We start from the raw sequence: 45,672 nt of genomic DNA, 5'->3' as shown, positions 1-45,672 counted from the left end.
CCCAGCGGGGCCGTGTTCGGGGTCTGGCAGGCGGGGACCCACGAGGGCTTCGAGGCGACGGCGACGCCCGGCGCCTACTGCTGGGCCGAGGTCTTCACCCGGGAACCCGAGAAGGCGGACACCTTCCTGACCGCAGTCTTCCCGTACCGGGCCAAGCAGGTCGAGGACGACGCGGTCGACTTCCGTCTGTTCGACATCGGCGAGGACGCCGTCCTCGGCCGGATGCGGATGACCGACGACTTCCCGCCGGAGGTGCCGTCGTACGTCAACGTGTACTTCACCGTGGACCACTGCGACGAGGCCGTGGCCCGGGCCGTCAAGCACGGTGCCGTGCTGCGGTTCGGTCCCATGAGCAGCCCCTTCGGGCGGTTCGCGGCGCTCACCGACCCGCAGGGCGCCAATTTCTCGGTGATCGACATCACGACCACCGAGGGAGAGATGCCGACGATCAAGGACGTCTGACCGTCTCCGGACCGGCGGCCCGCGCGGCCATGGCATGATCGACCGCATGCGTGAACGAGTGGTGGCCGCGTGCGACGGGGCTTCGAAGGGAAACCCCGGACCGGCCGGATGGGCGTGGGTGGTCTCGGACGACGAGCGGACCGCCGCCCGGTGGGAGGCGGGGCCGCTCGGCCGGGCCACCAACAACGTCGCCGAACTGACGGCGCTGGAGCGGCTGCTGGCGGCCGTCGACCCGGATGTGCCACTGGAGATCCGGATGGACTCCCAGTACGCGATGAAGGCCGTCACCACCTGGCTGCCCGGCTGGAAGCGCAACGGCTGGAGGACGGCCGCGGGCAAGCCGGTCGCCAACCAGGACCTGGTGGTCCGCATCGACGAGCTGCTCGACGGCCGGTCCGTCGAGTTCCGCTACGTCCCCGCCCACCAGGTCGACGGCGACCCGCTCAACGACTTCGCCGACCGGGCCGCGAGCCAGGCCGCCTCGGTGCAGGAGGCCGCGGGCAGCGCCGTCGGCTCCCCGGAGCCGCCGCCGTCGCCCGACACGCCGAAGGCGGCCGCTCCGCGTCGCAAGGCGCCCCGCCGGACCGGCGGCGGAGCGGCCTCGCGTACCATCAAGGCGAAGTTCCCCGGGCGCTGTCCGTGCGGCCGTTCCTACGCCGCCGGCGAGCCCATCGCCAAGAACCCCCAGGGCTGGGGCCACCCGGAGTGCCGTGCCGCCGAGGCCTGATCAGGCGTCGAACGTGTAGAACTTCGTGTGGTCCAGCAGGTCCGCCGGACGCACGTCGTTCCAGGGCTTCATCGTCTCGTTCAGGTCGACCACGTCCGGTGTCCCGCCGGTCGGCACATAGCCCGCGTCCGGGTGCCGGCGCTGCCACTCGGCCCACAGCTTGTCTATGTAGGCGTGGTGCAGCCAGAACACCGGGTCGTTGGGGGAGACACCGGTGGCCATCTGCCCGCCGACCCACACATGGACCCGGTTGTGCAGATTGACCCCGCGCCACCCCTCCAGGTGGTTGCGGAAGCCGTCGGACGCGCTGTTGTACGGCGCCAAGTCGTACGTGGACATCGCCAGTACCGACTCCACCTCGGCGCGCGTGGGCAGCTCGCGCACGGCGGTGCCGAGGGAGCGGCGCAGGAACGCGCGGCCGTCCACCCGCACGCTCATCGGCCAGTTGCCGGAGGCCGCGGCGAACGGGCCGTCCATCACACGGCCGTCGGAGCTGCGCCCGGTGCCGCCGAGGAAGTCCGGTGCCCACAGCGAGGCGCGCACCGTGCGGTCGGTGCTCCAGTCCCAGTAGGGCAGGGCGACGGAGGAGTCGACCGACTGCAGTGCCCGCTCGAAGTCGAGCAGGAATCTGCGGTGCCAGGGAAGGAAGGACGGCGAGCGGTGCCCGGTCCGCTCCCCGGTGTCGGTGTCGGACATGATGAAGGCGTTGTGCGTGCGGACGAACTCGTCGTAGCGTCCGTTGTTCTTGAGCGCGAGGACGGCGTCGACGAACCGCCGCTTCTCGTCGGCGGTCAGGGCGGCCTGGTTCTTGCGTACGGTCATGTGCGTGGTACTCCGGATGTCCTTGCGGGTGCGGTCAGTTGGCGGGGAACGGCAGCAGCGGCGCACCCTGCAGCTCGTCCACCGCGGCGCGGGCGGCGGCGCGCGGCGTGGGCACCGGGTCGTAGTGGCTGACGACGCTGATCCAGCTGCCGTCGGCGTTCTGCATGACGTGCAGTTCCACCCCGTCGACGAGGACGGAGTACCCGGCGCCGTGTCCGTGGTGGTGACCGCTCATGCCCGACGGACGGCCCTGTATCCGCCGGCCCTTGTAGACCTCGTCGAAGGAGTCCGGGGCGCCGTGCTGGTGCTCGGCGGCCGACGCGGCGGGTGCGACGAGCGTGGCGGCCGAGGCCGTGGCGGCGAGGGCGGCCGCCGCGGTGAGCGCGCGGCGCCGGGTGAGTTCGGGCATGCGTGTACTCCTGGGAGAGGTGTTCGAGTGGTGACCACGCATGCCTACCGGGCCTTGCCCTGGCGGAAGAAATCGCCCGTAACCGCTGGGCTGCGATCCGGACAATTGAGCAAATGTCGTGCAGGGTTGAACAAAGATGATCTTGCTGTGATGTGGGGATCGATTGTCGCGGAACGGGAAATTCCTTGCCGTGGAGCCCGGCATTCCGGTGGTCTTTCGCGGCCGGGGTCCGCCCGAGTGGCGCCCGTCACGACGCCAGACTGACGCGATCGGGAAGCCCGGTGCACCCCTCCGAAGTGCTGCTACTGTGCGGAATCACTCAACTACTTCGGGTGACTCTCGGGGGTGTGCGTGAAGGTCGTCTGCGCCGGAGGCGGGCCCGCGGGCCTGTACCTCGCCATCCTGCTCAAGCTGCAGGACCCGTCTCACGACATCACCGTCCACGAACGCAACCCCGAAGGCTCCACCTACGGCTGGGGCGTGACGTACTGGCGCGGACTGCTCGACAAGCTCCACGCCCGCGACCCCGCATCCGCGCGCGCGATCGAGGACGACTCCGTGTGCTGGGACCGGGGCGTGGCCCACGTCCGCGACCTGGTGACCCGGCAGCCCGGCGACCGGGGCCACGGCATCGGCCGCCATCGCCTGCTCGCGATCCTCGCCGAGCGTGCCCGGTCCCTCGGTGTACGCCTGGAATTCGAGAGCGGCATCACGGGTGACGATCCGCCGCAGGCCGACCTGCTGGTGGCGGCCGACGGCGTCCACAGCACCCTGCGCACCCGCCACGCCGCCGACTTCGGCACACGGCACACCGAGGGCCGCAACCACTACATCTGGCTCGGCACCACCAAGGTCTTCGACGCCTTCACCTTCGCCTTCGTGGAGACCGGGCACGGCTGGATCTGGTGCTACGGCTACGGCTACAGCGGCGAGCACAGCACCTGTGTCATGGAGTGCTCCCCGGAGACCTTCGCCGGGCTCGGCCTGGACCGGGCGCAGGAGGGGGAAGGGATCGCGCTGCTGGAGAAGCTCTTCGCCCGGATCCTCGACGGCCACCCCCTCATCGGTTCCTCCTCGGCCGTCGGCGCCGCGTCCTGGCGGAGGTTCCGCACCCTCACCAACCGCACCTGGCATCGCGACCGCCTCGTCCTGCTCGGCGACGCCGCACACACCACCCACTACTCCATCGGCGCGGGCACCACCCTCGCCCTGGAGGACGCCATGTGCCTCGACGCCGCCCTGCGCACGCACGCCACCCTGCCCGAGGCCCTCGGTGCCTACGAGCGCCGCCGCAGGTCCGAACTGCTGTCCGCGCAGAGCGCGGCCCGTTACAGCGCCCAGTGGTACGAGAACCTGCCCCGCTACATCGACCTGCCCCCGCACCGCATGTTCGCCCTGCTCGGCCAGCGCCACTCGCCGCTGCTGCCGTACGTCCCGCCCCAGCTCTACTACGGCCTCGACAGGGCCCTCGGGCGGCTGGAGGTCCTGCGCGGGCTCAAGCGCCGGCTCGGCCCAAGGGCGGCCCGAGCCCTGCAGGCCCGCTCCACGGTCCACCGGGACTAGCCCGTACTCCCGGCCCGCTCCACGGCCACCGGGACCAGCGCCCGCTCTTCGCCCGCTCCACGGCCCACCGGGACCAGCACCCGCTCTACGGCCCACCGGGACCGGCCCACGCTTCCGGCCCGCTCCACGGCCCAGGGGACCGGCCCGTACTCCCCGCCCGTCTTCCCGTCCCCAGAAGCTCTCCCGCACCGAAGGAGTTCCTCCCCATGGCCGTACCCGTCTCGTTCGACCACGCCTCGAACGGCTACAGCCTCCAACGGGCCTACTGGCTGGCCCGCGCGGCCGACCTCGCCTACAAGGACCCGGCCGCCGTCGAGGGGCAGGCCGCCCGTTGGGGCTTCGACCGGGTGAGGCATCACCACACCCGCTTCACCCCGCCCTTCCCGCTCCAGGACACCCAGGCGTACACGATGGCCGGTGACCGGATGATCGTCACGGCGTTCCGCGGGACCGAGCCCGCCCAGATCAAGGACTGGCTCTCCGACGCCACCACCCCGCCGACGCCCGGCCCCGGCGGCAACGGTTACGTCCACCACGGATTCGCCGAGGCTCTCCGATCGGTGTACCCGGACGTCCGCGACACCCTCACGGAGCTGCGCAGCAACGGCCAGAGGGTCTACTTCACCGGGCACAGCCTGGGCGGAGCCCTCGCGATGCTGGCCGGTGCCCGTCTCTACCTGGAGGAGCCGCACCTGGCCGCGGACGGCGTCTACACCTACGGGCAGCCCCGCACCTGCGACCGGCTGCTGGCCGAGGCGTTCAACAAGGGCTTCGGCGGACGCATGTACCGCTTCGTCAACAACAACGACGTCGTTCCCCAGCTCCCGCCGGAACCCGTCTTCACCCACGTCAGGGCGCTGCGCTACATCGACTCGCACGGCAAGGTGCGCGAGACGATGCCGATGCTGTCCGCGCTCGGCGACCGGGCCATGGGGCTGACCGCCGACCCGTTCGCCCCCGCCTCCGACGGTGTCCGTGACCACTTCATGCACAACTACCTGTCCGCCCTGGAGAAGAACCTCGCCTGAGCCGCCGGCCGCAGGCTCGGCCCGGGGCCGCGAAACGTTGGTGAATAGGCATTCACCCGATAGGGTGAATTGTTATTCACCTCGTCACCGTGCCGCCCGCAGGAGCGCCGATGGACCAGCCCGGCCCCATGTCCCAGCCGCCCGTCACCGGCACCCCGGCGCCCCGGCTGCGGGACCGCCTCACCATCCCCGTGCTGGCGTCGGGCGGCATTCTCATGGCGGTCATGCAGACCGTGGTCGTCCCGCTCCTGCCCGACCTGCCCCGGCTGACCGGCTCCTCGGCCGCCACCGTCTCCTGGATGGTCACCGCGACCCTGTTGTCCGGAGCCGTGCTCACCCCCGTGCTCGGCCGGGCCGGCGACATGTACGGCAAGCGCCGGGTGCTCACCGCCGCCCTCGGCCTGATGACGGCCGGCTCGGTGATGTGCGCCCTGACCTCCGACATCGGCGTGCTCATCACCGCCCGTGCGCTCCAGGGCGCCGCCGCCTCCGTCGTCCCGCTGTCGATCAGCATCCTGCGCGACGAACTCCCGCCCGAGCGCCGGGGCTCGGCGGTGGCCCTGATGAGTTCCACGGTCGGCATCGGCGCCGCCCTCGGCCTGCCGCTCGCCGCCCTCGTCGTCCAGTACGCCGACTGGCACACCATGTTCTGGCTGACCAGCGCCCTGGGCGCGCTGGGTGTGGCGGCCACCTGGTGGGCGGTCAAGGAGTCGCCCGTGTGCGAGCCGGGTCGCTTCGACGTCCTCGGCGCGCTGGGCCTGGCCACCGCGCTGGTGTCCCTGCTCCTCGGGGTCTCCCAGGGCGGCCAGTGGGGCTGGGGCAGCCCCCGGATCCTCGGGCTGTTCCTCGTGACCGCCGCCGTACTCGCCCTGTGGTGGTGGCAGCAACTGCGCTCCGAGCGGCCGCTCGTCGACCTGCGCCTGGTCACCCGGCGGAGGGTCGGCCTGTCCCATGTGGCGGCCCTGCTCACCGGCTACGGCCTGGGGCTGTCGATCGTCGCCACCGGTCTGTGCCTGCTGCCCGGCGGCCTCACCATGCTGCTCTTCTCCCCCTTGTCCGCCCGTATCTCGGCCACGCGCGGCCCGCGCATCACCCTCGCCCTCGGCGCAGCCGTCATCGCCTGCGGGTACGCGGTCCGCATCGCCGACAGCCGCGACCTGTGGATGGTCATCCTGGGCGCCACGGTGGTGGCGACCGGCACCACCCTCGCCTACTCGGCGCTGCCGACCCTGATCCTGCGCGCCGTACCGGCGGGCCAGACGGCCTCCGTCAACGGTGTCAACGTCCTGATGCGCACCATCGGCCAGGCCGCCTCCAGCGCCGCCGTCACCGCTGTCCTCGTCCACCACAGCAGCCCCCTCGGCGATGTCCCGGTGCCGACGCTGCACGGCTATCTGCTGGCGTTCGCGATGGCGGGCGCGGTCGCCCTGGCCGCCTGTGCAGCGGCCCTGTCGATCCCGGGCGACGTGCCCCGCGGCGGTTTGCGCCGAGCCCGGGGAGCCACCCGGGGAGCCAGGGACGAGGCGATGGAGGGAGCATGAGCACCGTGAGCATCCCGTCCGTCCCCGCGTCGCCCGTCCCCGCACGACGTGACGCCGAGTCCACCAGGGCGGCCATCCTCAAGGCCGCCCGCTACCTCCTGGCCCGGCACGCGCACGCCGACATCACCCTCAAGGCGGTCGCCGAGCGGGCCGGTGTCAGCCCGCCGCTGATCCTGAAGTACTTCGGCAACAAGGACGCCCTCTTCGCCCGGGTGATGTCCTTCGACACCGACGCGGACGCGCTGCTGGACGCGCCCCTGGACCAGCTCGGCCGCCACATGGTCCGCCATGTGCTGGGCAGCCAGCGCGAGCGCGGCGCCGACCCGCTGCTGCGCATCGCCTTCGCGCCTCTGCACGGCGACCACGGCGACGTGCTGCGCGCCAACTTCCGCGCCCAGGTGACCGAACGACTCGCCGGCCGGCTCACCGGCCCCGACGCGGGCCTGCGCGCCGAACTCGCCGTCGCGGCCCTCGTCGGCCTCGGCGTCATGTACGGCATCGCGCGCGGACCCCACCTGCACGGGACCGGCATCGACGTCATCGCCGACCGCTACGGCCCCGTCGTACAGGAGCAGCTGACGCCCGGCAGCTGAGTCGCCCTCGGCCACAGGGCCGACCGATGCCGCGGCCCTGCGGCCCTCGACCGCCTGCTCCCGCACGCCCGCCTCGAACGAGCCCGGCACGGCCTGCCCGGTACCGTCGGCTCGCACCAGGCGCCGTTCCCGGTGCACCGCGCCCACCGGAGCGAGGCGTTCCGCAGGGTGTGCGGCCGGATGACACACTGACGCCATGGACGAACGCACAATGGGCAGATCGGGTCAAAGGGTATCGGTCGTCGGTCTCGGTACCTGGCAGCTGGGGGCCGACTGGGGCGACGTGGACGACAAGCAGGCCCTGTCCGTCCTGGAGGCGGCGGCCGAGTCGGGGGTCACCTTCTTCGACACGGCCGACGTGTACGGCGACGGGCGCAGCGAGTCGACCATCGCCGCCTTCCTGGGCGGCCGGCCCGACCTGCACGTGCTGGTGGCGACCAAGATGGGCCGCCGCGTCGAGCAGATCCCCGAGAACTACGTCCTGGACAACTTCCGCGCCTGGAACGACCGGTCCCGCCGCAACCTCGGCGTCGACCGCCTCGACCTGGTGCAGCTGCACTGCCCGCCCACCCCCGTCTACTCCTCCGGCGAGGTCTTCGACGCCCTCGACACCCTGGTCGCCGAGGAGCGCGTCGCGGCCTACGGCGTGAGCGTGGAGACCTGCGCGGAGGCGCTGACCGCGATCGCCCGGCCGAACGTGGCGAGCGTGCAGATCATCCTCAACCCGTTCCGCATGAAGCCCCTGTACGAGGTGCTGCCGGCGGCGCGGGAGGCGGGCGTCGGCATCATCGCGCGGGTGCCGCTCGCCTCCGGCCTGCTGTCGGGCAAGTACACCAAGGACACGGTGTTCGCGGCGAACGACCACCGCACCTACAACCGGCACGGTGAGGCCTTCGACCAGGGCGAGACGTTCTCGGGCGTCGACTACACGACCGGCGTCGAGGCGGCCGCGGAGTTCGCCGCGCTCACCCCCGAGGGGTACACCCCGGCCCAGCTGGCCCTGCGCTGGATCACCGAGCAGCCCGGCGTGACCACGGTCATTCCCGGCGCCCGCACCCCGGAGCAGTCCCGCGCCAACGCGGCCGCCGCCAAGCTCCCGCCGCTGCCCGAGGAGACGTTCACCGCGATCCGCGGCCTGTACGAGCTCCGGATCAGGGAGCAGGTCGAGAACCGCTGGTAGCACCCGGGCGGCCCGTTTCAGCCGGTGCCCGGACGGTTAACCGCACCGCATGACGCAGCAGGAACCGCGCCGGGGGCGTGACGAGTCCGAGGAGGAGCGGGCCGACCGGATGTGGGGCGAACTCATCCAGGAGGTCCGCGTCGCCCAGACGGGCGTCCAGATCCTCTTCGGCTTCCTGCTCACCGTCGTCTTCCAGCCGAAGTACGCGCGGCTGCCCAGCACCGACCACGTCATCTACATCGTGACCGTGGTCCTGGGCGCCTGCGCGACCGGCGCCCTCATCGGGCCGGTCTCCCTGCACCGCCTGGTCTCCGGCCGCCGGGTCAAGCCGCGGGCGGTGCGGCTGGCCGCCCGGATGACGTTCATCGGCCTGGCCCTGCTGCTCGCGACCATGGCCTCGTCCCTGGTGCTGATCCTCCGGGTGGCCGCACACGACGGCGCGGTGGCCTGGCTGGTCGCGCCCGTCGTCGTCTGGTACCTGGTGTGCTGGTACGGCCTGCCCCTGTGGGCGCGCCACCGGCACACCGGCCGGGCGGACGACTAGCCCACCGTCCACCGGCCGGCCGTTCGGGCCTCGAGAGCCGCCAGCTGACGGTCGTGCACCTTGCTGAGGAGCAGCAGCGACACCACAGCCCCGATGAGGGCGCAGAACATGTCCCACTGGGTGTCCCACACATCGCCCTGGGTGGCGAGGAACGCGTCCGCGCTCGATCCGCCGATCTCGGCGGCAGCCCACTCCAGCAGTTCGAAGAAGGCGCTGAAGGCCAGGCAGGCGCACACGGTGAGCGGGGCCAGCCAGCGGCTGCCGCGCAACGGCGAGGTACGGCTGAGCAGTTCGCGGACGAGGACGGCCGGCACGAGGCCCTGCATCAGGTGCCCGAACCGGTCGTACGGATTGCGGGACAGGCCGAAGGCGTCCCGCACCAGGTCGCCCGCCGGTACCTGCGCGTATGTGTAGTGGCCGCCGACCGCGAGGACCAGCGCGTGCGCGGCCAGCAGCGCGCACAGCAGCCCGGTCAGCGGGAAGCGCCGCCACGTCAGCACGACCAGCGGAAGCCCGGCCAGCACCCAGAACGTCTCCAGGAACCAGGTGGTGCGGTCGTGCACGTCCCACGCCGAGACGGCGAGGCCCACGGCCGCAACGCCCGCGAACAGGACGGGCGGCACACGGCGCGGCGCGGGAGACGGGGCGGGGTGCACTGCGGTCATGGCGGGGCTCCTGGCCGGTGGACTCGGTGGAGCCCCATCGTGGCGGCGGGCGCCGGGCGCGGGCATGAGTACCGCTACTCAGCCCGCGCCGGGGATCTCCGCGCGAGTACCTCCTCCCGCCCGGTGCCTGCGCGGCAACGCCCAGGACGCTCAGCCCTGCGGCTGATGTCCGCGGGCTCCGCGCAGCGCGGTCAGGCAGGTGCCGATGGCCTGCTGGAGTTCCTCCAGGCGCTGCACCATGTCGTCCTCGTAGAAGTCCTGGGCGTCGTCGAAGGTCAGTTCCTCGAACGCCCTCGTCGCCTTCTGCAGGCTGCTGTAGAACTTCGTCCGCTGCTCCTGGACGCGCAGTTCGGGGTCGGCCTCGACGGTCTCGGCGACGAGGGTCTTCATGGTGTCGTAGGCCTCGGTGGCCCATTCGCCGGAGTCCTCGCCGTCCTCCAGCTCGTCGATCAGCGACAGATGCCGTTCGGCCTCCTCGCGCAGGGTGACCGGTGCGTCCACGGTCTGCCCGGCGGGGGTCTTGATCTGGCCGGACTCGGCGATCTGCCGCACGTAGCCGATCCGGTCGGCCGCCCGGCTCTCGGTGGCGACGGCCTTCTTCAGGTCGTCGGTGCGTACGACGTCCCGCGCCAGCTCGGCCTGCAGGTCCGGGTCCTCCTTGAGCCGGTCCAGCAGGGCGGAGCGGGCCGCCCGGGCGGTGGAGGGGTCGGCGAGGATCGCGGCGCGCAGCGCGGTCGGGTTCTCGGCGACCTCCAGGGCCTTGGTGGGGCGGATGCCCTCGGCCTCGGCGGCCTCCGTGATGGCGGTGCCGCGCTCGGAGGTGGCGCTGTTGCGGGAGACGTAGTAGGTCAGCCACACGTCGGCGTCCGGAAGTTCGGCCTCCTGGCCGGGCGCGAGCGCCTCGAAGTGCGGGACGAGACCGTCGTCGGCCGCGCGGTCCCAGGCCTTGTAGTAGCGCATGACCCGCTCGGGGGAGCAGCCGGCCAGCTCCGCGAACTCCTTCGCCGACACCTTCGGCGTCTCGTCGGCGGCCTGGCCGCCCGGCCGCACGCTGCGCGCCACCATCAGTGCGAAGGCCCAGCCTCCGGTGCGCGCGTACACACCGAACTCGCGGGCGTCACGCGCCACGAGGTCGGACAGGGGCGCAGTGGCCGGGGCGGACGTCTCGGACGGGTCGATCGCAAGGGTCACGGATGACTCTCCTGGAGGCGGGGCTCTACGGGACCGCACTCGGTGCACGAGTGCAGGCAGAAAGCCTATATGGACCCATTGGCGTTGCTTTGACGAACCCGGCCCGACCGGCGGGAATCGGCCGGGCCGACGGCTTCAGCCCTTCGGCGGGCCGAAGGTGGCCAGGAAGGTCTTCAGGGCGAGCCGGTTGGCGGCGTCGGCCCAGGCCCCGGCCGGGGTGGTGAAGCGCAGGGAGAAGCCGCGGTGGCCGCCGAGGAGGAACCCGCGCCCCAGGGTGTGCACCTGCGTTCCGCCGGTCCCCGACAGCCATTCCAGGTCGGCGGCCTTGTGGCCCTGATAGGTGGTGGCCCGGACGGTGCCCACACGCCGGTAGCCGGGGAGCTGCTCCAGCCCCGGTTCCACGTCGTCGCGCCACACGGCGACCGGGTCCGGTCCGACGCGTTCGCTGTAGGTGACGGCGAGGGTGGGGGAGTTGCCGCTCGTGCCGAAGGTGACGCGGTAGGCGTGGTCGGCCGCGCGGGCCGTGGTGAGCCGTTTCCAGTCGTCCGGCAGGGCGACTAGGAAGCCCTCCGGGGCGGTGTAGTGGTGGTACCCGGCGGGCAGGGCGGGGGAAGGGGCCGGGCTCGGGCGGGCGCTGGGGCTCGAGCCGCCGCTCGGGCTGTTGCTGGGGCTGGGGCCGGGGCCGTTGTGCTCGGTCCGCTCACCCGGCGTGGCGGTGACGCTCGCCCGGGGCGCCGCGGAGGCGGTGGAGGTGCCCGGCAGGTGGTGGGTGGCGGCCAGCACCGCGGCCGTGACGGTGAGGACGGCGAGTACGGTCCCCACGGCCATGGCCCGTCTGCTCCGTCCCGGGCCGCCGAGCCCCATGGCGGCGTACGCGCCGCGCAGACGGGGTGCGGGGGCCGGTGACCAGTCCTGGTCGGCGTCCTCGGCCAGGACCCGGGTCAGTGCCTCGCGGACCACCGGCCGGGTCAGCCGCTCCCGGGAGTTCTTGCGCAGCAGGCCCTGCACGGACTGGGTGAGCGGGCCGGTGCGCAGCGGGGTACGCAGGGGAAGCCGGTCCACCGCCTTCAGGGTGGCGTCGGGGCGGCCGCGGTCACGGAAGGGCGGGCGCCCCTCGACGGAGGTGTAGAGGATCGCGCCCAGCGCCCACAGATCGGCGGCCGGCCCGATGCGCTCGTCACGGGCCTGCTCCGGCGAGGCGTACGACGGTGCCGTGAGCCGCGGGACCAGGGTCGTGCCCGCCAGCCCGAACCCGGCGACCACGACCGAGCCGCCCTCGCGCACGAAGACCTGGCCGGGGCTCAGCTCTCCGTGGGTGATGCCCTCGTCGTGCGCGGCCTGCAGGACATCGAGGATGTCGAGGCCGATCCGCGCCGCTCGTACGGGGTTGAACGGGCCCTCGCGGTCGAGGAGTTCACCGAGAGGTGTGCCGTCGATCCACTCGGTGACCGTCCACAGGGTGGCCGACTGCACGACGGCGTCGACGACGGCGGCGACCTGCCCCGGGATCAGCAGCCGCATGATCTCGGAGGTCCGGACGACCCGGGCCGTGGCGCGGCGCCGGGTGTCCTCGTCGCAGGGCTCCGGGAGGGCCGTCTGCGCCACCAGACGGGGCTGGTTGGCCGTCACGTCCTCGGCGTACCACCACAGACGGTTGGTCTCCCGGGCGAAGACCTCCAGGAGCCGGTAGCGGCCGGCGACCAACTCGTGTGCGGAGACGTGCGCCTTGACCATGGTCATCCCTCGCTGAAACCCCTGAATCGTTCTTTCCCAGAGGTACGCGGGACGCGCGGGTGTGTGTTCAAAGAAACCTCGACTCCGGCCCGTTCCTGCCTTTCGTTCAATTCTTCGAAAGGGCTTGCGGGTTTGGGAAGGAGGCGCTCGCCCAGGCTTTGACCTGAGGGTAACCGACGGTAAATGCCCGGGCGCCGGTGCGGTCAGAGCAGGCCGAACCGGTCGGCCCATCCGAAGAGATCCGCCGGTGTCGCATTGCCCCCGCACAGCACGAGCCCCAGCCGGGCGCCGGTGCCGACCCGAGCCGCCACCTGCCGGGCCGCCGGCAGCAGACAGCCCGCGGCCGGCTCCGTCCACACCTTGGCGCGGTCGGCGAGGTCCAGGCAGCCGCGCACGGCCTCCCGGTCCGGCACCACCAGGACCTCCTCGACCAGCGCCGCGACATGGTCGTACGTCAGCCGTGACACGGACGGCGCGCTGAGGGTGGTGACGAGCGAAGACACCTGCACCGGCAGCGGGCCGCCCGCCTTGAGCGCGGCCGACATCGCCTCGGCGCCCTCCGTCTCCACGCCCCACACCCGCACCTGCGGGCGCCGGGCGCGCAGCGCGGCCGCCACCCCGGCGATCAGCCCACCGCCGCCGACGCTGACGATCACGTCCGTCAGCTCCTGTGCGTCCTCGGCCAGCTCCAGCCCCACGGTGCCCTGTCCGGCGATCACCACCGGATCGTCGAACGGGTGGACCAGGGTCAGCCCCTCGTCCCGCAGCCGGAGCACCAGCTCGAAGGCGCCCTCCATGCCCTCCGTCAGCCGCACCGACGCCCCGGCCTGCTCGGCCAGCTCGATCGAGCGGGCCGGCGCGGTACGCGGCATGACCACGGTCGCCTTCACATCGAGGGCCGCGGCCATCACCGCGAGAGCGATCCCGTGGTTGCCGCCGCTGACCGCCACCACACCGGCCGCCCGCTCGGCCTCGCCGAGCGAGAGGAGCTTGGCCGTCGCGCCGCGCGCCTTGAACGAGCCGGTGCGCTGCAGCAGTTCGAGCTTCGCGACGACCGGCACACCGAGCAGCGCCGTGAGGCCGGGGCTCGGCACGGTCGGCGTCCGCACGACGTGTCCGGCGATGCGCTGTGCCGCGGCCTCGATGTCCGGGATGCCGATCACGGTGGTCCACCCTTTCGGCGCGGGGCTGGGGACCGCGCCGCAGGCACCGTGACCCGCGGGGCAGCCCCGGGTCAACACGGCTTCGGCAGGCGGCGGTTCACCCGCTCAGAGTTCGCGTCCCACCAGGAACTCCAGCAGGGCGCGCAGCTCGCCGACGGCACCGGCGGCCAGGGGGAGATCCGTGAGCAGGGCCCGCGCGGCGGCCGTCTGCGCCCGGGCCTCGGCCAGAGCGGCCGCCCGCCCGCCGGCCTCCTCGATCAGGGCGGCCGCCTCCTCGGCATGAGCGTCGGAGGCCAGGAGCGCGGGCAGGCGGCGGGCCGCGGGGGAGCCGAGCGCGGCCAGGACCGGGAAGGTCTTCTTGCGCTCCCGCAGATCGCCGCCGACGGGCTTGCCGGTGACGGCCGGATCGCCCCAGATGCCGAGCACGTCGTCCACCAGCTGGAAGGCGACGCCCAGATGGCGCCCGGCGCGGTCCAGCGCGGCGACGGCAGGCTCGGGAGCCCCGCCGAGCGCAGCCCCCAGCGCGGCGGCGCAGCCCAGCAGGGCACCGGTCTTGTGCTCGGCCATCGCCCGGTACTCCTCGGGCGTCACCCGCTCGGGCCCGCCGAAGGGCCGCGCGGCGAACAGCAGGTCGTCGGCCTGTCCGCGCACCAGATCGGCCAGCGCCACGGACAGCAGGCGTACCGCGCCGGGACCGCCCGGTGCGGCTGCGAGGGTCTCCACGGCGAGCGCGAACAGGGCGTCCCCGGCGAGGACCGCCGGGCCCGTGCCGTACGCCTTCCACACCGCGGGGCGCCGGCGCCGGGTCGCGTCGCCGTCCATGATGTCGTCGTGCAGCAGCGAGAAGGCGTGCACCAGTTCCACCGCGACCGCGGCCGGCACGCCGACCCGTGGGTCGGCACCCGCCGCCTCGGCGCCGAGCACCGCCAGTGCCTGCCGTACGCCCTTGCCGCCCGGCGCCGCGGAGGGCGCGCCGCCGACCTCGCACCAGCCGAAGGAGTACCCGGCCATCTCGGCGACCCAAGGATGCAGCCGTCCGACCGCCTCCGTCAGCGCGGGACGCACCAGCTCCCGGCAGCGGCCGAGGACGGCGGGAGCCGACGGCGGCGCCTGCACCGCGGACGAGAGCGTGCTCACCGCGCCACCTCCGCGTCCAGGCCGAACTCCTCCTGCGCCCGGGCCACCATCGCCCGCGCGTGCCGCAGCCCGCTGCGCTCCAGCACCTGCGCCAGGTCGGCGAGTTCGGCCGCCGTCTCGGCCCGGTCACGGCCCAGACGGGCCAGTGCCTTGGCGAGGCCGAGGCGGGACAGCGCCTCGCCGCGCAGTTCGCTCATCTCCCGGAACTCCTTGAGGGCGAGCTCGTACATCTCCCGTGCCTCGGCGTAACGCCCGGCCCGGTAGAAGACGTTGCCGCGCATCTTGTGGTTGTAGGCGAGGGCACTGGACAGGTTCATCGTGCGGCAGGTGGCCTCGGCCTGCGAGAGCAGTTCCAGCGCCCGCTCGGTGTCCTTGTCGCGGACCGAGAGCACGTCGGCGAGTCCGCGCAGCGCCCAGGCGTGGCCGCGCCGGTCGTCGGCCCGCTCGGCTATCTCCGCCGCCTCCTCGAACAGGGCGTACGCCCCGTCGTAGTCCCCGGTGTTGCGGTGCATCTGCGCGATGCCCTCCAGGGCCCACACGGTGTGCCGGGCCTCCCCGCGCCGGCGGGCCTCGGCCAGCAGCTGCTCGTGCAGCCGGCCGACCGCCTCGTAGTCGCCCTGGATGCGGCCGGTCTCCGCGAGGCCGGCCAGCGAGTAGCCGCGGACAACGATGTCCCCGCCCTGCTCGCCGAGTTCGGCCGCGAGCCCGAGCAGCCGCCAGGCCAGCGGGAACGCCCCGCGCTGCCGGGCGAGGGTGCCTCCGCTCCACAGGGCCCACGCCATCGCGCCGGTGTCCCCGGCCGCCCGGGCGGACCGGTAGCTCGCCTTCCAGGCCCGGTCGGCCTCCCGTACCTGTCCGAGCCGCCGGTGGGCCTCGGCGACGGCGAGCCCGCAGCGAGCCGCCTCCTCGGGCCGTCCGGACCGTTCGGCCTCGCGCAGCCGCTCGGTGCCTTCGGACAGCACGTCGACCAGCGAGGAGTTCACGGACAGGGTGGTCAGGGCGCCCTGGTACTCCGGGGCGAAAGCCTTGCCGTACATGCATGCCTTTCTATAAACGATGTGTATACATGGTGTGTATAGTGAGCCGAAAACATGCCCTGGCCCGGGAGCCAGGGCTCTTGGTCTGTTGTTGGTCAAGACGCGGGCACGGCGGAGGGGGTTGCCTGTGAGGCGTAGATCACCTCACGGGCCTGCCGAGGCGCGGATCGCCTCACGGGCATGTCAGTGCTGCTGGGCCTTCTGCGGCGTCGCCTCGCTCGGCCGCACCACGACGTGCCCCTCGCCCTGGAGCATCAGCTGCACGGCCTCCCCGGATCCGCCGCGCAGCATCGAGCCGATGGACTGCGAGCGGTGCAGCGAGGTCTGCAGGTGCGCGCTCCAGCCGACCACGGCGTCCGTGTCGACGTACACCGGGACCTGCGGCGAGACCGGGATGACCAGCGGGTTGCCCTCGCAGACCAGGCCGAGCCGGCCGTGTCCGCTGAACACGCTGTTGAACAGGCCGCCGCCGGCGATGCCCGAGCCCTTCACGGTCCTGATCTCGTACGCCAACGACGGGTCGAAACACAGCACGTTGCGGCCGTTGACGGTGAACTGGTCGCCGGGCTCCACGTCGAGCACGAAGCAGTTCTGCGCCTCGTGCGCGAACCAGACCTCACCCTGCCCGCGCACCGCCATCAGGGGCAGCCCCTCGCCGGTGACCGCGCGCTTGAGCATGCCGCCGACGCCCTGGCCCTTGCGCTCGAACTGGAGGTTGCCGCGGTGGGCGATCATGGCGCCCTGGCGGGCGTACATCTCGCCGTTCACCGTGTACTTGATGCACTTGGCGTTCTCTATGGTCATGCCCGGCTCGGCGGCCGGCTGCACCATGTGCGCACTGGAGAAAAGATCACCCTTCATGCCCGGAATGGTGTCCCGGAGTGCATCGTTCCGCCAAGATCACGGAACGTATCCGTTCAGCCACCGAACAACTGGGCCCAGTAGGTGCCCGCCCGGCCCCCGCCGGTGAAACCGACCCCGAGGTGGGTGAACTCCGGCTTGAGGATGTTGGCGCGATGGCCCGGGCTGTTCATCCAGCCGTCCACCACCTCGGCGGGGGAGCGCTGTCCGCAGGCGATGTTCTCGCCGATCGTGGACCGGCGGGAGCCCGCGGCGGCAGCCCGGTCCCAGGGCTCGCTGCCGTCCGGGGAGGTGTGCGCGTAGAAGTCTCGGGCCGCCATGTCGGCGCAGTGCGCCTGCGCGGCCGTGGCGAGCAGCGGATCGGCCGTCAAGGGCGGCAGTCCGGCCCGTGCCCGCTCGGTGTTGGTCAGGGCGACGACCTCGGTCGCCGTCCGCGACAGCGCGCCCCGGGTGAGGGGCCGGGCCCACAGTGCGGTCCAGTACCGCTCGCCCGCGTCGGCGTGGGCCAGTGCGGCATGCGTGAAGGCCGGGTCGAGAAGGGTGCGCCGGGCCTGGCCGGTGCGCAGGCAGTAGTCGACGAACTCGGCCGGGGTGCGCGGGCCGGAGACGAGGTGCTCGCCGACCGTGATGTATGCGTACCCGGCGGCGCTGATCCGCTGATGGACCGACACGCCGTCCAGCCCCTCCGCGGCGAGCCGGCCCAGGGCCGCCATGGCCGAGGCGTGCGCCCGTGCGGCGGTGGCGAGCCGTGGGTCCGAGGCGACGGGTGGGTGCCCGGCCTGGGCGCGGGCGGAGTTGACGAGGCCGAGGAAGCCGTCGGCGTCCGGGGCGGCCGCAGCCTGCGGGCCGTCGTCGACGACGTTCACCCCGAAGTCCCGGGCCAGCCCCGCCAGCCCGTCGGCGTACCCCTGCCCGATCGCCCGCAGCTTCCAGCCGGTACCCCGCTGATACAGCTCGGCGAGCAGCAGCACGGTCTCCTGCCCGGGGCGCGGCGCGGCGAACCGGGCCACCGTACGGCCGGAACGTTCGCCGACCTCGAGCCGGGGCGCGGGCAGCCGTCCGAGAGGCGTGCCCGGCTCGGTGGCGCTGACCACGACGGTGACCCGGGTGGCACCGGGCCGCAGCCGCGCCGGATCGACGTACAGGGCGTCACCGCGCAGCCGGACCCCGGCCGCATCCGGCTGGTTGTAGAACACGAAGTCGCGGTCCCCGCCGACCTTCCCGCCCTCGTCCGTGACGAGCGCGGACACATCGAAGGGCCCGGCGACCCGCAGCCGCAGTTCACCACCGGGCAGGGCCGAATTGCCCCCGGGAACAAGCTCGCTCGTCACACCGCGAAGAACGCACGGCAAGGCCCGAGAAGTTCCAGCGGCGTCCGGCCGAACGGCACGATGTCCCACCCATGGAGGGGCGCGGGGAACTGCGCGATCACCACCCACGGCCTGCACTCGGCGACGAGGCCTCTGACTCCTTCGGCTTCTGGGCGAACGGCGCGATGTCCGACCTGAGGGGGCGCGGGGAACTGCGCGACCAGCCCCCACGGCCCGCACCCGGCGACGAGGCCCCTACCCTGCCGAGTCCTGCCCGTCACCGGCCGAGCTGCGCAGCACTCTGCTCTCCTTGCCGCAGAACGCCGACTCCAGCACTCCCGCCAGCGCACCGAGCACCTCCCCGTTGTTGGAGGTGTTCGCGACGGCGGTCACCGCCCGCTTCCCGTCCCCGGTGGCGAACGCGTACGTGTAGTACCCCTGCACGGTGCCCGTGTGGCCGTACACAGAGATCCCGCAGGACAGGTCGCGGGACCGCAGTCCGAGCCCGTACGAGGTCGTGCTGTCGACCCGGATGAACCGCTCCATCTCCGCGAGCCGTGCCGGGGACAGCAGCTTTCCGCCGAGCAGCGCGGAGTAGAAGGTGTTCAGGTCCTGGGCGCTGGAAATGATCGCACCCGCGCTCTGCGCCCAGGACACCGTCTGCTCGGTCGCGTCGACCAGATCGGCGCCGGGCGCGTCCGGGGTGAGATACCCGTGCGCGTACCGGCCGGGGATCCTGGTGTCGGGGTGGACGTAGAACGTGTCGCGCAGCTTGAGCGGTTTGACGATGCGGTCCTCGTACTCGGTCCCGACGGAGTGTCCCGTGAGCTTCTCGATGAGCAGGCCGGCTACGACGAAGTTGGTGTTCGAGTAGGAGTAGGCGGCGCCGGGCTCGTTGGTGCGGGGTTTCTTCAGGGAGAGCGCGACCAGCTGCTGGTAGGTGAAGACCTTGTTCCGCACCGCCTCGAAACCGTCCACGCTCTGGGCGAACATGTCGTCGGTGTAGTCGTACAGACCGCTGCGGTGGCCCAGCACGTGCCGGACGGTGATGCGGTCGTCCGGCAGCAGCTTGGGAAGGTACCGGTTGACCGGGGCGTCCAGGTCCAGCCGGTGCTCGTCGGCCAGCTGCAGCAGGACGACGGCCGAGAAGGACTTGGTGACGCTGCCGATGCGGAAGCGGTCGTCGGTGCTGATGGCCTGCTGCGTGCTGCGGTCGGCGACTCCCCAGGTCGCTCCGTAGGTCGTGCCGTCGTCGTCGATCCGGGCCAGCGCACCGGGCGCGCCGTGTGCCACGACTGTGCGCAACGCCTCGTCCAGGCCCGCGACGTCGGGCGCCGGGAGCGCGGCCGGCGCGGGGGCGTGGGGCGCTGCGGTCGCGGCTCGCGCCGGGACCGTCAGCAGTGACAATGCGACCGCTCCGAGTACCGCGGCCTTGGCCACCGTTGCTGAGACCATCCGGCTCCCACTCCCATCCAGAGGGTTTCTGATGCGATTTCGGTCACATTCAGGCCTGGGAACCTAGGCGATTGAGGCAACGTCTCCACAGTCGACACACAGTTGGTCATCTCGCGATCACTCTGTGGCGCCCATTTGTAAAGGATTGCCATAGAAAGCCGCGAAATGGATCATTCCGTCTTTACGTGTGCATGACTCGTCCGTAAGGGTGAACGCCCTGGGGCCCGACCAGCCCCCATGGCGCTCAACGGCGTCATGCCTCAAGGCGGTTGGTGATCCCGGCCGCCTTCCAGTGAAGGAGATCTGTGCGTAGACCGCACATACGCAGCGTTGCCGTTGCCATCGCGGTGACGACGGCTGCCACGGGCCTGGCCGGTACGGCCTTCGCGGGCCCCTCCCGGGGGGTGGAGCAGTCCGCCGCCTCCACCGCCACGACCGCCGACGCGGTGGTGGAGGCGGCGCAGGCCGCGGCCTTCGCGCACGCCACGGCCACGGGAGTGTCGAAGGGTGATGAGCTCCACGCCCAGGACGTCATGATCGACCCCGAGGGTGCGCGCCACGTCCGTTTCGTCCGTACTCACAACGGAATGCCTGTGCTCGGTGGCGACCTCGTCGTCCACCTGAGCCGGCAGCTGGCCTACACGGGTGCCACCAGTGCGGCCACCCACGCCGTCAAGCCGGCCGCCGCCGAGGCCAAGCTGACCGCGGACCAGGCCGCGTCGAAGGCCGCCCAGGTCGCCAAGGGCGACGCGGGCAGCGCCCAGCTGGTGGTGGACGCCCGCGGCGGCTCCGCCGCCCTCGCCTACCAGGTGACGGTGACCGACAACGGCACCTCCAGCACCGTGGTCGTCGACGCCGTCACCGGCAAGGTGCGCAGCAACACGCCCGACGCGGACGAGTTCCTGTCGCCGAAGCTCCTCGACGCGATGCGCGAGCGCGGTGAGACCGCCGACCCGGCCACCGGCACCGCCGCCCCGGCCGCCGGCCTGCTCGGCTCGGGCCTCTCCGGCGCCACGCAGTACCCGGCGACCGCGCACGGCACCGGCAAGACCCTCTTCGTGGGCAGCGTCGGCCTGACCACCACGGCGACCTCGCGCGGCCACTACCAGCTCAAGGACCCGAGCCGGTACGGCACCGAGACGCGGGACGCCAAGGGCTCCTACACGGAGAAGTTCAGCGCGGGCTCGAAGTTCACCAACACGACCAACGTGTGGGGCAACGGCAAGACCACCAGCCGTGCCAGCGCCGCCGCGGATGCCCAGTACGGCATCACCAAGACGCTGGACTTCTACAAGAGTACCTTCGGGCGCAAGGGCATCGCCAACAACAGCAAGGCCGCCCAGGGCATGGTCCACTGGGGCAAGAAGGTCGCCAACGCCTTCTGGGACCCGACCTGCAACTGCATGCTGTACGGCGACGGCGACGGCGACATGTTCAAGAAGCCGCTCGTCGTCCTGGACGTCACCGGTCACGAGCTGACCCACGGTGTGGTCGACGCGACCGCGAAGCTGGAGCCGACGTACGTCGACCCGCAGGGCAACCAGTACGGCGAGCCCGGTGCGCTGAACGAGTCGCTGGCCGACATCTTCGGATCCAACGTCGAGTTCTACGCGAAGAACACCAAGGACACGCCGGACTACCTGATCGGCGAGAAGCTGGGCCTCGCGCAGAAGTTCCTGCGCCGCCTCGACCACCCGTCGCTCGACAAGCTCGAGGGCACGGTCGACTACTGGAAGCCGGAGGTGTACTCCACCGAGGTGCACGCCGGTTCCGGCGTCTCCTCGCACGCCTACTACCTCCTCGCGGAGGGCAGCGGCAAGAAGACGATCAACGGCGTCAACTACGACTCGCCGACGTACAACCACGCCACGGTCAAGGGCATCGGCCGCACCAAGGCCACCGCGATCTTCTACCGTGCGCTCACCCGCTACATGGTCTCCACGACCGACTTCCACGACGCGCGCGTCGCGACGCTGAAGGCGGCCAAGGACCTGTACGGCGCGAACAGCACCGAGTACAAGACGGTGGACAAGGCATGGGCCGCGGTCAACGTGACCGCCGCCAACACGCCGGCCGCCCGCCACTGACGGACGGCAGCACGCACCAGCACCACCGGATGCCCCGCCCTGCGCGGGGCATCCGCATGTCCGGCGAGCGCCGGTCCGGGGGAGGCCCGCAGACCGGCAACTGCCCCTGCACCAACCCCTGTTTCTTTTATTGACAGCGGAAAATAATGGCCCTAGGTTCCCGGCCATGCGCTCGACACCCCCCGCCGAGACGTTCCCGGCCCACACCCCGGCCGCCTCGCAGGTCTTCACGACGGTCCTCTCCCAAGGCCCCCTGACCCGCCTCGACGCGGGCCGCCGGGCCGGGCTGTCCCCGGCCGCCGTCACCAAGGCCGTCCGCCCCCTGCTGGAGGCCGGGTACCTGGTGGAGGGCGCCGACGAGGAGGCCCGCCCCGCCCTCGGCCGGCCCGCCCACCTGATCCGGGTCAACGGCGAACGGGCGCTGTTCATCGGCATCAAGGTGACCGGCGACCAGCTGATCGCCGTACTGACCGACCTGTGCTGCCGCATCCGCCTCGCCCGGCGCGCCCCGCTGCCGGACCGGGCGACGCGCAAGGTGCTGGCCGCGGTCGCGGACCTCGTCCACGAACTCCTCGCCCACGCCGCCGAGTCGGGTGCGCCGGTCCTCGGGCTCGGCATCGCCGTCTCCGGCGACGTCGACCGCGCCGAGGGCGTGGTGCGCTACTCGCCCTTCCTGGCGTGGCGGGACGTGCCACTGGCCGAACTCGCCGCCATGACCAGCGGGTTGCCGGTCACCGTCGACAACGACGTGCGCGCGCTGACCGTCGCCGAGCAGTGGTTCGGCGCCGGCGCGGGCCTCAGCGACTTCGCCGTGGTGACCGTCGGCGCGGGCATCGGCTGCGGACTCGTGGTCCACGGACGGGTCGTCGCGGGCGCACACGGCGTGGCGGGCGAGATCGGCCACGTCGCCGTCGATCCGGCGGGACCGTCCTGCCACTGCGGCAGCCACGGCTGTGTGGAGGCGATCGCCTCGGACGCCGCGATCGTCGCCCGCATGCGCGAGGTGACGGGCCGTCATGTCGTCGACGGCGCCGAGGCGGTGGCCCTCGCCCACCAGGGCGTTCCCGGGGCCCGCGAGGTCTACGCAAGGGCGGGGGAGGCGATCGGCCGGGGGATCGCCGCCGTGGCCAACCTGCTCGGACCCGAACGCGTGATCATCTCCGGCGAGGGCCTTTGCGCCTACGACCTCTTCGCCGAGCACATCCGCGAGGCGTTCACCGCGGCCGCCTTCGGCTCGGCCGCGCAGTGCGACCTGCAGACCCGCCCGCTCCCCTTCGAGGAGTGGGCGCGCGGCGCCGCGGCCGCCGCGATCCAGTCCTTCATCACGTCGACCCCCAACAGCGGACAGGGCTGAGCCGCCCCGTCCCGAACCCACCCAGGAGGTACCGCCCATGCGGTCGCCCTCGCACTCCCTCCTGCCCGCACGCGGACTCGGATGCGCCGTCGCCCTGGCCCTCACCACGGGCCTCGCCGCGACCGCCCCGCAGGCACGGGCAGCAACGGTCTCCACGGTCTCCACGGCCGCAACGGCCTCCAGGCCCTACATGGGCTGGTCCAGTTGGAGCATGCAGTCGTCCAAGTACCCCGGTCTCAACCCGGACGGCGACTACAGCTATCTCACCGAGGCGAACGTCCTGAAGCAGACCGACGCCCTCGCCGCCCGGCTGAAGGAGTACGGCTACGAGTACGTCAACATCGACTCCGGCTGGTGGCGGGACCGGAACTGGAAGCCGGGGTTCGACGGGTACGCCCGCCAGCAGGCCGACCCCGGCCGCTTCCCGCACGGCATGAAGGCCGTCGCCGACCACATCCACGCCAAGGGCCTCAAGGCCGGCATCTACCTGCCCGTCGGGCTGGAGAAGGAGGCCTACGGAGACGGCAAGGTGCCGATCCGGGACGCCGACGGCTGCACCACCGCCGACATCGTCCATGGCGACCTGCGCACCACCAACGGCTGGGACAGCGCCTACAAGCTGGACTTCTCCAGACCCTGTGCCCAGAAGTACGTCGACTCCCAGGCCCGGGAACTGGCCGGCTGGGGCTACGACTTCCTCAAGCTCGACGGGGTGGGCCCCGGCTCCTTCAAGAGCGGCGACCATTACGACAACGTTGCCGACGTGGCCGCCTGGCAGAAGGCCATAGCCGCCACCGGCCGGCCCGTACACCTGGAGATCTCCTGGTCCCTGGACATCGGGCACGCCGCCGACTGGAAGAAGTACTCAAACGGCTGGCGCCTCGACACCGACGTCGAGTGCTACTGCAACACCCTGGTGAGCTGGGAGAACTCCGTCGACGACCGCTTCGACGACACCCCCGGCTGGACCCGGCACGCAGGCCCCGGCGGCTGGAACGACCTCGACTCCCTCGACGTCGGCAACGGTGCCATGGACGGCCTGACCAAGGCCGAGCGGCAGACCTACGCCACCCTGTGGGCGGTCGCCAAGTCCCCGCTCTACACCGGCGACGACCTGACCAGGCTCGACGACTACGGCGTGCGGCTCCTCACCAACCGCGAGGTCATCGCCGTCGACCAGGGCGACGCCCCGCCCGCCCGGCCGGTCACCCCCTCCGACCCGCAGCAGGTGTGGGCCGCGAAGAACCCCGACGGCAGTTACACCGTCGCCCTGTTCAACCTCGCCGATGTCCCCGCCGCCGTCACCGCCGACTGGTCCTCGCTCGGCTTCACCGGCAGGGCCGGCGTCCGCGACCTGTGGAACCACGAGAACCTCGGCTCCCACCGGAACGGGATCACCGAGGCGCTGCCCGCCCACGGCTCCCGCCTGTTCACCGTCACCCCGCACGGCAGCGCCCTGCGCACCACCCGCCATGAGGCCGAGTCCGCCGCCAACACGCTCGCCGGCAACGCCTCGGTCGCCGACTGCTCCGCCTGTTCCGGCGGCAAGAAGGTCGGCAACCTCTATCTCGGCGGCAGGCTCCGCTTCAACGACGTCGTCGTCGACAGGCCCGGCACCTACCTGATCAAGGTTGCGTACGTCAGCGGCGACGCCCGCTCGGTGAACGTTTCGGCCAATGCCGGGAACCCCGCGCGCCACAGGTTCTCCTCCACCGGCGACTGGGGAAGCGTGGAGACGGTGAGCGTGCCCGTGACCCTGAAGGCGGGCATCAACACCGTCACCTTCGACAGCGGTTCGGACTACGCGCCGGACATCGACCGGATCGACGTTCCCGTCTCGCCGCGCTGACGCGACAGCGCTGCGCCGCCGGCGCCGTGGGGAGCCGCGGGTCCGTCGTGGCTGGTCGCGCCCACGCGGCCAAGCCGCACGTCGGCACGGCCCCGCACCTTTCGGGCGTGCGCATCACGCACCGATCTTCATCGAGTTTCGGAGCTTGCCATGGACCCCAGAACCCCCAGCAGACGCGGATTCCTCGCTCTCGCCGCCGCCACCGGAGCCCTCGCCTCGCTGCCCTCCTTCACCGCCAACGCCACCGCCGCCCCCCGGCGGCCCACCACCGTGCCCGCGCCCGATCTTCGCCACCAGCTGTGGTGGCAGGCGCCCGCCGACGAGACCTCGCTGATCCAGCAGGGCCTCCCCGTCGGCAACGGCCGCCTCGGTGCCCTCGCCACCAACGACCCCGGCCGGGAACTCCTGCTGATCACCGACGCCACCCTGTGGAGCGGCGGCCTCAACGACACGCTCGACTCCGACGGCCAGTTCCCCTACGGCCGCACGGACTTCGGCTCCTTCACCCTGCTCGCCCGGCTCACCGTCGACCTTCCCGACCACGACCTCGGCGCCGTCTCCGGCTACCGTCGCACCCTCGACCTGGCCCAGGGCGTGGTGACCACCTCGTACGTCCGCTCCGGAGCGACGTACCAGAGGCAGCTGTTCGCGAGCCGCCCCGACGACGTCGTGGTACTGCACTTCACCCAGAAGGGAGGCGGCCGCTACACCGGCACCGTGACCCTCGACGGCACCCACGGCGAGCAGAGGCCGAGCGCCACGTCCTTCGCGGGTTCGCTCGCAGGCGGACTGCGCTACGGTGCCGCGATCACCGCTCACGGCAGCGGTGGCACCGTCCGCGTCGACGGCCCCCGTATCACCTTCTCCGGATGCACGGACCTGACCGTGGTGGTCAGCGGCGGCACCGACTACGCGCCCGACGCCTCGGCCCACTACCGCAACCCGTCCGTCGACCCCGAGGCGCTCGCCCGGACCAAGGTCCGCACCGCCGCCCGCCACCCGGCCGAAACGCTGCTGCGTACACACGTCACCGACCACCAGGCGCTGTACGGACGCTTCGACATCCGGCTCGGCACGTCCTCCCCCCGGCAGCGCGCCCTGGACACCTGGGAGCGGATCCGGGCACGCGCCCGGGACGACGTGCCGGACCCCGAACTGGAGGCCGCCTACCTGCAGTTCGGCCGCTACCTGATGATCTCCGGATCCCGCGGCAGCCTCCCGCTCGGGCTGCAGGGACTGTGGCTCGACGGGAACGACCCGGACTGGATGGGCGACTACCACACCGACATCAACGTCCAGATGAACTACTGGATGGCGGACCGGGCGGGCCTGTCGCCCTGTTTCGACGCGTTCACCGACTACTGCGTGGCCCAGCTCCCCTCCTGGACCGATGTCACCAGGAGACTCTTCAACGACTCCCGCAACCGCTACCGCAACTCCAGCGGCAGGAACGCCGGCTGGACGGTCGCCATCTCCACCAACCCCTATGGTGGAGGAGGCTGGTGGTGGCACCCGGCGGGCAACGCCTGGCTGTGCAACTCCCTGTGGGAGCACTACGAGTTCACGGCATCGCCTGCCCACCTGGAGAAGATCTACCCGCTCCTCAAGGGTGCCTGCGAGTTCTGGGAGGCACGGTTGCTCACCCACACGCTGCCGGAGACCGGCCGGGAGGTCCTCGTCGCCGACAGCGACTGGTCACCGGAACAGGGCCCCCTCGACGCCAAGGGCATCACCTACGCCCAGGAACTCGTCCGGGCGCTGTTCGGCAACTACCGCACCGCGGCGGCACTGCTGGGCCGGGACGCCGAGTACGCCCGCACGATCGGCGGGCTCCGCGACCGTCTCTATCTCCCGGTCGTGAGCCCGAGGACGGGCTGGCTGGAGGAGTGGATGTCCCCCGACAACCTCGGCGAGACCACCCACCGGCACCTGTCCCCGCTCATCGGCCTCTTCCCCGGCGACCGCATCCGGCCCGACGGCTCCACGCCCGCAGACATCGTCGCGGGCGCCACCGCCCTGCTCACCGCCCGCGGCATGGACAGCTTCGGCTGGGCCAACGCCTGGCGCGCCCTGTGCTGGGCCCGGCTGAAGAACGCCGACAAGGCCTACCAGCTGATCGTCAACAACCTCCGCCCGTCGAGCGGCGGCAGCAACGGCACCGCTCCCAACCTCTTCGACATCTACCAGGTGGAGCAGGGCCGGGGCATCTTCCAGATCGACGCCAACTTCGGTACTCCGGCCGCCGTCGTGGAGATGCTGCTGTACTCCCGCCCCGGCCACCTTGAACTCCTGCCCGCCCTGCCGGACGCCTGGGCCGCCTCAGGTTCCCTCACCGGCGCCGGGGCCCGCGGAGGCTTCGTCGTCGACCTGCGCTGGCGGCACGGGAAACCCACCGAGGTGCGGATCCGCAGCGTCGGCGGCACCATGACCACCGTGGGGTACGCAGGAACGTCCCGGACGGTCCGCCTCGAACCCGGCGAGTCCGTCACGTTCGAGGACTTCGTCCGGTGACCGCCCCACTGCGCCCCGCGCACCGCCGGCATCACTGGCGCGTCGGCCGGATCGCCGCCGTGCTGCTCGCGGCCGTCGCCTGCCAGTCCGCGCCCACCCGGGCCGTGGCCCGCCCTCCCGAGGCCACCACGCGGGGCTCCGGGATCGTCACCTGGGCGGCGAGCGCCGACCGCCTCGGCGAGGGCGTCGCCGACCGCGGGTACCGGCTCGTCGTGCACACCAGCGTCGCCGGAAGCGACCTGCGCGTCCGGCTGTCCAACGCCTTCGGCGACCGCCCGCTGATCCTGGACGACGTCCACGCCGGCCTGCAGAGCGAGGGTGCCGCACTCCGGCCCGGCACCAACCGGAGGCTGACCTTCGGCGGAGCCCGTACGGTCACCGTCCCGGCGGGCTCCTCCGTGTGGAGCGACCCGCTGCCCGGCAGCATCCCCGCCGCCGTCAACCTGGTCGTCAGCCTCCACACCCCGGACGCGGCGGGTCCGGCCACCGGGCACGGGATGGCGATGCAGACGTCGTACCTCACCCAGGGCGACCACACCGCCGAGGACTCGGCGGCCGGCTGGACCGGGACGACCGGCTCCTGGTGGTACCTCGATGCCGTCTCCGTGCGCCCGTCGAGCACCCGCACCGGCGCGGTGGTGGCGCTCGGCGACTCCATCACCGACGGCTGGCAGTCCACCACCGACCTGGACCGGCGCTGGCCCGACTACCTCGCCCGGCGCCTGAACAAGGCCGGGACCCACGTCAAGGGCGTGGCCAACGAGGGGATCGCCGGCAACAAGGTCCTCGCGGACGGCGCTGGGCAGAGCGCCCTGCACCGGCTGGACCGGGACGTCCTGTCCCAGCCGGGCGTGCGCACCGTGTTCCTCTTCGAGGGGGTGAACGATCTCAAGGCCCACACCGGTGTCACCGCGGCCGATCTGATCGCCGGATACCGGGAGATCGTCCGGCGGACGCACGCGGCCGGCAAGTGCGTGGTCGCCGCGACCGTGGGCCCGTTCAAGGGCTGGCCAGAGTTCGACCCGGCCGCCGAAGCCGTACGGCAGGAGGTCAACCGGTTCATCCGCGGCAGCGGGGAGTTCGACGCGGTCACCGACTTCGACCGCGTCCTGCGCAGCCCCTACGACCCCGAGCGGATCCTGCCCTTCTTCGACAACGGCGACCATCTGCACCCCAACGACAAGGGGATGCAGGCCCTGGCCGACGCCGTCGGCCCGGGCAGCCTCGACTGCACACGCTGACACTCCGGGCCGGCCGGGTCCTTTGGGCCCTTCGATCCGGACGGCTCCTCGGGCCGCCCGGAACCTCAGGGCCGCGGGTGCGTGTCCCGCGGCCGTTCAGCGCAGCGTCTCGGCCCAGTCGGCCGGCACCCGCCCGGCCGGACCCGGCACCGGCTGGTCCTCGGGATGGCTGACCGGCGGCGCGAGGTCGGGACCGGAGGCGAACACCTCGCTCGTGTCGTAGTTCCAGAACCAGTCCTCGCCCGGCTCGAAGCTGCGGATCACCGGATGCCCGGTGGACCGGTAGTGGGCGGTGGCGTGCTTGGCGGGGGAGTCGTCGCAGCAGCCGATGTGCCCGCAGGTCGCGCACCGGCGCAGGTGGAACCACCAGCCGCCGCCCTCGTCGCACTCCACGCACCCGGTGCCGCTCGGCGGAACCTTCGGGTCGATCGCCAACTCGTCGCTCATGCTGCCTCCTCGGGGGTGGTCAGGGCGGCCGCCTCCTCCGGCGTCTCCGCGGTCAGCGGCAGCAGCACCTGGAACCGGGTGTCACCGGGCACCGATTCGACCTGCAGGGTGCCGTGGTGCTTGTTCACGACGATCCGCCACGAGATGTCCAGGCCCAGACCGGTGCCCTCGCCGACCGGCTTGGTGGTGAAGAACGGGTCGAAGATACGGTTCCTGATCTCCGCCGGGATCCCGGGCCCGGTGTCCCGGAACTCGACCAGCACCCGCTCGTGGTCCAGCGCGGTCCTGACGGTCAGCGTGCCGTCCCCGCCCGCGCCGTTCATGGCGGACACCGCGTTGTCGATGAGGTTGGTCCACACCTGGTTCAGCTCCGCCGGATAGCCGGGGACCTGCGGGAGCGTACGGTCGTACTCCTTGACCACCTGGATGCGCGCACCGATCTTCCCGGCGAGCATCAGCAGTGTGCTGTCGAGGAGTTCGTGCACGTCCACCACCCGGTAGGGCGCCCGGTCCAGCTGCGAGTACTGCTTGGCCGCGTCGACGAGATGGGAGATACGGGTGGTGGAGTCCTCGATCTCGGTCATCAGCAGCTCGGTCTCGATGGTGTAGTTGAGCCAGCCGACCGCCCCGGGCAGGATCTCCTCGCCCACGGCCGCCGCGACCTGCTCCAGCCAGTCGACGTCGAGTCCCGCCTGTACGAAGGTGGGTGCCAGCTGCCAGCCGTAGTCGATGCCGTGGTCCTCCAGCCAGTCCGTGAGGGTGTCCTCCCGGTCGGCGGTTTCCAGCGGGCTGAGCACCGGCGCCTTGGCGACCCGTTCGGCGGTGCGCTCCTGGATCTCGATCAGACTCGCCAACTGGTCCCGTGAGAACGGGCCTTCCGCTATGATCGCGAGCTTGTGCCGCATTTTCGCGATCCGCTCGCGCAGCGTCGACGTGGCCCGCACCGCAGCCGCAGCCGGGTTGTTCAGCTCGTGCGTGAGCCCGGCGGACAACGAGCCGAGTGCCAGCAGCCGCTCCCGTTGCCCGACGGCGGCCTGGATGCTCTTCGAGCCGAAGAAGAGGCCTTCCAGCAGGTGCACGGCCATCGGGAACCACTCGCTCATGACGGCCGCAAAGGTGTCCGCGGGAAGCACGAAGAACCGCGTCGGCTCCGTCACCCGCATCGAGTTGTTGTACACCTGCCGCACCCGGTCCCCGATGTACGCCTGCATGGCGCCCGAGTACACCCCGCGCTGCGAGCTGCGGATGACCTCCACGTCGTCCTCGCCGACGCGCCGCGAGAGCACGACCGTGCCCTCGACCATCACGAAGAAGCAGGTGGCCGGGTCGCCCTCGGTGTACACCGGCCCGGGCTGGAACAGCTCCACCCGGCCCTCGCAGCACAGCCGCCCCAGCTGCTCGGGCGACAGCTTCTCGAAGAGGAACAGCGAGCCGATCTCCCTGGGGCTGCACGGCATCGGCTGCCCGCTCATGACTGCTCCAGATACCGGTGGACGAGCATGACGGCCATGGCTCCCTCTCCGACGGCGGACGCGACACGCTTGGCGGACTCGGCGCGTGCGTCGCCCGCCACGAACACGCCGGGAATGCTGGTCTCCAGGTGGTAGGGCGGCCGGTCCAGTTCCCAGCCGGCCGGCGGCCGCCCGTCGGCGGTCAGGTCGGGACCGGCCAGGATGAAGCCGCGCTCGTCGCGCAGCACCGTGTCGCCCAGCCAGTCGGTGAGCGGGGCCGCGCCGATGAACACGAACATCCACTGGGCGTCGACCTGTTCGCTGTCGCCGGTCGTCACATGACGCAGCGTCAGGTGCTCCAGGCGGTCGGAGCCGTGCGCGGCGTCGACCACCGTCCGGCTGCGCACCGAGATGTTCGCGGCCTCGCTGATCTGCTGGATCAGGTAGTACGACATCGACGCCGCCAGATCGGCGCCGCGCACGAGCAGCGTCACCGACTTGGCGAACCTGGACAGGTACATCGCCGCCTGGCCCGCGGAGTTGGCGCCGCCGACGATGTACACGTCGTGTCCCTGGCAGGCGGCCGCCTCGGTCAGCGCGGAGCCGTAGAACACCCCGCAGCCGGTCAGGTCGGTGCAGCCCTGCGCCTCCAGCTGCCGGTACTGCACCCCGGTCGCCAGGATGATGCTGTGCGCCGCGATCGCCGAGCCGTCCGAGAACCGTACGATGCGTGCCGCCCCGTTGACCTCCAGCCCGGTGACCTCGCGTGCGGTCAGGATCTCCGCGCCGAACTTGGCCGCCTGGCGCCGGGCGCGGTCGGTGAGCTGGGCACCGGAGACGCCGTCGGGGAAGCCGAGGTAGTTCTCGATCCGGGAGCTCTGCCCGGCCTGCCCGCCGGTCGCCGACCGCTCCACGAGGACGGTCCGCAGTCCTTCCGAGGCGCCGTACACGGCCGCGCCGAGCCCGGCGGGACCGCCGCCGATCACGACGAGGTCGTAGAAGTCGGCCGTGGGCATCGTCGCCAGGCCCACCCGTGCGGCCAGCTCCGGCGCCTCCGGCTCGACCAGCGTCGTGCCGTCCGGGGTGATCACCAGCGGCAGTCGCTGCCCGTCCTGCCCGGCGGCGGCCAGCAGTCGCTGCCCCTCCGGCTCCTCGACCGAGTACCAGCGGTAGGGCACCTGGTTGCGGGCGAGGAACTCGCGCACGTCGGACGAGCGCGCCGACCACCGGTGCCCGACGACCTTGGTGCTGGGCACGGACTTGTACTCGCTGTGCCGCCAAGCCTCCAGCAGGTCGTCCAGCACCGGATAGAGCTTCTCCTCCGGCGGGTCCCACGGCTTGAGCAGGTAGTGGTCGAGATCGACGACGTTGATCGCGTCGATGGCCGCGTTGGTGTCCGCGTAGGCGGTGAGCAGCACGCGCCGCGCCCCCGGGTACACGTCCAGGGCCTGCTCCAGGAACTCGATGCCGTTCATCTGCGGCATCCGGTAGTCGGCCAGGATCACGGCCACCAGCTCGCCGCGCAGCTTCAGTTCGCGCAGCGCCCCGAGCGCGGACTCCCCGGACTCCGCGCGCACGATCCGGTACGACTCGCCGTAGCGCCGCCTCAGATCGCGGGCGACGGCGCGGGAGACCCCCGGGTCGTCGTCCACGGTCAGGATGACGGTCCGCGCTGCCTCGGCGGCCTGTGCCATGCCTCTCCCACCCCGAGCGATCGGATCCACGGGACGGTGTCGCTGGGCCCACCGCACCGATTCCCGCCCATCGTATGTTCGATCGCCCGGGTTCGCCCCGGGATAAGGCAGGGACGACGATCTCCACCGTCCAGACGATCTCCACCGTCTACGAGACGGCAGTTGCGACGGTCTCAGGGGCGGCGCTCGCCCAGCACGCAGAACTCGTTGCCCTCGGGGTCCGCGAGCACCACCCAGGCCTGCTCGTCCTGCCCGACGTCCGCGTGCCGGGCCCCGAGGGACAGCAGCCGGGCCACCTCGGCGGCCTGGTCCTCGGGACGGAGGTCGAGGTGCAGCCGGTTCTTGACCGTCTTCTTCTCGGGCACCGGAGCGAAGAGCAGTCCTGGCAACCGGTCCGGGGCGGGCCGGATCTCGAACTCGTCGTGGGCGTCGTTGACCACCACCCACCCGAGCGCCTCGGCCCACCAGCGGCCCAGCGCCACCGGGTCGGCCGCGTCGACGTTCACCTGTTCCCATTCCAAGGCCATGGCGGCAGCGTAGACGTCGCTCAGCGGGACACGGGACTGGTTTTCTCCGGGTCCTCCGGGACGCCGGTCAGGGCCCGCAGCGAGCGCAGGAACCGGTCGGCGTCCGTGCCGGAGAGCGGGGCGAGGAAGCTGCGCTCCGCCTCCGCGCGGGCGAGTTCGGCCTCGCGGAGCAGTTCCTGGCCCTGCGGAGTCGGCTGCACCGTGTTGCGGCGGCGGTCCTCGGTGCTGCGGCGGCGTGCCACGAGCCCCTTGCCCTCCAGCGCGTCGACCAGGGCGACCATCGTGGTCCGGTCCACGCCGATCCGGATCGCCGCCTCCATCTGCGACAGCGGCCGGTCGGCCGCGAGCACGGCGAGCACCGCGAGCTCGCGTCCGTCGACGCCGAAGGGCGCCAGTGCCTGTGCGGAGGCCTCGGTGAACCGCAGGTGCACATGTTTGAGCAGATAGCCGAGCCGCGAGGTCAGAGCGGTGGTGGATGCGTCGCCCGTCATGACCGCATCGTATCTCCCAACTGATAGTCAGGAGCGCTGATGATTTACTAGGCTGACGTTCATGACGGCAGACAGTGAGGGGATGGGCGACATGACCGGTCGGACGGGGCACCCGGTGACCTTCGGCATCAAGACGACCCCGATGAGAGTGACCTACGACGAGATCCTGCGCGTGTGGCAGGAGGCCGACGACCTGCCCGACATCGCGGACGCCTGGCTGTGGGACCACCTGATGCCGGTCGCCGGGCCGAAGGACGGACACGTCCTGGAGGGCTGGACGCTGCTCGGCGCCCTGGCCGCACGGACCCGGCGGCTGCGGCTCGGGCTCCTGGTGACGAGCAACCGGATCCGCCCGCCCGCCGTCCTCGGCAAGATCGCGACCACCGTGGACGTGATCTCGGGCGGCCGTCTGATCATGGGCCTCGGTGTGGGCGGCACGCACCAGCCGCCCGGCGCGGGAGGCATCGCCGGTGAGAACCCCGCCGTCGCCGAGTACGCTGCCTACGGCCTCACCCTGGTCCCGCCGGCCGAGGGCATCGCCCGCCTGGCGGAGACCATCGCCATCCTCCGGGGCATGTGGACGCAGGAGGTCTTCGACTTCCAGGGGCGCTACCAGACCCTCACCGGCACCTACAGCGAGCCCAAGCCGGTGCAGCGTCCCGGCCCGCCCCTGCTGATCGGCGGCTGGGGCACCAGAACCCTGCGGCTGGTCGCCGAGCACGCGGACATCTGGAACGTGCCCGGGCCACCGCACAACACCCTCGAACGCGTCGCCGAGCGCTCCCGTGTGCTGGACGCCCACTGCGCGTCCGTGGGCCGGGACCCGGGGACGATCACCCGCTCCGTGCAGTACATCGTGTCCTACGACGACCCGGCCGGGGACCGCAGGACCATCGCCGGCCTCGTCCGGGCGGGCTTCACGCACATCGTGCTGAGCCTGCGCAGCCCCTACCCTCCGCGGATCGCGCGATGGCTCGTCGACGAGATCGTCGTACCCGTGCGCGAGGGTGCCCGATAGTGGGCACCAGCTGGACGAGGACGCGGTACGACGAGGAGGCCCACGCATGACACGCCCGATCACGGCAGGGGTGGACGGTACCGAGGCGAGCCTGGCCGCGCTGGGCTGGGCCGGCCGGGAGGCCGTGCGCAGGGGGCTGCCGCTGCGGGTGGTGCACGCGTGGCGCTATGCCGAGTCGCTCGCCACCGCCGACCGGGACACACAGCACGGCTGGGTGTCGGAGGGAGTGGCCGAGGCCGTGCGCAGCGTCGCGGAGCGCCACCCGGAGCTGGCTGTGAGCGTGGACGTGCTGGAGGGCGGGGCCGCCGTGGCGCTGGCCGACGCGGCCGCGGCGGCCGAGATGCTGGTGCTCGGCTCGCACGGGCACGGTGCGATGGTCGGGTTCCTGCTGGGATCCGTCGGACAGCAGGTGATCGCCGAGACGGCCCGGCCCGTGGTCCTGGTGCGGGCCGGTGACCGGCCGGCGGCGGAGGCGGGCGGGCGGGACGTCGTCGTCGGCCAGCACGGCGGCCCCGAGGACAGTGCAGGGGTCCTGCGCTTCGCGTTCGAGACGGCGGCCGCCCGCGGCGCCACGGTCCGGGCCGTACGGGCCTGGACGCTGCCGCCGGTCTTCGCCTACAGCCCCGGCTCGCTCAAGCTCCTCGACAACGTCGGCGGTCTGGAGCCGTTCGAGAAGAAGGCCCTGGCCGAGGCGCTGCAACCGTGGCGGGAGCGCTTCCCGGGCGTGCCCGTGGCCGAGCACGTCGAGATGGGCAGCGCGGGGCAGGTGCTGCTCGCGGCGGCAGGGCGGGCTCAGCTGATGGTCGTCGGGCGGCGGTCCCACCGCACGGCCGTGGGCGCCCGCATCGGGTCGGTGGCGCACGGCGTGCTGCACCACGCCGCCTGCCCGGTGGCGGTCGTCCCGCACGAGTGACTACTCGGCGGGTGTCGTCGGCTCCAGGGTCGCGCGGGCCCTGGGCAGGACGTTGCTGATGTAGTCCGCGACGGCGGTGTCCAGGCCTATGTCGTGCTGGGCCCGCTCGGACAGGTACCAGCGGTGTTCGAGCAGCTCGTGGTAGATCTCGGCCGGGTCCATGGACCCGCGCAGCTCGGGCGGGACCGCGCGCACGGTGGGCCGGAACACGTCCCGCACCCAGCGGTGCGCGAGCACCTCGGGGCGGGCGGCATGGGGGTCCTCCCTGCTCGAGCGAAGCCGAGAGCCCGGGGAAGGGTCGCCGGGCGCGTGGTCGTCCTGGGTGGCCATCCAGCTCTCCAGGTCGCCCAACAGCCGCCGGGCCTGGTTCTCCTCGGCGTCGAGGCCGGTCAGCCGCAGCAGCTGGCGCTGGTGGTGGCCGGCGTCGACGACCTTGGGCACGAAGGTGACCGTGTCGCCGCCCGCGGAGTGCTCGATCTGCATCTCGGCCACGTCGAAGCCGAGGTCGTTGAGGCGGCGTATCCGGCGTTCCATGTAGTGGTACTTGCCCGCCGGGTACACCGAGGTGCGGGTCAGCTCCTGCCACAGTGCGTCGTAGCGGGTGCAGATCTCGTGGCCGAACTCGACGGGGTCGACGGACGGGTGCAGCGCGCCCGACGCCTCCAGGTCCAGCAGCTCGCCGCTGATGTTCACCCGGGCCAGGTCCAGGTCGTAATCCCGCTGCCCGGGGCTGAGCCGGGGATGCAGGTCGCCGGTCTCGGCGTCCACCAGGTATGCGGCGTAGGCGCCGGCGTCCCGCCGGAACAGCGTGTTGGACAGCGAGCAGTCGCCCCACGCGAACCCGGCCAGATGCAGCCGCACCAGCAGCACCGCGAGCGCGTCCATCAGGCGGTGCATGGTCGCCGGGCGCATGGTCGTCTCGAACATCGAGCGGTACGGCAGCGAGCCGCGCAGATGCCGGGTGATCAGCACCGGCTCCAGGGGGGCGCCGGTGCGGTCGGCGCGGCCGGTGACCACGGCGAGCGGGTCGACGGCGGGAATGCCCAGCCGGTCCAGGTCGCGCAGCAGCCCGTACTCGCGCAGTGCGGGCCGCTCGGCCAGCTCCTTGACGGCGACCACCTCCGTCCCGGCGCGCGCGTAGCGCACGACGTGCCGGGAGATGCCACGGGGGAGCGGTACCAGGTACTCCTCCGGCCACTCCTGCAGGGGAACGTCCCAGGGCAGCGCGAGCAGGAGCGCGGGGTGCTCCGGGTTCGTGGCACTGATCTGCAAGGCCATGGGGCGAACTCTAAGGCCCGCCGGGCCAAAGCCCCCAGGGGTTTCACTGCACGCCGTGCGGCCGGAACTGGATGCTGATGCGCGGGCCCGTCGCGCGGGCGGTCTTGGGGACGCAGTGTTCCCAGGTGCGCTGGCAGGAGCCGCCCATCACGATGAGGTCGCCGTGCCCGAGCGGCCGCCGGACCGTGGTGCCGCTGGCTCCCGCCGGCCGCAGCAGCAGGTCCCGGGGCGCGCCGACGGAGAGGATCGCCACCATCGTGTCCTCGCGGGCGCCCCGCCCGATCCGGTCGCCGTGCCAGGCGACGCTGTCCCGGCCGTCGCGGTAGAAGCACAGCCCGGCGGTCGTGAACGGCTCGCCCAGCTCCGGGGCGTAGTGCGCGGACAGGGCCACGCGAGCCTCGTCGAGGACGGGGTGCGGCAGTGGGTCGCGGGCCGCGTAGAAGGCGAGCAGCCGCGGTACGGCGACCACGTTGTCGTACATCTTGCGGCGTTCGGCCCGCCACGGGACCTCGGCCGCCAACTGCTCGAACAGGGCGTCGGCACCGCTCAGCCAGCCCGGCAGCACGTCGATCCAGGCGCCGAGGTCCAGTTCGGTCCGGCGCAGCCCGTCGAGGCTGCCGAGCCGCAGCTCGTCGGTCTGGTCGAACAGGGAGCCCTGGAGGTGCGTGGACATGGGCCCAGCGTACTCCTGAATCGAAAATACGTTCCCATTGGGAGCTGATGGGGAGCCCTTTCGATACATCGGTGTATCGGATACATTGCTGTATCGAACGGAGGTCTCGGCGATGACGGCACAGGACACGGCCCGGCGGGTCACCCGACGGCGGGCCCGGACACGGGCCAACCTGCTCGACGCCGCTTTCGCGGTGTTCGCCGCCCAGGGCTACGGCCGGGTGTCCATCGAGGAGGTCTGCGAGGCCGCCGGCTACAGCCGGGGCGCCTTCTACTCCAACTTCGCCACCCTCGACGAGCTGTTCTTCGCCCTCTACCGGGAACGCGCCGACCTCATTGCCTCCCAGGTGGCCGACGCCCTCGCCCAGGACGGTCCGGACCTCGACGTGCCCGCCTCCGTGGACCGGGTCACCGAGGTCCTGCTGCTCGACGTGGACTGGCTGTTGGTGAAGACCGACTTCCTGGTGCACGCGGCCCGCGATCCGGCCGTCGCCCAGGCACTCCTCGACCACCGCAGCCGGCTCCGGCAGGCCATCGCCGACCGGCTCTCCAAGGCCCGGGGCCACACCGAACTGCCCGCCGTCCTCGGCGACGTCGACGGCGCCGCCCGCGCGGTGGTCGCGGCCTACGACGGCGTCACCACCCAGCTGCTGCTGGACAAGGACGCCGACGCCGCCCGCGGCTGGCTCAAGCAGCTGCTCACCGCCCTGCTGACCGACGGCAGCGGCACCCCCGAATGAGTCGCAGACGGAAGGACACAGACGCCATGGCCGCCATGGACGCGGACGTCATCGTCGTCGGAGCGGGCCTCGCCGGCCTGGTCGCGGCGCACGAACTCACCAGCCGGGGCCGGCGCGTGGCCCTGGTCGACCAGGAGAACGCCGCCAACCTCGGCGGCCAGGCGTTCTGGTCCTTCGGCGGGCTCTTCCTCGTCGACTCGCCCGAGCAGCGCCGCCTCGGCATCAAGGACTCCTTCGCCCTCGCCTGGAACGACTGGCGCGGCAGCGCGCAGTTCGACCGGCTGGAGGACGAGGACTCCTGGGCGGTGCGCTGGGCTCGCGCCTACGTCGAGTTCGCCGCCGGCGAGAAGCGGTCCTGGCTGGAGAGCCATGGCATCGCCCTGCTGCCGACCGTCGGCTGGGCCGAGCGCGGCGACCTCAGGGCGGACGGGCACGGCAATTCCGTTCCCCGCTTCCACATCGCCTGGGGCACCGGCACCGGTGTGGTCGAACCCTTCGTCCGCCACGCGCGGCAGGCCGCCCGGGACGGGCTGCTCACCTTCTACCACCGCCACCGTGTGGACGAGCTGGTCATCGAGGGCGGAGCAGCGCACGGGGTGCGCGGCACCGTCCTCGCCGACGACGACGCGCCGCGCGGCGCCGCCTCCAACCGTGAACGCATCGGCGACTTCGAACTCACCGCCCAGGCCGTGATCGTCACCACCGGCGGCATCGGCGCCGACCACGACATCGTCCGGCGCTACTGGCCCGAGCGGCTCGGCACGCCCCCCGCCGAGATGGTCACCGGAGTCCCCGCCTACGTGGACGGCCGCATGCTCGACATCAGCGCCGAGGCGGGCGTGCGCCTGGTCAACCGGGACCGGATGTGGCACTACACCGAGGGCCTGCAGAACTGGAACCCCGTCTGGGCCGGCCACGGCATCCGCATCCTGCCCGGCCCGTCCTCCATCTGGCTGGACGCCCTCGGCCGCCGCCTGCCCGACCCCTGCCTGCCCGGCTACGACACCCTGGGCACCCTCAAGTACCTGCGCACCACCGAGGACATCGCCGGGTACGACCACTCCTGGTTCGTCCTCACCCGGAAGATCATCGAGAAGGAGTTCGCGCTCTCCGGCTCCGAGCAGAACCCGGACATCACCGCCAAGGACCGGGGGGCCGTGCTGCGCGACCGGCTCCTCGGCAAGGGCGCCCCCGCACCCGTGCAGGCCTTCCTCGACAAGGGCGCGGACTTCGTCACCGCGAACACCCTGGAGCAGCTGGTCGAGAAGATGAACGCCCTGACCGGCAAGTCCCTGCTGGACGCGGCCGGGGTACGCCGCCAGATCGAGGCCCGCGACCTGCAGATCGCCAACTCATACAGCAAGGACTCCCAGGTCCAGGGCATCCGCAACGCCAGGCGCTACATCGGCGACCGCCTCGGCCGGGTCGCCGCCCCGCACCGCATCCTCGACCCGGCCGCGGGCCCCCTGATCGGCGTCCGGCTGCACGTCCTGACCCGCAAGACCCTCGGCGGCATCCAGACCGACCTCGACTCCCGCGCCCTCGGCACCGACGGCACGCCCGTCGACGGGCTCTACGCGGCCGGCGAGGTCGCCGGCTTCGGGGGCGGCGGCGTCCACGGCTACAACGCCCTGGAGGGCACCTTCCTCGGCGGCTGCCTGTTCTCGGGCCGCGCGGCGGGCCGGGCGGCGGCGAAGCAGACCGGCTGAACTCAGCCCTGCAGCAACTCCGCCAGCACCGTGGCGTGGTTCTGCTCCGGCTTCTTGGAGGCCGTCAGCAGCGTCACCGGGCCCTTGCGGACCGACTTCCTGAGGCCGTCGAGCAGTTCGGCGGCCTCAGGAGCCGCGAGCTCCGCCTGGTAGCGGTCCCGGAACTCCTCGTAGGAGCCTTCGTCGGCGTGGAACCAGCGGCGCAGTTCCGTCGACGGCGTGAGGCCCTTCGGCCACTCGTCGATGCGGGCCGCCTCCTTCGCGAGGCCGCGCGGCCAGAGTCGGTCCACCAGCACCCGCAGGCCGTCGTCGGGCTCGGGCGGGTCGTAGATACGGCGTACACGCACGCTCACGGCGGGGCCCTTCTCGGGTTGCGGACGGTCCCGCGAGAGTACTGCGGCGGGTCCGGTCCGCCGGGTGGCGACGCGGCTCGACTTGACCAGAATGAGGGGGAAACCGGCGTGCCGGCGCCCCTAGTCTGTGGGCCGATCGATCACCCGCCACCCCGAGGAGCGCATGTGACGACCCCCCGCCGGCAGACCGCAAGACGCCGCACCGCAGTCCTCCGCCGCGAGGCTGTTCTCGCCACCGTCCCCGTCGCCGTCGCGGCGCTGCTCGGCGCCGCCGGACCGGCCGCGGCCGGCACGACCGGCGCGGCCGGGGCCGGCGACCCCTACTTCCCGCTCAGCGGCAACGGCGGCTATCACGTGAGCCACTACGACCTGACGCTCCGCTACGACACCGCCTCCCGGCACCTGGACGGCAGGGCGGTCCTCACCGCCCGCGCCACCCAGCGGCTCGGCCGCTTCGACCTCGACCTCAAGGGCCTGACGGTCACCGGCGTCACCGTCGACCGCGCCGCCGCCGGCTTCCGCCGCAGCGGCCAGGAACTCGTCGTCACCCCGAGCCACGCCCTGCGCAAGGACCAGAAGTTCCGCATCACGGTCTCCTACCACGGCACCCCCAAGCCGGTCACCGACCCGGACGGCTCCGCCGACGGCTGGATACCCACCGACGACGGGGCGTTCGTCGCGGGTGAGCCCCAGGGCGCGATGACCTGGTTCCCGGCCAACAGCCACCCCAAGGACAAGTCGTCCTACGACTTCACCATCACGGTCCCCGAGGGGCGCACCGCCGTCGCCAACGGAGTCCTGCGCGGGCAGCACACCGCACACGGCCTCACCACCTTCCGCTGGCACGAGGCCGCACCCATGGCCGCCTACCTCGCCACCGCCACCGTCGGCACGTTCAAGGTGGAGCAGTACACCACCCGCGACGGCATCCGGGTCTACAACGCCGTCGACCCCCGCGAAGCGCACGCGTCCGCACCGGTGCTCAAGAAGCTGCCCTCCGTCCTCGCCTGGGAGAGCGGGCTGTTCGGGCCCTACCCCTTCCGCGCCGCGGGTGCGATCGTCGACCACGCCCCGGACGTCGGTTACGCCCTGGAGACCCAGACCCGGCCCGTCTACGACTCGGCGCCCGACCTGACCACCCTCGTCCACGAGAGCGCCCACCAGTGGTTCGGCGACTCCGTCTCGCTGACCTCGTGGAAGGACATCTGGCTCAACGAGGGCTTCGCGACCTACGCCGAGTGGCTCTACAGCGAGCAGCACGGCGGCGACAGCGCCCAGAAGACCTTCGACCACCTCTACGCCCGCCCGGCGACCGACGGCCTGTGGGCCTACCCGGCCGGTGATCCGGGCAGTGGCAAGAACCTCTTCGGCACACCCGTGTACGCCCGCGGCGCCATGGCGCTGCACGAGCTGCGCAAGGCCGTCGGCGACCCGGACTTCTTCCGGATCCTGCGCTCCTGGGCGGCCGCGCACCGCGCCGGGCACGGTACGACGGCCCAGTTCCAGCGGCTCGCGGAGTGTGCGTCCGGAAAGAACCTGGACGGGCTGTTCCACACCTGGCTCTACACCAAGGGCAAGCCGAAGAACGCCTGAACCCTGACGGGTTCCAAACAACTGTCGGCCATGGTCGACCCATGATCCGTCGCAGGACCGCCGTCGCTCTCCTCGCCTCCCCGCCGCTGCTCACCGGCTGCGGCGGCGGAGCCGAGGCGACCGAGCGCCGCACCCCCGCAGGCCGCCCGGCGCCGACCGCCGGCTCCGCACCCCGCCCGGCGCCGACGGCCGGCCCCGCACCGACGGCCCGCACGAAGGAGCTGCTGCGCACCCTGGCCCCGGGCCGGCACCCGGTCGTCGTCATGGGGTACGCCGACCGGCTCGCCCGCCGAGCCGCCTAGGATCCGAACTCGTGTGCGCACATGTGCTGGTCGCCGAGGACGACGAGAAGCAGGCCGAACTCATCCGCCGCTCCCTGCTGGCCGAGGGACACACCGCCACGGTGGTGCACGACGGCGCGGCCGCGCTCGACGCCGCCCGGCGCCTGAGACCCGACCTCGTCGTGCTCGACCTGATGCTCCCGGTGATCGACGGCTTCGGCGTGTGCCGGGTGCTGCGCGGTGAGGCGGAGGACCCGGGCATCCCCGTGGTCATGCTCACGGCCCGCGCCGCCGAGGACGACGTGCTGCTCGGCCTGGAACTGGGCGCCGACGACTACATGACCAAGCCGTACAGCCCGCGCGAGCTGATGGCCCGCATCCGCACGGTCCTCAGGCGCAGCGGGCGCGGCGCGAGCCTCAGGGACGACGACCCCGTCCAACGAGCCGCGGGGATCGACGTCGATCCGGTCCGCCACGAGGTGCGCTGCGACGGGGCGCCGGTCGACTGCACGCCGGCCGAGTTCCAGATCCTGCTCGCCATGACCGCGGAGCCGGACCGGGTCTTCTCGCGGCGGCAACTGCTCCAGTGCACCCGGGGCTTCGACCGGGCCTCCACCGAGCGGGCCGTCGACGTGCACATCATGAACCTGCGCCGCAAGATCGAGGCCGACCCACGGCGGCCCGTCCGCCTGCTGACCGTGTTCGGCGTCGGCTACAAGCTGAGCGGCGCACGGCCGTGAAGCGCCGGACACCGCTGCGCAAACGGCTGCTCGTCCGGCTGCTGTCCGTCTCGGCGCTCATCGCCGTCTGCTCGGTCGCGGCCACCGCCTGGCTCGCGGTGACGACCACCACCAGCGCCCTCAAGGAGGAGCAGGGCCAGGACCTCGCCGCCGACAACAGCATCCTGGCCCGGCTCAGCGGCTACGCGGCCACCCACCCCGACTGGTCGGACGTCCGGCGCACCGTCCACGACCTGGCCCACGAGACCGGTCGGCGGATCGCCCTCACCAGCGCCGACCGCACCCTGGTCGCCGACTCCGCGCCGCGCGGCACCCCACTGCCGCCCCGGCCCGCCGCCACCGTCGACCCCCTGCGCACCGACACCTACACCGAGACCGGGGCCCAGCTCAGCGGCATCGACCCGCGGATCGTCGGCCCGTACCGGGTCACGGCGAAGGAGCGGGACCGGCTGGACGCGCTCGCCGCCAAGCGCAGGGCGTGCTACGAGCGGTTCGGCGTCGACGCCACCGTGGTGCGGACCCCGAGCGGACGTCCCGTGCTCAGCAGCCCGGAGGGCACCGACACCTCCTACGCCGCCCAGAGCTGCGCGGACGGAGAGCTGAACATCCCCACCCCGACCGAAGAGCGGGCCCTGACCGACCTCGCAGGGCTGGCCCGCCCCTGCCTGAAGCAGGCGGGCATCGACTTCGGCGGTCCGCTGTACCTCACCTTCGACCCCAGCGGAAAGGATCCCCTGGGCGCCGGCGATCTGCTCACCAAGTACGCGAAGACACGCAACATCAAGGCCGCCACGCAGGCCGAGCAGCGCTGTGTGCTCGGCGCCCGCCGCACCCAGCTGGAGCCCTATGTCGCCCCGGTGGCCGAGCTGTTCCTCGGCATCGGTGACCAGAATCCCTCCCGCTTCGACATGTCCGCGGCCAACAAGGCCAAGGTGATCGGTGCGGCCGGACTGGTCCTCGCCGTCACCGTCGCCGTGACCGCCGTCGTCGCCGTCCGGCTCGTACGGCCCCTGCGCGCGCTGACCGCGGCCGCACAGCAACCGCCCGAACTGCACGTGCGGGTGCCGGTGACCACCCGGGACGAGACCGGCATCCTCGCCGAGGCGTTCAACGACCTGACCGAGCGCCGCGAGCGCCTGGAGGCCCAGCGCAAGGCCATGGTCAGCGACATCGCCCACGAGCTGCGCAGCCCGCTCACCAACATCCGCGGCTGGCTGGAGGTCGTGCGCGACGGCGTCGTCGCCCCCGATCCCGCCCTGCTCGCCTCGCTGCACGAGGAGTCGCTGGTGCTCCAGCGGATCATCGACGACCTGCAGGATCTCGCGGCCGCCGACGCGGGCACCCTGCGCCTGCACCGCGAGCCGGTCCCGGCCGGCGACCTGCTCGGACAGGTCGCCGCCGCACACCGGGTGGCCGCCGACGCGGCCGGCGTCGCCCTGGTCACCGAGGCCGACGACTCGGCCTGGCTGGAGGCCGACCCGGTACGGATGCGGCAGGCCCTCGGGAACCTGGTCTCCAACGCACTGCGTCACACACCCGCCGACGGCACGGTCACGCTGACCGCCCGCCTGGTGGGCGATGAGGTGGTCCTCACCGTCGCCGACACCGGCGCCGGCATCGCGCCCGAGGACCTCCCGCACGTCTTCGACCGGTTCTGGCGCGCCGAGAAGTCCCGCAGCCGCCGCACCGGCGGCAGCGGCCTCGGCCTGTCGATCGTCCGCCACCTGGTCGCGGCCCACGACGGCACGGCCGAAGCGGCGAGCGAGCCCGGCGAAGGCGCGCTGTTCACCCTGCGGTTGCCCGCGGCGCCGCCGGCGGAGGGATGAGGAACGGCGCCCTGCGCGGGATCAGGGGCGCCGCGCACCCCCACGCCGGTGCAGCGCACGGCGTTCCGTCTCCGTCGTGCCGCCCCAGATGCCGACCGACTGCCCCGCTCCCATGGCCCACTCGAGGCACTGCTCCCGGACCCGGCAGCAGGCGCACACCGCCTTGGCCCGCTGCGTCTGCAGTGTCGCGGGCCCGGTGGTGCCGATCGGGAAGAAGAGGTCGGGGTCCGCGTGGCGGCACGCGGCCAGGTCTCGCCAGTTGCCCATGGAAGTCACCTGCGATCGATGTCGTCCGCGCCCTTGCATCTGTGTAACGCGAGTTCGGGTCACCGTCGAGACGACTGCCAAACAACGGCATCCGGTCACTGCTCGCGCAGGCCCCACGGGGAGCCGTACGCGGTCAGCAGGTCGAGGAACGGACCGGCGGGAAACGCCTCCGGTCCCAGGACGCCCGTGCCCGACCAGGCACCGGTGGCGAGGAGTTCGAGGGCGACGACCGGATTGACCGCCGTCTGCCACACCACCGCCTGGCAGCCGTACTCGGCCATGGACCACTCGTTGTCGACCACGTGATACAGGTACACCTCGCGCGGCGCCCCGTCCTTGGTGCCGCGCACCCAGGTGCCCGCGCACGTCTTGCCCCGCATGCGCTCGCCCAGCGTCGCCGGATCCGGCAGGCACGCGGCGACCACGTCCCGCGGCGAGACGGCGACCGGCCCGTCCGCGCCGGCCACGGTCACGGGCGCGGTGCGGTCGAGCCCCAGCAGGTGCAGCGTCTTCAGCGTCTCGATGAACTCCCGGCCCAGTCCGTACTTGAAGGTGACGCGCCCGGCGCCGACCCAGCGCGGCACCAGCAGCACCTCCTCGTGCTCGACGTTCACGCACTCCACCGGCCCGATGCCCTCCGGAAAGTCGAACACCTCCGGCTCGCTGAACGGAGGCGTGGTGAACCAGCCGCGGCCCTCCTCGTAGACGACCGGCGGGTTCAGGCACTCCTCGATGGTGGTCCAGATGTTGAAGGAAGGCGCGAAGTCGTGGCCGTCGACGGTGAGGTTCGCACCGTCGCGGATGCCGATCTCCTCGATGGTGTCGAAGAGTTCGTCGGCCGCGTACCGCGCGAACACGTCCGACAGCCCGGGCTCCACCCCCATGCCGACCAGGGCGAGCGCACCCGCCTTCTCCCACTCGCCGGCCAGCGCGAACTGCTCGTCGCCCAGCTTGGTGCCGCACTCCTCGTACGGGCGCTCGGGGTGCGCCCGGGACAGCGACATCGCCATGTCCACGTATGTCGCACCGGTCGCGCCTGCCGCCCGGAACAGGGGCATGACGAAGCGCGGGTCGGTGGCGTTGAGCAGGACGTCGCAGCCGTGGCGGGCGAGCAGCCCGGCCACGGCGTCCTCGTCGCCCGCGTCGACGCGCTCGGCGCGGAACCGGTCCCCGGCGTCGCCTAGCGCCGCGACGGCCGCCTCGGCCCG

General features: G+C 72.2%; 42 protein-coding genes. 21 read left to right on the top strand and 21 right to left on the bottom strand.

The genetic code is table 11. The annotated features are described in order from the left end of the window. Positions 1-462: VOC family protein (locus AB0H32_RS20330; RefSeq protein WP_361122179.1), on the top strand; the 462-nt coding region annotated here is incomplete at its 5' end. Between the two features lie 34 nt (positions 463-496). Next, positions 497-1,189: a ribonuclease H gene (locus AB0H32_RS20325; protein WP_361122176.1), complete on the top strand. Its 693-nt coding sequence runs from the start codon at positions 497-499 to the stop codon at positions 1,187-1,189. On the opposite strand, the gene AB0H32_RS20320 is transcribed toward AB0H32_RS20325, so the two are convergent. Both AB0H32_RS20320 and AB0H32_RS20315 read right to left on the bottom strand, forming a co-directional pair. Beyond that, on the bottom strand, positions 1,190-2,011 hold the full coding sequence (locus AB0H32_RS20320; RefSeq protein WP_361122174.1) for a tyrosinase family protein: 822 nt from the start codon (positions 2,009-2,011) through the stop codon (positions 1,190-1,192). Positions 2,012-2,045: 34 nt separating this feature from the next. Further along, the gene (locus AB0H32_RS20315) at positions 2,046-2,420 is read right to left on the bottom strand and encodes a tyrosinase cofactor (RefSeq protein ID WP_361122171.1); all 375 of its coding nucleotides are present in this window, start codon (positions 2,418-2,420) and stop codon (positions 2,046-2,048) included. 345 nt (positions 2,421-2,765) lie between these two features. Here AB0H32_RS20315 and AB0H32_RS20310 point away from each other — a divergent pair, with 345 nt between their 5' ends. The 6 genes from AB0H32_RS20310 (at position 2,766) to AB0H32_RS20285 (ending at position 8,869) form a co-directional block, all read left to right on the top strand. Continuing rightward, on the top strand, positions 2,766-3,983 hold the full coding sequence (locus AB0H32_RS20310) for an FAD-dependent monooxygenase (RefSeq protein WP_361122168.1): 1,218 nt from the start codon (positions 2,766-2,768) through the stop codon (positions 3,981-3,983). A gap of 206 nt (positions 3,984-4,189) precedes the next feature. Next, the gene (locus AB0H32_RS20305) at positions 4,190-5,011 is read left to right on the top strand and encodes a lipase family protein (protein ID WP_361122165.1); all 822 of its coding nucleotides are present in this window, start codon (positions 4,190-4,192) and stop codon (positions 5,009-5,011) included. 110 nt (positions 5,012-5,121) lie between these two features. Further along, the gene (locus AB0H32_RS20300; RefSeq protein WP_361122162.1) at positions 5,122-6,552 is read left to right on the top strand and encodes an MFS transporter; all 1,431 of its coding nucleotides are present in this window, start codon (positions 5,122-5,124) and stop codon (positions 6,550-6,552) included. Beyond that, positions 6,549-7,145 (top strand): TetR family transcriptional regulator, encoded by a 597-nt coding sequence (locus AB0H32_RS20295; RefSeq protein ID WP_361122160.1) that lies wholly within the window; start codon positions 6,549-6,551, stop codon positions 7,143-7,145. Before AB0H32_RS20300 ends, AB0H32_RS20295 begins: the two co-directional genes overlap by 4 nt. Before the next feature lie 196 nt (positions 7,146-7,341). Beyond that, on the top strand, positions 7,342-8,325 hold the full coding sequence (locus tag AB0H32_RS20290) for an aldo/keto reductase (protein ID WP_361122157.1): 984 nt from the start codon (positions 7,342-7,344) through the stop codon (positions 8,323-8,325). A gap of 49 nt (positions 8,326-8,374) precedes the next feature. After that, positions 8,375-8,869: a DUF6328 family protein gene (locus tag AB0H32_RS20285; RefSeq protein ID WP_361122154.1), complete on the top strand. Its 495-nt coding sequence runs from the start codon at positions 8,375-8,377 to the stop codon at positions 8,867-8,869. On the opposite strand, the gene AB0H32_RS20280 is transcribed toward AB0H32_RS20285, so the two are convergent. From AB0H32_RS20280 to AB0H32_RS20240, 9 genes are all read right to left on the bottom strand, one after another. Next, positions 8,866-9,534, bottom strand: a complete 669-nt coding sequence (locus tag AB0H32_RS20280; RefSeq protein ID WP_361122151.1) for a DUF2238 domain-containing protein — start codon at positions 9,532-9,534, stop codon at positions 8,866-8,868. The genes AB0H32_RS20285 and AB0H32_RS20280 overlap by 4 nt on opposite strands. A gap of 150 nt (positions 9,535-9,684) precedes the next feature. Beyond that, complete coding sequence (locus tag AB0H32_RS20275) at positions 9,685-10,725, bottom strand: hypothetical protein (RefSeq protein WP_361122148.1); 1,041 nt, start codon at positions 10,723-10,725, stop codon at positions 9,685-9,687. Positions 10,726-10,860: 135 nt separating this feature from the next. Further along, positions 10,861-12,465, bottom strand: a complete 1,605-nt coding sequence (locus AB0H32_RS20270) for a protein kinase (protein ID WP_361122146.1) — start codon at positions 12,463-12,465, stop codon at positions 10,861-10,863. Positions 12,466-12,662: 197 nt separating this feature from the next. After that, positions 12,663-13,622, bottom strand: coding sequence for a threonine/serine dehydratase (locus tag AB0H32_RS20265; protein ID WP_361122143.1), 960 nt, complete (start codon positions 13,620-13,622; stop codon positions 12,663-12,665). Between the two features lie 105 nt (positions 13,623-13,727). After that, positions 13,728-14,759: a polyprenyl synthetase family protein gene (locus tag AB0H32_RS20260; protein WP_361122140.1), complete on the bottom strand. Its 1,032-nt coding sequence runs from the start codon at positions 14,757-14,759 to the stop codon at positions 13,728-13,730. Beyond that, positions 14,756-15,796 (bottom strand): tetratricopeptide repeat protein, encoded by a 1,041-nt coding sequence (locus AB0H32_RS20255; RefSeq protein ID WP_361122137.1) that lies wholly within the window; start codon positions 15,794-15,796, stop codon positions 14,756-14,758. Before AB0H32_RS20255 ends, AB0H32_RS20260 begins: the two co-directional genes overlap by 4 nt. Before the next feature lie 183 nt (positions 15,797-15,979). Further along, positions 15,980-16,657, bottom strand: coding sequence for an AIM24 family protein (locus AB0H32_RS20250; protein WP_361122134.1), 678 nt, complete (start codon positions 16,655-16,657; stop codon positions 15,980-15,982). Positions 16,658-16,713: 56 nt separating this feature from the next. Continuing rightward, positions 16,714-17,988: a CAP domain-containing protein gene (locus AB0H32_RS20245; RefSeq protein ID WP_361122131.1), complete on the bottom strand. Its 1,275-nt coding sequence runs from the start codon at positions 17,986-17,988 to the stop codon at positions 16,714-16,716. A gap of 234 nt (positions 17,989-18,222) precedes the next feature. Continuing rightward, a complete protein-coding gene (locus tag AB0H32_RS20240; protein ID WP_361122128.1) occupies positions 18,223-19,422 on the bottom strand; it encodes a serine hydrolase domain-containing protein in 1,200 nt (399 codons plus the stop codon). Positions 19,423-19,727: 305 nt separating this feature from the next. Here AB0H32_RS20240 and AB0H32_RS20235 point away from each other — a divergent pair, with 305 nt between their 5' ends. The 5 genes from AB0H32_RS20235 to AB0H32_RS20215 all read left to right on the top strand — a co-directional run bounded on the left by AB0H32_RS20235 (position 19,728) and on the right by AB0H32_RS20215 (position 28,464). After that, a complete protein-coding gene (locus AB0H32_RS20235; RefSeq protein ID WP_361122125.1) occupies positions 19,728-21,509 on the top strand; it encodes a M4 family metallopeptidase in 1,782 nt (593 codons plus the stop codon). A gap of 166 nt (positions 21,510-21,675) precedes the next feature. Then, positions 21,676-22,863: an ROK family transcriptional regulator gene (locus AB0H32_RS20230; protein ID WP_361122123.1), complete on the top strand. Its 1,188-nt coding sequence runs from the start codon at positions 21,676-21,678 to the stop codon at positions 22,861-22,863. Positions 22,864-22,900: 37 nt separating this feature from the next. Next, positions 22,901-24,712, top strand: coding sequence for a carbohydrate-binding protein (locus AB0H32_RS20225; protein ID WP_361122120.1), 1,812 nt, complete (start codon positions 22,901-22,903; stop codon positions 24,710-24,712). Between the two features lie 150 nt (positions 24,713-24,862). Beyond that, positions 24,863-27,223: a glycoside hydrolase N-terminal domain-containing protein gene (locus AB0H32_RS20220; protein WP_361122117.1), complete on the top strand. Its 2,361-nt coding sequence runs from the start codon at positions 24,863-24,865 to the stop codon at positions 27,221-27,223. Next, positions 27,220-28,464, top strand: coding sequence for an SGNH/GDSL hydrolase family protein (locus tag AB0H32_RS20215; protein ID WP_361122114.1), 1,245 nt, complete (start codon positions 27,220-27,222; stop codon positions 28,462-28,464). The genes AB0H32_RS20220 and AB0H32_RS20215 overlap by 4 nt, the downstream gene beginning before the upstream one ends. A 96-nt stretch (positions 28,465-28,560) precedes the next feature. On the opposite strand, the gene AB0H32_RS20210 is transcribed toward AB0H32_RS20215, so the two are convergent. From AB0H32_RS20210 to AB0H32_RS20190, 5 genes are all read right to left on the bottom strand, one after another. Then, complete coding sequence (locus AB0H32_RS20210; protein WP_361122111.1) at positions 28,561-28,911, bottom strand: UBP-type zinc finger domain-containing protein; 351 nt, start codon at positions 28,909-28,911, stop codon at positions 28,561-28,563. After that, positions 28,908-30,383, bottom strand: a complete 1,476-nt coding sequence (locus tag AB0H32_RS20205) for an ATP-binding protein (RefSeq protein ID WP_361122108.1) — start codon at positions 30,381-30,383, stop codon at positions 28,908-28,910. The genes AB0H32_RS20210 and AB0H32_RS20205 overlap by 4 nt, the downstream gene beginning before the upstream one ends. Next, the gene (locus AB0H32_RS20200) at positions 30,380-32,056 is read right to left on the bottom strand and encodes an FAD-dependent oxidoreductase (RefSeq protein ID WP_361122105.1); all 1,677 of its coding nucleotides are present in this window, start codon (positions 32,054-32,056) and stop codon (positions 30,380-30,382) included. The genes AB0H32_RS20205 and AB0H32_RS20200 overlap by 4 nt, the downstream gene beginning before the upstream one ends. 173 nt (positions 32,057-32,229) lie before the next feature. Next, entirely contained in the window at positions 32,230-32,583 is a 354-nt protein-coding gene (locus AB0H32_RS20195) for a VOC family protein (RefSeq protein ID WP_361122103.1), read from the bottom strand. A 20-nt stretch (positions 32,584-32,603) separates the two neighbouring features. After that, positions 32,604-33,074, bottom strand: a complete 471-nt coding sequence (locus tag AB0H32_RS20190; RefSeq protein ID WP_361122100.1) for a MarR family winged helix-turn-helix transcriptional regulator — start codon at positions 33,072-33,074, stop codon at positions 32,604-32,606. A gap of 61 nt (positions 33,075-33,135) precedes the next feature. Between AB0H32_RS20190 and AB0H32_RS20185 the strand changes: the two genes are divergently transcribed. Both AB0H32_RS20185 and AB0H32_RS20180 read left to right on the top strand, forming a co-directional pair. Next, on the top strand, positions 33,136-34,092 hold the full coding sequence (locus tag AB0H32_RS20185; RefSeq protein WP_361122097.1) for an LLM class flavin-dependent oxidoreductase: 957 nt from the start codon (positions 33,136-33,138) through the stop codon (positions 34,090-34,092). Positions 34,093-34,138: 46 nt separating this feature from the next. Next, positions 34,139-35,005 (top strand): universal stress protein, encoded by an 867-nt coding sequence (locus AB0H32_RS20180; RefSeq protein WP_361122094.1) that lies wholly within the window; start codon positions 34,139-34,141, stop codon positions 35,003-35,005. Here AB0H32_RS20180 and AB0H32_RS20175 read toward each other — a convergent pair whose 3' ends face one another. Beyond that, the gene (locus AB0H32_RS20175; protein WP_361122091.1) at positions 35,006-36,283 is read right to left on the bottom strand and encodes a DUF4032 domain-containing protein; all 1,278 of its coding nucleotides are present in this window, start codon (positions 36,281-36,283) and stop codon (positions 35,006-35,008) included. A gap of 43 nt (positions 36,284-36,326) precedes the next feature. Then, complete coding sequence (locus AB0H32_RS20170) at positions 36,327-36,956, bottom strand: alpha-ketoglutarate-dependent dioxygenase AlkB (protein ID WP_361122088.1); 630 nt, start codon at positions 36,954-36,956, stop codon at positions 36,327-36,329. A 112-nt stretch (positions 36,957-37,068) separates the two neighbouring features. Here AB0H32_RS20170 and AB0H32_RS20165 point away from each other — a divergent pair, with 112 nt between their 5' ends. Together AB0H32_RS20165 and AB0H32_RS20160 are read left to right on the top strand one after the other, a co-directional pair. Continuing rightward, a complete protein-coding gene (locus AB0H32_RS20165; RefSeq protein WP_361122085.1) occupies positions 37,069-37,695 on the top strand; it encodes a TetR/AcrR family transcriptional regulator in 627 nt (208 codons plus the stop codon). Positions 37,696-37,730: 35 nt separating this feature from the next. After that, entirely contained in the window at positions 37,731-39,404 is a 1,674-nt protein-coding gene (locus AB0H32_RS20160; RefSeq protein WP_361122203.1) for an FAD-binding dehydrogenase, read from the top strand. 2 nt (positions 39,405-39,406) lie between these two features. Here the strand turns inward: AB0H32_RS20160 and AB0H32_RS20155 are convergent, their stop codons facing one another. Beyond that, positions 39,407-39,757 carry a DUF488 family protein gene (locus tag AB0H32_RS20155; protein WP_361122082.1) on the bottom strand — a complete coding sequence of 117 codons (351 nt, stop codon included), beginning with the start codon at positions 39,755-39,757 and terminating at the stop codon, positions 39,407-39,409. A 165-nt stretch (positions 39,758-39,922) separates the two neighbouring features. Here AB0H32_RS20155 and AB0H32_RS20150 point away from each other — a divergent pair, with 165 nt between their 5' ends. From AB0H32_RS20150 to AB0H32_RS20135, 4 genes are read left to right on the top strand one after another with little or no spacing between them, the layout of a single operon-like run. Beyond that, positions 39,923-41,350: a M1 family metallopeptidase gene (locus tag AB0H32_RS20150; RefSeq protein WP_361122079.1), complete on the top strand. Its 1,428-nt coding sequence runs from the start codon at positions 39,923-39,925 to the stop codon at positions 41,348-41,350. Positions 41,351-41,391: 41 nt separating this feature from the next. After that, the gene (locus AB0H32_RS20145) at positions 41,392-41,652 is read left to right on the top strand and encodes a hypothetical protein (RefSeq protein ID WP_361122076.1); all 261 of its coding nucleotides are present in this window, start codon (positions 41,392-41,394) and stop codon (positions 41,650-41,652) included. Between the two features lie 11 nt (positions 41,653-41,663). Then, a complete protein-coding gene (locus AB0H32_RS20140; protein ID WP_361122073.1) occupies positions 41,664-42,371 on the top strand; it encodes a response regulator transcription factor in 708 nt (235 codons plus the stop codon). Further along, positions 42,368-44,197, top strand: coding sequence for a HAMP domain-containing sensor histidine kinase (locus AB0H32_RS20135; RefSeq protein ID WP_361122070.1), 1,830 nt, complete (start codon positions 42,368-42,370; stop codon positions 44,195-44,197). The genes AB0H32_RS20140 and AB0H32_RS20135 overlap by 4 nt, the downstream gene beginning before the upstream one ends. Positions 44,198-44,218: 21 nt before the next feature. Here AB0H32_RS20135 and AB0H32_RS20130 read toward each other — a convergent pair whose 3' ends face one another. Together AB0H32_RS20130 and AB0H32_RS20125 are read right to left on the bottom strand one after the other, a co-directional pair. After that, on the bottom strand, positions 44,219-44,464 hold the full coding sequence (locus AB0H32_RS20130) for a WhiB family transcriptional regulator (protein ID WP_361122067.1): 246 nt from the start codon (positions 44,462-44,464) through the stop codon (positions 44,219-44,221). A gap of 95 nt (positions 44,465-44,559) precedes the next feature. Continuing rightward, the coding region (locus AB0H32_RS20125; RefSeq protein WP_361122064.1) for a saccharopine dehydrogenase C-terminal domain-containing protein at positions 44,560-45,672 on the bottom strand (1,113 nt) is incomplete at its 5' end.

This window comes from Streptomyces sp. NPDC020362, from assembly GCF_040642095.1.
GTDB lineage: Bacteria > Actinomycetota > Actinomycetes > Streptomycetales > Streptomycetaceae > Streptomyces.
The sequence above is the reverse complement of the archived record's forward strand: the minus strand, read 5'-3'. Positions and strand labels throughout refer to the sequence as shown.

What these genes read in the sequence shown, in the direction of transcription:
- AB0H32_RS20195 (WP_361122103.1), bottom strand. Translation starts at nt 32,583, where the DNA reads ATGGCCTTGGAATGGGAACAGGTGAACGTCGACGCGGCCGACCCGGTG.
- AB0H32_RS20270 (WP_361122146.1), bottom strand. Translation starts at nt 12,465, where the DNA reads ATGACCATGGTCAAGGCGCACGTCTCCGCACACGAGTTGGTCGCCGGC.
- AB0H32_RS20170 (WP_361122088.1), bottom strand. Translation starts at nt 36,956, where the DNA reads ATGTCCACGCACCTCCAGGGCTCCCTGTTCGACCAGACCGACGAGCTG.
- AB0H32_RS20250 (WP_361122134.1), bottom strand. Translation starts at nt 16,657, where the DNA reads ATGAAGGGTGATCTTTTCTCCAGTGCGCACATGGTGCAGCCGGCCGCC.
- AB0H32_RS20165 (WP_361122085.1), top strand. Translation starts at nt 37,069, where the DNA reads ATGACGGCACAGGACACGGCCCGGCGGGTCACCCGACGGCGGGCCCGG.
- AB0H32_RS20320 (WP_361122174.1), bottom strand. Translation starts at nt 2,011, where the DNA reads ATGACCGTACGCAAGAACCAGGCCGCCCTGACCGCCGACGAGAAGCGG.
- AB0H32_RS20255 (WP_361122137.1), bottom strand. Translation starts at nt 15,796, where the DNA reads ATGTACGGCAAGGCTTTCGCCCCGGAGTACCAGGGCGCCCTGACCACC.
- AB0H32_RS20240 (WP_361122128.1), bottom strand. Translation starts at nt 19,422, where the DNA reads ATGGTCTCAGCAACGGTGGCCAAGGCCGCGGTACTCGGAGCGGTCGCA.
- AB0H32_RS20220 (WP_361122117.1), top strand. Translation starts at nt 24,863, where the DNA reads ATGGACCCCAGAACCCCCAGCAGACGCGGATTCCTCGCTCTCGCCGCC.
- AB0H32_RS20130 (WP_361122067.1), bottom strand. Translation starts at nt 44,464, where the DNA reads ATGGGCAACTGGCGAGACCTGGCCGCGTGCCGCCACGCGGACCCCGAC.
- AB0H32_RS20145 (WP_361122076.1), top strand. Translation starts at nt 41,392, where the DNA reads ATGATCCGTCGCAGGACCGCCGTCGCTCTCCTCGCCTCCCCGCCGCTG.
- AB0H32_RS20175 (WP_361122091.1), bottom strand. Translation starts at nt 36,283, where the DNA reads ATGGCCTTGCAGATCAGTGCCACGAACCCGGAGCACCCCGCGCTCCTG.
- AB0H32_RS20180 (WP_361122094.1), top strand. Translation starts at nt 34,139, where the DNA reads ATGACACGCCCGATCACGGCAGGGGTGGACGGTACCGAGGCGAGCCTG.
- AB0H32_RS20225 (WP_361122120.1), top strand. Translation starts at nt 22,901, where the DNA reads ATGCGGTCGCCCTCGCACTCCCTCCTGCCCGCACGCGGACTCGGATGC.
- AB0H32_RS20200 (WP_361122105.1), bottom strand. Translation starts at nt 32,056, where the DNA reads ATGGCACAGGCCGCCGAGGCAGCGCGGACCGTCATCCTGACCGTGGAC.
- AB0H32_RS20230 (WP_361122123.1), top strand. Translation starts at nt 21,676, where the DNA reads ATGCGCTCGACACCCCCCGCCGAGACGTTCCCGGCCCACACCCCGGCC.
- AB0H32_RS20190 (WP_361122100.1), bottom strand. Translation starts at nt 33,074, where the DNA reads ATGACGGGCGACGCATCCACCACCGCTCTGACCTCGCGGCTCGGCTAT.
- AB0H32_RS20185 (WP_361122097.1), top strand. Translation starts at nt 33,136, where the DNA reads ATGACGGCAGACAGTGAGGGGATGGGCGACATGACCGGTCGGACGGGG.
- AB0H32_RS20325 (WP_361122176.1), top strand. Translation starts at nt 497, where the DNA reads ATGATCGACCGCATGCGTGAACGAGTGGTGGCCGCGTGCGACGGGGCT.
- AB0H32_RS20290 (WP_361122157.1), top strand. Translation starts at nt 7,342, where the DNA reads ATGGACGAACGCACAATGGGCAGATCGGGTCAAAGGGTATCGGTCGTC.
- AB0H32_RS20285 (WP_361122154.1), top strand. Translation starts at nt 8,375, where the DNA reads ATGACGCAGCAGGAACCGCGCCGGGGGCGTGACGAGTCCGAGGAGGAG.
- AB0H32_RS20160 (WP_361122203.1), top strand. Translation starts at nt 37,731, where the DNA reads ATGGACGCGGACGTCATCGTCGTCGGAGCGGGCCTCGCCGGCCTGGTC.
- AB0H32_RS20210 (WP_361122111.1), bottom strand. Translation starts at nt 28,911, where the DNA reads ATGAGCGACGAGTTGGCGATCGACCCGAAGGTTCCGCCGAGCGGCACC.
- AB0H32_RS20305 (WP_361122165.1), top strand. Translation starts at nt 4,190, where the DNA reads ATGGCCGTACCCGTCTCGTTCGACCACGCCTCGAACGGCTACAGCCTC.
- AB0H32_RS20300 (WP_361122162.1), top strand. Translation starts at nt 5,122, where the DNA reads ATGGACCAGCCCGGCCCCATGTCCCAGCCGCCCGTCACCGGCACCCCG.
- AB0H32_RS20315 (WP_361122171.1), bottom strand. Translation starts at nt 2,420, where the DNA reads ATGCCCGAACTCACCCGGCGCCGCGCGCTCACCGCGGCGGCCGCCCTC.
- AB0H32_RS20280 (WP_361122151.1), bottom strand. Translation starts at nt 9,534, where the DNA reads ATGACCGCAGTGCACCCCGCCCCGTCTCCCGCGCCGCGCCGTGTGCCG.
- AB0H32_RS20295 (WP_361122160.1), top strand. Translation starts at nt 6,549, where the DNA reads ATGAGCACCGTGAGCATCCCGTCCGTCCCCGCGTCGCCCGTCCCCGCA.
- AB0H32_RS20205 (WP_361122108.1), bottom strand. Translation starts at nt 30,383, where the DNA reads ATGAGCGGGCAGCCGATGCCGTGCAGCCCCAGGGAGATCGGCTCGCTG.